The sequence below is a fragment of the Rummeliibacillus suwonensis genome, assembly GCF_007896435.1.
GTDB classification, from domain to species: domain Bacteria; phylum Bacillota; class Bacilli; order Bacillales_A; family Planococcaceae; genus Rummeliibacillus; species Rummeliibacillus suwonensis.
Map to the genome: position 1 here is coordinate 2,506,449 of NZ_VCBL01000001.1, position 57,671 is coordinate 2,564,119.

Genomic DNA, 57,671 nt, shown 5'->3' on the forward strand with positions numbered 1-57,671 from the left:
AAGCCATACCAGCAGCCCTACTTACGGTTGTCGGTAAAGAAGAAGCTGGCGGTGTTTTACCTAACACAGCTGTGACATTTACAATAGCCCCTCCTCCTGCTCTCTCCATGTGAGGGATTGCTGCTTTTGCCGTATAAATAGCGCCAAATAATTTTAAATCTAAATCGTTCTTCCAATAATCTGTGTCTACCTCTAAAAAAGAATGAGCCGCTGATGTGCCAGCATTATTGATGAGAATATGTAATTGTCCAAAGTGTTTAACTGTGGTGTCAATAACATGCTGGCAGTCCTCTTCTTTCGTAACATCTGCAACAATCGTTACGACTTCTTTACCTGTTTCGTTTAATATATCTTTTACAGCTTCTTCCAGAGCTGAAGCTGTTCTTGCACAAATAACAACCTCTGCTCCTTCTGTCGCTAATCGTTTGGCTGTTGCAAAACCAATTCCTTTGCTAGCTCCCGTGATGACTGCTACTTTCCCATTTAAGCCTAGCTCCATTTTCAAACCTCCAATCATTTGTTATGTCCTTGTATCAGTCAATGTTTACCTTATTTTAAACATGCTTTGTGTAACTGATTGAAAAAACAACGACATCTAGTTGAAACTCAAGCTCATGGAAGGAAGTTTTCTTCCCCCTCCCATCAGATATTAACTGAGCGAATTAGACTTTTACAAGCATTTGTTCCTTTATCCCGCCTACTTTTACTAGAAGTCGATGTTGAGGACTTACTGCCTGTTAAAACGGGTTAAAGAGAAACTTCACCCCATGGAAGTTTTTCTATTCTTCCATGGGGTGTTAGTTGAACCAATCGGACTTTTACAGGCAGTTTGTTCCCCTCTTTATCTCTCTAACTTTACTAGAGGCTTGATGCTGAGAGCTCATTGCCTGTTTTGTCAGAATAAAAAAACCTCTTAGTCCACATTGATAGCAGTATCCTAAGAGGTTTATAAATGTATAAATTATTTTTTAGCAATGATGTGAATTGGATTACCTAATGCAACTTCAGCAGTTTCCATTGTAATTTCACCTAAAGTTGGGTGAGCATGGATTGTCATTGCTATGTCTTCAAGTGTGACACCAGATTCGATGGCTAAACCTAATTCAGCAATCATATCTGATGCACCAGTACCTACGATTTGAGCGCCTAATAATAAACCATCTTCTTTACGCGCAACAAGTTTGACAAAGCCTTCTGTTTGGTTCAATGCAAGTGCACGACCATTTGCTGCAAATGGGAATTTCCCTGTAGTAACTTCATAACCTTCCCCTTTTGCTTGATCTTCTGATAGACCTACAGTAGCCATTTCAGGATCTGTGAAGCATACAGCTGGAATTGCTAAATAATCAACAACTGATTTTTGTCCAGCAATTGCTTCGGCAGCAATTTTCCCTTCGTAAGATGCTTTATGGGCAAGTTGTGGACCAGGAACAATATCACCAATTGCATAAATATTTGGTACACTTGTGCGACCTTGTTTATCCACTTTTAACAGTCCACGTTCGCCAAATTCAATGCCAATTTGTTCTAAGCCTAGTTCATCTGTATTTGGTCGGCGACCTACAGTCACTAATACGTAATCTGCCGCAATTTCTTTTGCTTCGCCTTTTACTTCATATTTTACTGTAACACCTGATTCAGTTTCTTCAACACCTTGTGCTAAAGCTTCTGTTTCAATTGTCACACCTTTTTTCTTAAGGCCCTTTTTAACAATTGTTGTCATTTGTTTTTCAAAGCCAGCTAAGATATCTTTGCCACCTTCAAGAATGGTTACTTGAGAACCTAAGTTAGCATAGGCAGAACCAAGTTCAGTACCAATGTAACCTCCACCAATGACAACAAGTTTTTCAGGTACTTCTTGCAATGAAAGTGCACCTGTTGAATTTAACACACGGTTTGAGAATTTAAATGTTGGAATTTCAACTGGGCGAGAACCTGTTGCTATAATAGCGTTTTTAAATGTGTAAGTTTGAGCTGAATCTTCAGTGATTACTCGTAATGAGTTGGCATCATGGAAATAAGCTTCACCTTTTACCACTTCAATATTGTTTCCTTTAAGTAAACCAGAAACACCGCCAGTTAATTTTTTTACAACAGAATCTTTGAATGCTTGAGCTTTTTTGAAGTCTAATTTAACTTCTGGAGCAATAATTCCCATATCATCTGATTCTTTTGCTTGTACATATCGATGACCCACAGAAATTAACGCTTTAGATGGGATACAGCCTACGTTTAAACATACGCCGCCTACAAATTCACGTTCTATTACTGTTACTTTTTGACCTGTTTGTGCTGCACGGATTGCTGCTACATACCCACCAGGGCCAGCACCGATGACAATTGTATCTCTTTCGATTGGAAAATCTCCTACTACCATTTTATTACGCCTCCATTAATAATAGTTCGGGCTCACTTAACAAGCGTTTTATATTGTTCAACGCATGCTGAGCAGTAGCGCCGTCGATCATTCGATGATCAAAGCTCAATGATAATGCTAACACAGGTGCCGCTACAATTTCACCATTTTTTATCACAGGTTTTTCAGAAATCCTACCTATTCCCAAAATTGCTACTTCAGGATGGTTAATTACTGGAGTAAACCATTGACCACCTGCTGAACCAATATTTGTGATGGAACAAGATGCTCCTTTCATTTCGTTAGGAGCTAATTTTCCTTCACGAGCTTTTGTTGCCAATTGGCTGATTTCATCAGAAAGTGCAAAAACAGATTTACGATCTGCATGTTTGATAACGGGAACAAGTAAACCTTTTTCTGTGTCAGCTGCAATACCTATGTTGTAATAATGTTTTTGGATAATCTCTTGAGTGGCATCATCCAATGAACGGTTAAATTCTGGAAACTCGCGTAAAGTACTGACCAATGCTTTGACTACATAGGGAAGATAAGTTAGCTTAATACCTTTTTCAGCAGCAATAGCTTTGAACTTTTTACGGTGAGCAACTAATTCAGTTACATCTACTTCATCCATTAACGTTACGTGCGGAGCTGTTTGTTTAGAGTGAACCATTGCCTTAGCGATTGCACGACGAATACCTGACATTTTTTCACGTGTTTCTGGGAATTCACCTTCAAATTCAATTGGAGTTGTTTTTGCAACTTCTTGAGCTGATGTTTCTTCAACTGCAATTGTTTTTTCTGAAGTATCTTGTTTTGCTCCGCCATTTTTAAACGCTTCAATATCTTCTTTTAAAACTCGCCCATTTTTACCGGTGCCAACAACTTCTTGAATATTGACCCCGTTTTCACGAGCAAATTTGCGTACAGACGGCATAGCAATTACACGCTTCTTTGAACGGTCTTGTTCTTCTGCGCTTCCAGTAGTTCCTTGTTCATTAGAAACTACTTTCTCTACTTCTTTCCCATCTTCTGCTGTTGCTTGTACCTGTGCTTCTGTTTTAGCTTTCTCTTCTTCATCGTCTATATGACCATGAAGCTCGAGTTCTTCGTATCCTGGTGCATCAATTTCTAAAAGAACGGTGCCAACAGTTGTTACAGCTCCCTCTTCCACAAGTACTTTTTCAATAGTTCCTTCAACTGGGGATGGAATTTCAACAACTGCTTTGTCGTTTTGAACTTCTGCTAATACCGTATCTTCTTCAATTTTATCACCTGGTTTAACAAACCACTTGACGATTTCTCCCTCATGGATACCTTCACCAATATCAGGTAAACGGAATTTATAAGCCATATAATTCACCCTTTCCTTATATTACATAATAAATTAGAATTCTAAAACTTTTTTAGCCGTTGCAATAATATCTTTTGAATTTGGTAGCCATACTGCCTCTGCTTGTGGGAATGGATAAACAGTATCTGGTGCTGTTACACGAAGAACGGGTGCTTCAAGACTCAAAATAGCTCGTTCTGTTATTTCACTTACGACATTTGCTGCAATACCTGCTTGTTTTTGGGCTTCTTGAACAACGATTGCACGACCTGTTTTTTCAACAGAAGCAATAATTGTTTCGATGTCTAATGGTTGAATTGTCCGTAAGTCAACAACTTCAACTGAATAATTTTCTTTTTCCAATGCTTCTGCAGCTTTTAATGACTCATGAACCATCGCGCCATAAGCGAAAATGGAAATATCTTTACCTTCACGTTTAACATCTGCTTTGCCAAGCGGAATCGTGTAGGATTCTTCTGGTACTTCTTCACGGAATGAGCGATAAAGTTTTAAGTGTTCTAAAAATACAACCGGATCATTATCACGAATAGATGAAATCAAAAGTCCTTTCGCATCGTAAGGAGTTGATGGAACAACTACTTTAAGACCGGGTTGAGATGCCACTAAACCTTCTAAACTATCTGAGTGCATTTCAGGTGTATGCACACCACCGCCAAATGGGGAGCGAATCGTAACAGGTGCTCCTAGACTGCCACCTGAACGATATCTCATACGAGCTAATTGTCCACAAATCGAGTCCATGACTTCGTAAACAAAGCCGAAGAATTGAATTTCTGGTACTGGGCGGAATCCTTGAAGTGCAAGACCGATGGCAAGACCACCGATTCCAGATTCAGCAAGAGGTGTATCGAATACACGATCCTTACCAAACTCTTTTTGAAGACCTTCGGTAGCACGGAAAACCCCTCCGTTCACACCAACGTCTTCACCGAATACCAACACATTTTCGTCATCTTTTAACTCACAGTGAAGTGCATCTGTAATTGCTTGAATCATTGTCATTTGTGCCATCGGTTACTTCGACTCCTTCTCAGCGTAGATTTCAAATTGTTCTTGTAAGTTATAAGGAAGATCCCCGTCATTCATGTTACGAATAAGATCAGTTACTTTTTGTTTTGGCGTTTCGTCCGCTTTTTTAATAGCTACTTTAATTTCTTCTTTTGCTTTTGCGATTACTTCCGTTTCTTTTTCTTCATTCCATAAACCTTTTGCGACAAGGAATTTACGGAAACGAACAATTGGGTCTTTCTTTTCCCATTTAGAATCTGTTTCTGAAGTACGATAACGTGTTGGATCGTCACCAGCCATTGTATGAGGACCATAACGATAACAAACGGTTTCAATTAATGATGGACCATCCCCCGTGATCGCACGTCGACGAGCATCACGTGTAGCTACATAAACTGCTAATGGATCCATACCATCTACTTGAATACTTGGTATACCAGCAGCGATGCCCTTTTGAGCGATCGTTGAAGCAGCTGTTTGCAATTCACGAGGTGTAGAAATTGCATACTGATTATTTTGTACAATAAAAATCGCTGGTGATCTGAAAGCCCCTGCAAAATTGATACCTTCATAGAAATCACCTTGTGATGAACCACCATCACCTGTATATGCTACGGCAACTGCCTTTTTACCACGTTTTTGAATACCTAGTGCGACTCCTGCAGTTTGAACATATTGAGCACCAATAATAATTTGTGGTGATAATACATTCACATCTTCTGGAATTTGACCACCTACAAAATGTCCACGTGACCAAAGGAATACTTTCCACAATGGGAGTCCGTGCCATACGATTTGTGGTACATCGCGATAACCAGGTAAAATATAGTCTTCTTTTTCAAGTGCATAATGAGAAGCAATTTGAGAGGCTTCTTGACCAGCAGTTGGTGCATAGAAACCTAGACGACCTTGACGATTTAATGAGATTGAACGTTGATCTAAAATACGTGTAAAGACCATGCGGCTCATCAATTCGACTAATTGGTCATCAGATAGCTGAAGGTCAACCTCCTGATTAACAATTTCCCCTTCTTCGTTTAAAATTTGAAACATTTCAAATTTTTCTTCGATTTCCTGTAAATTAGCCACAGGATCGAATTGTTGAATTTTTTTAGAAACCATTTTACCACATCTCCTTTATTTCTGTATTATATCATTATAAAAATTTTAATAATACAGCAACCTTTTATAATAGTATATCGAATAGTAATTCAGCGGTCAATCATAGTTATCTACTATCTTTATTTTTAATTTTCATCCTTCACCAATACTGTATTACCAACGGATTTATTCTGTTATATATAACAGTGCTATTTTTAGATTCTTTACTAACACAGTTTTTAACATTTCAGTTATTGCCTTTTCTTTCGTAACTAAAACAAACTTTTATAAACCGAAGTTTCTTTTCGTTGAATGCAATGGTTTGTACGTTATAATAAAGTGAAACTCCATCAGTGGGGGTTTTCTTCATCCCCCACTGATGGTTAGTTGAACCAATCGGACTTTTACGGGCAGTTGTTCCCCCATCTCTCTTTCTCGTTTCTCTCTATATCTTGAGATAGGAGTCTTACTGCCCGTTAAAGCGGGATAAATTAGGAACTATTTTCGAAGGGGAGAACGCAATGATTTTAATGCACGACATTATCCGAGAAGGTCATCCAACTTTACGAGAAGTTGCAAAAGAAATGACCTTTCCTCTAACAGCAGAAGAAAAAAAACTTGGCGAAGATTTACTCCAATTTTTGATTAACAGTCAAGATCCTGAAATAGCCAATAAACACGGCTTACGTTCTGGGATTGGAATCGCAGCGCCTCAAGTAAACGTTTCAAAAAGAATGTTTGCACTATATTTGCCCGATAGTAAAGGAAATCAAATTAGTTTGGTTGTCATCAATCCTAAAATTGTCAGCCATTCTGTAGAAGGTAGTTATGTAGCGACTGGTGAGGGCTGTCTTTCAGTCGATCGTGATGTGCCAGGCTATGTTCCCCGTCATGCACGTATTACAGTGAAATTCTTCACTCCTAATGGAGAAGAAAAGAAAATGCGTCTAAAGGGTTTACCTGCTATTGCATTTCAACATGAATTGGATCATTTAAATGGCATTATGTTTTACGATCATATCAATAAGGATAATCCTTTCGCTGAAATACCAAATGCTAGTCCATTAGAAGAATAAGATTCAACTAACAACTAGTGTTCTACTGGCTGTTAGTTGAACCAATCGGGCTTATATAGGCAGTTTGTTCCTCATCCAGCCTTACGCTTATACCGGAAGCTTGCTGCTAAGGATTTACTATCTATTAAAACGGGTAAAATACAAAATGCTGCTAAAAAACAAAAAATACAATTCAACATCCGTTTGAATTGTATTTTTTGTTTTTTAATATTAAATTTTCTTACTAGGCAGATATTTTTCTAGCATAAGCCTAGTTTTTTCATAGCTTTCGATAATCCATCACGATCTACATGATCCGTTACAAAAGTTGCTGCTTCTTTTGCCTTTTTATGCCCGTTGCCCATTGCCACACTAGTTCCTACAGTTTGCAGCATTTCGACATCATTCAGTCCATCTCCAAATGCAATAGCATCTTCAAAATCAAAATCTGTTTGTTCTAAAAATTGCCGAATCCCATAAGCCTTGGAAACATCGTGATTGATAACATCAACAGAAAATTCATGCCATCTGATAAATTTCAATTCTGGATAAAGTGATGCATATCTTTTTTCTTCTTTTTCATCAACATACAATAAAATTTGATACGTATTTGAATACTTATAATATTCTCCATCCACTTCTGGCATTGGATAAAATAAAGAATCCATACTTATTTGTACCTTTTGATCGTCTTTTATGGCCGAAGTCATTTTAATATTGTCTAAATATACTATTGGATTATTTTCGATTGCTGCTTGAGTCACTAATCTTTCAATCGTATTCATTGGAATAGGACGTTTGGATATTACATTGCCTTTGTGTACAACATATTGTCCATTAAAGCTAACATAGGAATTCAAGCCAAGCTCATCTAAGACCGGCTTCAAAAAGAAAGGAGATCGACCAGTTGCAATCGCTACTTCATGTCCATTTTCTTTAGCTTTCTGAATAGCATCATAGGTTGCTTTTGGCAACCTTTTTTCTGAATTATATAGCGTTCCATCAATATCAAAAAATAAAATTTTATTTTTCATATAATCACAACGACCTTCTTTCAATATTTTAACTGTTAAGTAAAACATCTTTACATTTATTACCTAACCTGATACAATAGATGTAAGGAGTGATATGCCATGCTTAAACGTCTAAAAAAACGACTGTTAAAAAGGCTTCGTGGCTTACTCGGAAAAAAAACAATCGCTTAATGTTACTTTGCCCTTCAAATTATGAAGGGCTTTTCTTTATTTTAATTTACCTACATGATAATATAAAGGAAATGCAATTATTTTGAACGTGTTAAAGGAGAGCAAAAAATGATTTACAAAGTTTATTACCAAGAAAATGTGCTTGAAGTACCAGTTCGCGAAAATACTAAAAGCTTATACCTTGAAGCAGAGGACGTACGTGATGCCCGTGAAAAGCTTCAAAACTCTGGCCACAATATTGAGTATATTCAGTTGCTTGAAGGAAATTACTTAGAATACGAACAAGCAAGTGAACATTACAAATTGGAGAATCTCTAATTAATGAAATTTGTCAAAAATGACCAAACTGCAATTTTCGCACTCGGCGGACTGGGCGAAATCGGTAAAAATACGTATGCAGTTCAATTCCAAGATGAAATCATCTTAATAGATGCGGGTATTAAGTTTCCTGAAGATGATCTTCTTGGTATCGATTATGTAATCCCTGATTACACTTATCTTGTAAGAAATGTAGACAAGATCAAAGGGCTTTTTGTAACGCATGGTCACGAAGACCATATTGGCGGTATACCATATTTACTTCGTCAAATTAACATTCCTGTTTATGGCGGTAAATTAGCTCTCGGTTTGTTGCGTAACAAATTAGATGAGCATGGTTTGCTTCGTCAAACAAAACTGATTGAGATTAAAGAAGACGATATTATTAAATTCCGTAAAACATCGGTAAGTTTCTTTAGAACCACACACAGTATTCCAGATGCATACGGCATTGTTGTCAAAACACCACCTGGAAACATCGTGCATACAGGTGATTTCAAATTTGACTTTACTCCTGTTGGAGAGCCAGCAAATATAACGAAGATGGCTGAAATCGGGAAAGATGGAGTACTTTGCTTACTATCTGACAGTACAAATGCTGAACGTCCAGAATTTACAATGTCAGAACGTAAAGTCGGCGAAAGTATCGATGAAATTTTACGTAATGTAGAATCTCGCATTATTTTCGCAACATTTGCGTCCAATATTCACAGATTAAAACAGGTCACTGATGCCGCAGCTAAACACGGTCGTAAAGTTGCTGTCTTTGGTAGAAGTATGGATAATGCGATTACGCTTGGACGAGAATTAGGGTATATTACAGCACCGAAAGAAACATTTGTCGACGCGCAAGCATTAAATCGACTGCCAGCGAACGAAGTGATGATCCTTTGTACCGGTAGTCAAGGTGAACCGATGGCAGCATTATCCCGTATTGCAAACGGTACACACCGACAAATTCAAATTCAACCAGGTGATACAGTCGTATTCTCATCTTCACCAATTCCTGGTAACACAATTAGTGTAAATAAGACGATCAATTTATTGTACCGTGCTGGAGCTGAAGTAATTCATGGCTCATTCAATAATATTCATACTTCTGGTCACGGTTCTCAACAAGAACAAAAGTTAATGTTACGTCTGATTAAACCAAAATTCTTCATGCCTATTCATGGAGAATATCGTATGCTGCGTATGCATGCAAGCTTGGCAGAAGATTGTGATGTTGATCCTAACAATATTTTCATCATGGAAAATGGTGAGGTTCTTGCTTTAAGTTCTGATGAAGCACATGTCGCTGGTCGCATCCCTTCCGGTTCTGTCTATATTGATGGTAACGGTATAGGTGATATCGGTAACATTGTGTTGAGAGACCGACGAATCCTTTCAGAGGAAGGTCTTGTTATTGTTGTCGTAAGTGTGGACATGGAACAACAAAAAATGGTTGCTGGTCCAGATATCATCTCACGTGGATTCGTTTATATGAGAGAATCAGGCATGATGATCAACGAAGCACAACAAATCCTAAATAAACATCTGCAACAAACATTGCAAGAAAAATCACCTCAGTGGTCTGAGTTGAAAAATGAAATTACAGATGTATTAGGACCTTACTTATTTGAAAAAACCAAACGTCGTCCAATGATTTTACCAATCATCATGGAAGTCTAATAAAGTTAAACTTCATAGTGGGTGTTTACCCATTCATGCAAGATAAAAACAGAGCACAGAATGCTGTTATACTAGCATCTATGCTCTGTTTTTTTAGTATGTTTTTGAGTGAAAAAGTTGATTGAATGCAATGCTTGTCTTTGTCTACGCTCTTCAAGCCTTATCAAACATTATTCTGTTCAGTATCAATTTAGCATTTTTTTCTCAAAGCGATTAATATCCGCATCTGCACCGATAACAATCAGCACATCACCTTCATGAATCACTTCATCAGCTTGAGGCGAAACGATAATGTCCATCTCACGTTTTATAGCCACGATAGTAATACCATAACGTGCTCGAATATCTAAGCCAATAATCGTATGTCCTTCAAGTTGATCGTTTGCCTTTATCTCCATAATCGAGTGCTCATCTGAAAGCTCCAAATAATCAAGTACATTATTCGACATCATATTGTTGGCTATTCGAATGCCCATATCGCGTTCTGGATGTACCACATGATCGGCCCCTATTTTTCGGAGTACTTTTTCATGATAATCATTCTGAGCTTTTACTGTAATTTTTTGTACGCCAATTTCTTTTAACATGAGTGTGGTTAAAATGCTTGATTGGATATCATCACCGATAGCCACAATAACATGTTCAAAATTTCGAATCCCTAAAGATTTTAGAACAGACTCGTCTGTTGTATCCGCAACAACCGCTTGAGTAGCAATCGTAGCGAATTCATCAACTCGTTCTGGATGCTTATCGATTGCCATTACTTCCGCACCTTGATGTATAAGTTCATTGACAATACTGCCTCCAAATCGACCTAAACCGATGACAACAAATTCCTTTTTCATGCGAAATACCTCCAATTCCGTAGCACACCACAAAGCCATATCCCCATCTATTTTAGCAGACAAACTCATTTTTTGCTTTCAATATACAGAAAAAAGGGATGGCTAAAATTCATGCAATCATTAAAATCTACTCCATATGTTCTTACTTTTTAAGCAGAAGGTCCTTCGTTTCTACTCTATCCATCAAAAATAGCATGATAGGATACTCCTAACCATGCTATCTCCTCTTTTAGGAAAATGAAATTAAAAACGCACTTCATCTAGTACTCGTTTAACACGCAATTCCAGCATTTTCATACCACTACTGCCTGCTTGAAAGTGGCGAAGTTTACCGTTTTTATCGAACACATAATAGGAAGGGACATATTGGTTTTCAAAAATATCAGTAAGTTTCCTCTTGCTATCAACAAAAATTGGTTGCGTGATACCATGTTCTGCTGCAACCTTTTTGATCTCTCCAAGATCCAAGTCTTTTTCAGAACGTGGCATATGAACTGCAACTACGTTTAGTTTATCTTTATATCGATCACGGAATTTATTCACTTCTGGCATAGCTTCTTTACATGAATGACAGCTAATGGACCAGAAGTGAATTAAAGTTGGTTTTTTCCCGACTAAATCAGCTTTTGAAACTTCACCATTTACCCAAGCGGCTTCGCCTTCTAGTTCTGGTATTTCTGAACGTAATCTCATCGTATGTTCACCCCATAAATTTTAGTTCCTACGATGTTACTATATGCATTTTTTAAAAAAAGGACCTAATCTAGGTTAGGAATCCCTTGGTTTTTATACGCCAGGCATATCACAAGGATGGATAAATGTTCTTTAGCTATTGTAGCTGCCTCTTTATTTTCATTGCTTCAATCATTTGCCGGATAAAGATAAAAACAATGAACCGCTTCTTTAAAAAGAAGTAATCCATTGTTAAATTTAGAGAGATTGTGCATATTAAGTTGCCCCTTTGATTGATCTCCTATTTCATAAATCCCCCTTTAAAACTCATGCAATAGTAGAAGGGATAAAGGCAACTATCTTATTCGATTGGTTCAACGAAAACACCCAGTGGGAAGATGAAGAAATTCCTACTGGGTGAAGTTTCACTTTATTCTTCTTTACTACCTAGGCAGCGTTCACATTCATATAATGTGGATTCGACCTGTTCTACAATTTCGCACCCACATTCTACACAAACTTTTGGATATTTTTCATTTTGCTCGTTTTGCATACTATCTCCTCCTATTATAAGTGAATGTTTGGCTATCATAATCTCATATTAAGAAATATGTTGATAACTTGGTATTGTCAAAAATTCCTCGAAATCATCTTGCAGTGTTAAATCCGTAAATATGTCTGCAGCCTCTTGATAACGTCCATTGATAAAGTTTTCTTTTCCTATTTGTTTTTCAATTTTATGTAGCTCTTGTTTCAAGATTTCTTTGAATAAAGCTACATCAATTTTTTGACCATTTTCTAATTTTCCCTCAGGATGTCTAATCCACTGCCATACTTGTGTACGAGATATTTCAGCAGTTGCTGCATCTTCCATCATATTATTGATCGGAGCGGCGCCATTTCCTCGTAACCAAGAAGCAATATATTGAACCCCTACACTGCAATTAAGGCGCAAACCATCTTCAGTAATCGTCCCTTTTGGAACTTCCAATAAATCTTTAGCTGTCACTTGAACATCATCCCGCTTACGCTGAATTTGATTAGGTGTTTTCATATACTGATCAAATTCTTTCATGGCTACAGGTACTAATCCCGGATGTGCTACCCATGTTCCATCATGTCCGTCAGTTACTTCACGTTTTTTATCTTCGCGAACTTTTTCAAAAGCAATCTCATTTGCTTCAGGATCACCTTTTATCGGAATTTGTGCAGCCATCCCGCCTATCGCAGGTGCATTACGTTTATGACAAGTTTGAATACATAATTGTGTATACGCTCTCATAAATGGTGAAGTCATCGTTACTTGACCTCTATCTGGTAAAATAACATTTGAATGGTTACGTAGTCGTTTGATGTAGCTGAAGATATAATCCCAGCGTCCACAATTTAAACCAGCTGAATGATCCTTTAACTCATATAAGATCTCATCCATTTCAAATGCTGCTGTGATCGTTTCGATTAATACGGTCGCTTTAATCGTTCCCTGTGGAATCCCTAAATAATCTTGCGAGTAGACGAAGATATCATTCCAAAGTTTTGCTTCCAAATGGCTCTCTAGCTTTGGTAAATAGAAGTATGGTGCTGTACCGCGCTCAATCAGTTCCTGTACATTGTGGAAAAAATACAACCCAAAATCGAAAAAGCTACCAGAGATCGGAACACCATTTATTTCTATGTTTCTTTCGGTTAAATGCAAACCACGTGGGCGAACTAATAAAGTGGCTGTTTTGTCATTTAAACGATACTCTTTTCCTGTTGATGCTTGTATGAAAGAAATCGTTTTACGAATGGCATCATATAAATTGATTTGACCTTCAATCATATTTTCCCAAGTTGGCGATGTTGCATCTTCAAAATCCGCCATGAAAATTTTTGCACCGGAATTTAAGGCATTGATAATCATTTTCCGGTCAACAGGACCTGTAATCTCTACACGGCGATCTTGCAAATCTTGGGGTAACGGAGCAATTGTCCAGTTACCTTCACGAATGGACTTGGTTTCATCCAAAAAGTTCAAAGTAGCACCATCATCTAGCTTTTTTTGACGTTCTTCTCTTTGTTTTAATAATTTTTTTCTTCTGTCGTTAAATTGTAGCTGTAATGATGCGACAAATTGCAATGCATCAAGTGTTAAAACTCTCTCTGTGGATGCGTTTTGTTTTCCTTTTATTTCAATAACAGGTGTGGCTGCTTGCTGAATCCCCAAATTAATCATCCTTTCAAATTAGCTACATAGAAAAAAATGAAAGGTCGTTTGCTATTATTTTTCTAATGATGAACAATTTAAACTAGAATCATTGTAAGCGATTTAAATATAGATCATTTTAAACTAGAAAATTTTACAAACAACCTCATTTGATCAATCGTTTGATTAGACAAATTGTGCAGTTTCAGTAGAACCTCCCATAGCTGTTGTTGAAGATGTACCACCTGAAATAACTTGTGATACTTCATCAAAATAGCCAGTACCTACTTCACGTTGATGTTTTGTTGCTGTATAGCCATTAGCTTCACTTGCAAATTCTTCTTGTTGTAATCTTGAATAAGCTGCCATACCATGATCTTTGTATTCGTGAGCTAGTTTGAACATGCTATGGTTCAGTGCATGGAAACCTGCTAATGTAACAAATTGGAATTTATATCCTAATTTACTTAGTTCGATTTGGTACTTAGCAATTGTTTCCTCATCCAAGTTTGCCTTCCAGTTGAAAGATGGTGAACAATTATACGCTAGAGGTTTTCCTGGGAATTTTGCATGAATCGCTTCAGCAAATTTTTTCGCTTCTTCTAAATCTGGTTTAGAAGTTTCACACCAAATTAGATCTGCATATGGAGCGTAAGCTAAACCACGAGCAATCGCTTGGTCAATCCCTGCTTTTGTACGGAAGAAACCTTCTGGTGTTCTTTCACCTGTGATGAACTCAGCATCTCTAGGATCAATATCACTCGTTACCATGTCTGCTGCGTCTGCATCGGTACGTGCGATCAAGATCGTAGGAACACCTAAAACATCTGTTGCAAGACGTCCTGCAATTAAGTTACGAATAGCATTTTGTGTTGGTAACAATACTTTCCCGCCTAAATGACCACATTTTTTCTCGGATGCTAATTGGTCCTCAAGGTGAACACCTGCAGCACCAGCTTCGATCATCGATTTGACCAATTCAAAAACATTTAAAGGACCTCCAAATCCTGCCTCTGCATCTGCAACGATTGGAGCAAACCAGTCGAAATCGTCTTTACGGCCTTCCGCATGATCGATTTGATCTGCACGTTGAAGAGCTTGATTGATACGTTTTACGACTTGTGGTACAGAGTTCGCAGGATATAATGATTGGTCCGGATACATTTGACCTGCAAGATTCGCGTCAGCTGCTACTTGCCAACCACTTAAATAAATCGCTTTCAATCCTGCTTTTACTTGTTGTACTGCTTGATTACCTGTTAGGGCTCCCAATGCATTGATGAAATCTTCTTCGTGTAACGACTTCCAAAGGCGTTGTGCACCTTTTTCCGCTAAAGTATGTTGAATTTGTACAGAACCTTGAAGTTTTACTACTTCTTCTGCTGTATAAGGACGTTCAATCCCTTTCCAACGATCTTCAGTCGCCCAGCTTTTTTTCAATTGTTCGATTTTTTGTTGTCTTGTTGACATATTCATCTTCATCTCCCATTTTTCTTTGTTGAACGCTAGCTTACTATATAAAATACACCCCTATATTTTGTTGCATAACAGCTAACGTTGTTGTAAACTAATATACAACAGACTTTGTATTTTGTTATTATTTTTGGATGAAATCCCCTTTTTTTTAGATGAATAAACGAATTTTAAAGATGAGTAGGGAGGAAGAAAAATGGCACAGGAAACAGATATTTCTGCGAAGGAGTTAGCAAATCAGTATTATAATTTATTGGCAGACTGGATACCTCAAGATGCTTCACTTGCCATAGCCGTTGGGGAAACTTACGTTTACTATATGGCGGGGGCATATGATATTCTTTTAGAAAATGGAAAAAAGATAAAAACAGGAAGTATTGCAGATCAAGTGATTCAAAAAAGAAAAAAAGTTGAAGCTGTTATAGATCAGGAACTTTTAGGTATCCCATATTACGGTATTGGGTATCCCATCGATTTCTTAGGGCAACCTGCCGCTTTAATCATTATTTTGTCTCCTGATCATCCTGTCATTAAAAAAAACCCTTTTCGCTTCATAACAGGGAAACAGCAGGATGAATGGGTTCCGATTTCAATCGATAAAATTTCACATTTTGAAAGTTTAAATAAGAAGAATTGGTTTTATGCTGATGGAGAACAATACAAAGTCAATTTAACATTAAAAGAACTTTTTAAAAGATTACCTGACTATTTTTTAAGGATTCATCGTTCCTATATTATTAACATCCATGCGATCAATCGCATTACACGCGATTATTCTTCAAATCTACTTATTATGATGAAAGACGGATCAGAGTTGCCCGTCAGCAGTTCTTATCTAAATGAAGTAAAACAAATTCTTGAACTATAGCTATGAGGTGAAACTTCGCTCAGTGAGGATTTTCTCTATCCCTCACTGGGTGTTTGTTGAAGCAATCAGGCTTTTACAGACAGTTAATTCCACACTGATCCTCTGTTTTTTTCGTTCAAACCAATTTTTCATGTATGGTCAAGAGCAATCACACAAAGAAAATGAGCAGACATTTTCGAGGACTCGAGCAAGCCTTCACTCCAGTCCATATAGATGGAGTTAACAATAGAAAGTTTTTCAAGTTTATGATCACATATTCATCCTTACTTTTTCCTACTCAACGCCTGATTCTATAAATGACTATTTTTCATTACATAATGAATCCATTTTATAATGAAAATCTAGATAAAAGGTACGAACATTCATCATAAAGTGAAACTTCTTTTCGAAGTGGTTTTCTTCCCCACTCCGAATCCATTTCATAATGTAAAATTCAGATAAAAAACATGAACATTAATATTCAGAAATTTTTATTCCGCTCCAGATGTTCATTGAAACTCCCACTACTTTTTTTGCGAATGATAGATTTCCACACTGTTCCTCTTACTTTTTTACTAAAATCTTTTTATGAGAACCTTACTACCCGTTAATCCCGAAATAAAATGGAAAAAATAAATTTATTTTTACGAAAAAAAGGTTGAAAAAAGCGCCTAATTTTGTATAATAAATAGCGTTTTAGTAAACTCAAAGTTTTGTTAAAGTAAACTTTTATCACTTTAAGTTGGGTAAAAGTAAACTACCATTATGTTTACATATCGGAAATATCGGAGGAGGAGTTCCTATAGATGCAAATCGGGAAAAAAATAAAACGACTTCGTCTAAAAAAAGGACTTACCCAAGAAGAACTGGGTGAAAGAACGGACTTGAGCAAAGGATACATCTCTCAATTAGAAAGAGATCTAAACTCTCCTTCTATCGAAACTCTTTTCGCCTTATTAGAGGTTCTCGGTTCAACACCAAAGGAGTTTTTTGATGATGAAGTTGAGGAACAAAAAGTTGTATATACCGCAGAAGACCATACCATTTACACGGACGAAGAGAAAAAATATTGTATTGAGTGGCTTATTCCCACCTCCAATGAAAAAGAAATGGAACCAGTCATGATTACTTTCGAGGAACATGGAGAATTCAAGCAATTTGAACCATCCTTATCTGAAACTTTTATATATGTTTTAGAAGGGCGTGTAAGACTCGTTTTAGGTAAACAAGAATTTGTGGCATCAAAAGGAAATACGATTTACTTTGATGCTTCTGATCATCATCAATTATTCAATGATGTTGCTGGCAAATCGGAAATTTTACTTGTCGCAACAGAATCATATTTATAGCTTAGGAGGTCAGTAAATGTCAGAAAACACAATTATTCGCTTTGATCATGTTTCCAAATCTTATAATGACGGAACTGTTGTATTGAAGGATATAAGCTTTGAAATGGAACGGGGGAAATTCTATACTTTACTTGGTCCATCAGGCTGCGGCAAAACAACGATCTTACGTCTTATCGCAGGTTTCATGGAACCAACCAATGGCGATATTTATTTTAACGGTAAAAAGATTAATAACGTTCCTGCGAATGAACGCCAAGTTAACACCGTATTCCAAGACTATGCACTTTTTCCGCACTTAAATGTCTTTGAGAATGTTGCATTTGGTTTACGTATTAAAAAAATAAATGAAGCAGAAATTATCAAAAGAGTAGAAGAAGCCTTAAAATTTGTCAACTTAACTGGTTACAACGAAAGAGAGATCTCTGAAATGTCTGGAGGGCAACGTCAACGTGTTGCGATTGCAAGAGCTATTGTGAACGATCCTGAAATCATCCTATTAGATGAACCACTCTCTGCGCTAGATTTAAAGCTTCGTACAGAAATGCAATATGAACTTCGGGAATTACAACAACGTTTAGGCAAAACATTTGTATTTGTTACACATGATCAAGAGGAAGCGTTAGCAATGTCAGATGAAATCTTTGTCTTGAATGAAGGACATATTCAACAAAGCGGCTCTCCAGTTGATATTTACGATGAACCGATCAATCGTTTTGTAGCTGATTTCATCGGTGAATCGAATATTGTACCGGGAATCATGGTAAAAGACTTTGAGGTCACTTTTACTGATAAAACCTTTGAATGTGTGGACAAGGGGCTTAATCCAAATGAAAAAGTGGATATTGTGATTCGTCCAGAAGATTTAGAAATCACTAGTGTTGAGCATGGGAAACTTGTTGTTACAGTAGATACCCAGCTTTTCCGTGGCGTCCATTATGAACTTTCAACCTATGATCAGGATGGTAACGAATGGCTTGTACATTCATTGAAAAAAGCAGATGTTGGTGCAGAAATCGGCTTAGACTTTGATCCCGAAGCTATTCACGTTATGCGATTAAACGAATCGGAAGAAGATTTTGATAGACGATTAGAATCTTATGGAGAAGAAAATCATGCGTAGAAAAGGGAATTTATTTTCACTTATCCCCTACTATATTTGGATTCTCTTATTTGTTATTGCACCAATTCTTTTAGTCGTCTATTATTCATTGCTAGATTTAAACGGTCACTTTACTTTAAATAATTATACGAACTTTTTTACAAGTGTTTATCTGAAAATGACGTTAAGTTCATTTTGGTATGCGTTTCTAATCACATTATTTTCATTATTCGTATCTTATCCAGCGGCTTATCTCATTACAAAATTAAAGCATAAGCAGCTTTGGTTGATCTTAATCATTATTCCTTCGTGGATCAATCTATTATTAAAAACATATGCATTTATCGGTATTTTCGGCAATAAAGGACCGATTAATGCTTTTGTCCAAGCAATAGGTTTACCCAATCAGCAAATTTTGTTTACAGATTTCGCCTTTGTTTTTGTAGCTGTATATATCTTTATTCCCTTTATGATCTTACCGATTTTCAATGCGCTTGATAAACTAAACCCTGCATTGATCGATGCAGCACGTGATTTGGGGGCTTCTAAATTTACAACATTACGTAGAATCATTATCCCTTTGACAATGAATGGGATCAAATCTGGCGTTCAAGCCGTATTCATACCTTCCCTTTCTCTTTTTATGATTACTCGCTTGATCGCTGGTAACCGTGTCATTACACTCGGTACTGCAATTGAAGAGCAATTCTTAGTAACACAAAATTGGGGAATGGGTTCGACAATCGCTGTATTCTTGATCATCTTTATGTTTATCATCATGCTCTTTACGGGTGAAAAACGGAAGGGGGCATCACGTCATGGAAAAACTCAGTAAAAAAGCAAAGCTCTATTTATCTTTTGTCTTTGTTGTTCTTTATGCACCGATTCTATTCTTAGTGTTTTATTCTTTCAATAGTGGCGACTCTATGACAAATTTTAAATCCTTTACATTCAGTCACTATTCCGATGTTTTTAACGATTCAAGATTGATGGTGATTTTGATCAATACAATTGTGGTCGCACTATTATCTGCTTTAATCTCAACCATCATTGGCACGCTTGGTTCGATTGGGATCGTTGCCATACGTAATCGTAAACTTCGAAATATGGTGTTATCATTAAATAATATTCTCATTGTCAGCCCAGATGTTATTATTGGCGCTTCATTTTTAATATTATTTACAATGGTTGGCATTAAATTAGGCTTTGCTTCTGTTTTACTTTCTCATGCAGCATTTAGTATTCCCATCGTTGTCCTAATGGTTTTGCCCAAGTTGCAAGAAATGAGTTCATCATTGATTGATGCAGCATTGGATTTAGGTGCTAGCCGCCGAGATGTATTGACACGAGTTATTTTACCATTTATCAAGCCTGGGATTTTCGCAGGTTTCTTTATGGCTCTCACTTACTCATTGGATGATTTTGCTGTAACCTTCTTTGTCACTGGTAATGGATTTAGTACTTTATCTGTTGAAATATACTCAATGGCTAGAGCTGGAGTTTCTTTAACAGTGAATGCAATCTCCGGTTTGGTGCTATTTGTCACATTAATCCTTGTATTAGGCTATTACTTTATCATCAATCATCAAACAAGAACGGGGGCTCATAAATGAAATCACTAGTGCGAGCAACCATTGGTATTCTACTTGTATGTGGTATTCTTATGTACACTGCACATGCTATGGATACAACTACAGGTAAATCCGGGAAAAACATATTAACCGTCTATAACTGGGGAGAATACATTGATCCAGCTTTACTGAAAAAGTTTGAAAAAGAAACAGGCATTCATGTCATATATGAAACATTTGATTCGAATGAAGCAATGATGACAAAAATCGAGCAAGGTGGGACAAACTACGATATTGCCGTACCGTCAGAATATGCCATCGAGCAAATGAAAGAACGTCATCTATTGAAAAAAATTGATCATTCTAAAATCCCAAATTTCAAAAATATGGATGCTGATTTTTTAAATCTTGATTTTGATAAAAAGAACGAATACTCTATCCCTTATTTTTGGGGCACGGTTGGAATTGTTTATAATACAAAACTGTTAAAGGGATATGACTTTAACAGTTGGAATGATCTGTGGGACCCCTCTTTAAAGGGGAAAATCATCTTAGTTGATAGTGCACGCGAAGTAATGGGTGTAGGTTTAAATAGTATGGGAAAATCCCTTAACTCAACAGATAGTGATGAGCTAAATGCCGCTACTCAAAAACTGATCAAAATGGCGCCCAATGTGAAGGCCGTTATAGGAGATGAAGTCACACAGCTGATGATCAACGGCGATGCTGAAGCAGCATTAACCTGGTCAGGTCAAGCCGCTGATATGATGTATGAAAACGAAGATTTAACATACAGCGTTCCTGAAGAAGGCTCAAATTTATGGTTTGATAATATGGTTATTCCCAAAACAGCCAAGAACATAGATGGTGCTCATCAGTTTATCAACTTCATGTTGGATCCTAAAGTAGCTGCTCAAAATGCCGATTATGTAGGTTACTCCACACCTAACAAAGCAGCGTTAAAATTACTCGATCCGGAAGTTGTTCATGATGAACGGTATTACCCTTCCAAAGAAATTCGCAGTAAACTTCATGTATATAAAAATTTAGGGAAAGAAAAAATTGGTGAATACAACGAATTATTCTTGAAATTTAAAATGTCTATTCGTTAAGAACAAGCGGCATTTGCCAAAACAAATAGAATACACTGGCTTTAGTAGTACAAAACCTACCAACGTAGTTTGTACTACTATTTTTTTAGCAAATATGAAGGAGGGCACCCACTTTAAGAATCGAGCCAGACTTCTTTTGCTTTTTACTGGATTTTTAAGTATAAAGTTTACTGCACGTAATACGTGATAAACGATATGAGCAGTCCCATCTTTAACACTTCTAGCCTAGATGTAATGCGTCATAGGTTGATTTAATTGAATAGCGAACATACAAACGATATAATTTGAGCTATACGAAATAAACAAGGAGAAACATAGACTATATGAAGAAAAACAATAAATTAGCACTCTTCCTATTAATCTTCAACATGTTTATCACTATGAGTGCTATTGGCTTAATTATTCCAATTATGCCAAACTTTTTGAAAGAATTTGGAGCAACAGCGAAAGTACTAGGTTATTTAATATCTATTATTGCTTTTGCCCAATTTATCTTCTCTCCGATTGCCGGTGGCTTGTCAGATCGAATCGGAAGAAAAAAATTGATTATTTTTGGCTTGATCCTCAACGGTACTAGCCAAATTTTATTTGGATTAGCTACAGATTTGTGGGAATTGTTTATTTTACGTTTTTTAACTGGTGTAGGATCTGCTTTTATCGTTCCTCCGATTATGGCATATGCTGCTGATATTTCAACAATTGACAAACGTGGTAAAACGATGGGCATAATCGGTGCAGCCATTTCCTTTGGCTTTATGATAGGACCAGGAATTGGAGGAGCACTCTCCAATGTCAACTTACACTTTCCGTTCTTTGTAGCGGGTATTGCTGCTATTATTGCAGGGATTTTGTCATTGCTCTTTTTGCCAAAAACAGTACCAACTTCCAAGGAAGCGCCAACTGATAAGAATATTATTAAACAAATGATTCGTTCAGTTCGGACACCCTATTTTGTATTATTAATTGCTGTCTTCGTATTCTCATTTGGAATTGCAAATTTCCAAGCGACATTATCCATGTTTTTAACGAATAAGTTCGACTATACACCAAATGATATTGCTATCGTGATGACAGTTGGCGGCTTTATCGGAGTCATTGTGCAAGGTTTACTACTCAACCGCTTGTTTGAACGTTTTGGTGAGATGAATATTATTCTATACAGCCTGATTGCTGCTGCCTTCTCGATGCTAGGAATGATCTTCGTCAATCGTTTCTTTTTAATCCTACTTGTGGCAACTCTATTCCAAACGGCTACAACCTTAATCCGTCCAGCTGTAAATACACTTATTTCAAAAGTGGCAGGTCAGGAGCAGGGATACGCTGCAGGGATGAACAATGCTTATATGAGCCTTGGAAATATGATCGGACCAGCAATTGCTGGAACATTATTGGACTGGCATATAAATATTCCATTTATCCTTGGTACAGTCATCTTAATCGTTTGTTATTTCATCACCTTTATCTGGAACAAAAAATCATTCTCAGCTCACTAATGATAGAAAATAATAAGCGGCATTCTCAAAGAAAGAGAAATGCCGCTTATTAAGTTAATTAGGAAAAAAAGCCGAGATCAATAGGAAGCGAAAAACTCCATGTCTCCACTTTATGGATTGTCGACCACGCCTAGCCCCTATTTTCTCTTATTCTTTAATAACACATCGACATCTAATTGATGGCTGTCGTCCTTTTTCCTTCCATTGTTATGTTTGCTTTTGCTCAGCAATCCTCGAATTTTCTGCCATCCAAATCTTCTCAATGTAATATCTATAAACAATAGGATCATCGCTATGAAAATTAACCAAATCATCATTCCTTGTTGATCGAAGCTATTATTGGGAAGCTTTCGAAAAGCCTCACTCGAATTTTTCAAAACTTTTCCGCCAGTAGCGTTAGCAATGTTCTGAAGTAACGCTGTATTTGGCTGTTGTAGCTGGTATTCCTTACTGTAAGGAATCGTTACACCTGCTTTGTACATACCATTTTCAGCATTGGTAATACTGAAATAAACAAGCCCTGGTTGACGGTCGATATAAACTTTGCTTTTCCCAGGGGCTACCGTTTCTTCTGTTGTTTCTACTTTTTTTCCTTCATCATCTACTACTGAAATATCCATAAATGCTGATTTATGCGCTGCATCTGTCACTAAATAGGAACCATCCGATTGCTGGGTAATCGAATAGGGCACCTCGTCATATGAAGGAAGAAGTTCAGAAACCGCTGTATGCCAAAATGTTGACCATTCACTCCAGCGAGCCCAATCACCCGCCCATTTTCCAGATGTATCAGATGTATAGGCAATTGATTTTCCAAGTCCATAGTTCCATTCTGCAAGTACCGGATCATCTTTTTTGCTTTTTGCAATCACCTTTGCTGTTTGTTTTGCTGTAGTCGCAATGTAAGCATTCATTTGTGGTACCCCTTCAGCAAATAACGAATCCCACGGAGCACCAGATGTAATTACTGGATAAAATGGATGGTCCTCAATATAGGTTCTTGTCATCATTGATGTTTCACGTGATAAAATAGAAGGGATCGTTTCTTCATCTGAAACATCATAAAAACGCCCCGTTCCAAAATGTGCAAGGTCTTTCAATAAAAGACGATCTGCATCATGACCAATTGCAACCGTCGATAATGTAATATTGGATTGTTTTCCTTCTTCAATAAGCTGTTCATATGAACGATTCGTTGCAGATTGACCATCTGTCAATAAAATAATATGCTTTCTTTGAAGCTTTAATGGCTTTAATTGGTTGTAAGCCATTTGAAGTGATTGAAAGATCTCTGTTCCACCATCAGGACTAATAGATAAAATATCTTTTATCGCTTGCTTTTTATTTTTCAAGGGAGCTGTATCGATAATATTCCATGGACTACTATCAAAAGCGATAAAGCCAAATGTATCATCTTTTTGAAGTAACTCTACTGAACGCACTGCCGCTTCCTTTGCCAATTCTATTTTGTTGCCTGCCATACTACCTGAACGATCCATTACGATCACTAGCCCTAAAGAGGGGAGCTGCTCTTTACTCTTTACCTCCATCTCAACAGGCAAAACCTGTTCAATAGGTGTTTGAAAATATCCTCCTAAACCATAGCTGTTATCTCCGCCCGTCATCATAAAGCCAACACCAAAGTTCTTAACCGCCTGTTCAATCATCCTCATTTTTGCTTCCCCAACTTCATGACCGGGGACATTATCAAAAATAATCGCATCATACTGCAAGTACGATGTTTGGGAAGATGGCAATTCAGAAGCTGCGACTGTTTTCACTGTAAGCTCTTTTTTTCCGATTAGTTTAGATAAAGAGGTTGATCGATCATTTGCATGAACAAGTAAAACACGAGGTGTCCCTTCTACAGTTGTAACACTCGTCCATTTATTATTTTCTAAAAATGCATCATCGGCTACCTTGAGTGTAGCTTCATATTTTAATAATCCTTCTTTTTTGCTGATATGTTTGAAAGTGATTGTATTTTTTCCTGCATCTAAAGAAACATTTTTCTCCGCAATTGTTTGATCATTTAAAGCGATGAATAGTTTTCCCTTTGTTTCCTCAGAAGCCTCAATCTGCACTTGTAATTGTTGTTCTTCACCCTTATAAGCAATATTCGGTGTTTGAAAATCTGCAATGGCTGCATCCTTCAATTGATCATTGGTCAGTTGAACAGTGTCGATTTGGATCCCATTATTCTTAAAATAATTTAGTTGATTCTCTATATTGCCTGAGGTTTCTATACCATCAGAAAGCAGCACAACACGCGTTGCCTTATTTTTTTGTAGCATATTCGTCGTCAATTGCAATGCACTTGCTATATTAGTTTCATTAGGGTTCGATACATCCTGCCATTTAGGGATTTGTATGATTTCGTTTGTTACTCCTACATCTGTTTGTATCCCCTTCGCAAAACTATAAACGCCGATGCTTTGAGAATCTTTTTTTGCCTTTAAACCTTCTTCAATCCAAGATGCCACTTCTGACTCTGTTCCTTCCAATGAGGCGGAGCGGTCCACTAGGAAAACAATTTGTTGTTCTTGAATAGGTAGCGAAATATAAGGTCTTGTAATGGCCAATAGTAAACAAAAAATCGCTAATAATCGTAAGGAAAAGATTACCCAATGCTCACGTTTTTGTAAGGTTTTCTTTTTTAAAAACCAAATCATATACACAGCAATAGGAATGGCTAATAATAGCCAAAGAGGTTGATCAATTCGTAAATCCATATCGACGCTGCACCTCCCATTCTGCTATAAGTAAACCAAGTATCATGATGATGAGAATTGTACTAAAAACCGAATCATCTTTCGCTATTGTATCTTTTTTTGAAACTTCTCCATATTGGAAGGTAGTTCCTTCAGACAATGTTTTTTCTTGCTGCTCAAGCGCTACGATGAAATAGAATGCATCATCACCATCAGATTTAGCATAATATAGCCCTGGCTTTGCTGGAGCTACAAAACTTCCGTTATCCGTTAGCGTAGTGATATATTCGTTGTCTGCTGAGTAAATATCATAGTTTTTTGGGCTATTTGGTAATGAAATAACTCTTTTTTCTCCAGGTTTAAATGTACCAAGCTGACTTTCCGTTGCTGTTAGCTTCTCCTTGACGTTCCATAAAAAAAGTGGAAATGAGGGATGTAGGGCCCAGTCCGTCATTTGCAAATCTGTTAAAACGACGATATGCCCATTTTTTGTTTGCTGGATCAATGGTTTGTCATCTATTGTTGCTAACGTTTTAGCATTTTGTACTTCAGGATAAAGTTTTTCTACATAGATATCATCAATGGGTGCATATGAAAAAAGGTTTTGATCAATTGCTTTTATATTTCCTTGAACTGGAAAAGCTTTTTGATCATCCCTCCCAATAAGTAATACTGGATTTTGCGTTTGCTTTAAAAACTGTGTTTGATTTGTTACCAGTAAATTACGTCCTTGAATCGTTTTCAATTGTTTAGAAGTAATCGTGCTTGTCGCTGGATCGATGGATTGAAATGCTTTGAAAACTAGCTGATGCAGTGATTGATCCACATAGATCCGTGACTGGTCAGTTGCAAGTAGTGCACTCATTGACTGGTCTGCTGTATATTCATCATTGACAGTCAACTTTGCTGTTAATGCCGTGGTCATCTCTAAATCATTTAGTACCGTTTTTGTTACTTGACCTGCTTTCAGACTGACATTCTTTTCTGCCATCAACTTATTGTTTGCATCATATACTTTGAGTGTAGCTTGCTGATTCTTTTTCGTTTGATTGTCAATTTGAGCGATCGCTTGGACGCCTTTTTCTGACTGAATGGCTCCAAATCGTTGAAGTGAAATATTTTGATACTTGTGGTCTGTCCCTCGTACAATCCACTTCACATTTTTAGTACGCGTCGGTAATTGTTTACGATCCATGGCATCTGTAAAAATATAGACAGCTGTTGATTTTTTTTCAATAATACTTTGTAGAAAATCCATTGTATTCGACCAATTTTCATGACCATATGTAACCTGTAATTCATCAATAGCTTTCTGGATAGTTGCTATTTTTTGCTCATCACGTAATAAAATTTTAGGCTCTGCATCGACTGTAATGATGGTTACAGATTTGCCACCGAGTTGTTTGGACAACGTATGCATTTCTTGCTTGTACTTTTCAAAGACGGATTGTTTCCCATCATCCACAAGCATCGATGCAGATGTATCTACTACCCAAATAATTTGTTCACCAGCTATAGCTTTCGATTTTATATAAGGTTGAAGTAATGTCAATATCATGAAAAGGAATAACAGCATTTGTAGATAAAATAATGTATTACGTTGTAAATGTTGTAAATATGGAGATACTTTCGTTTCTTTCATCACTTCTCTCCAAAAAAGGGTTGAAGAAACTTCCTGCACACTATATTTTTTACGAAAAAAATAATAGATGATGACAATCAGTGGAAAAACGATCGTCCATAGAAATGCCAAGTTCGAAATACCCATTTACATCACCTCACCGTATCCAATAGGCTTTCGTCAACTGCTGAAATAAAATATGTTGTATCCCATCATTCACTTTTATCGATAAAAAAGCAATGCCATATTGATGGCACAATGCCTCTAATTGCTTTTGATGTGCCATGCGCATTTGTTGATAGGAAGTAAGAACAGCTTGTGACATCGAAACGTTTAATGGCTCTTTCGTTTCCATATCTACTAATTGCACATCTCCTGTATAAGATGGAGCCATTTCTTCAGCGGTTTGTAGCTGTAAAAAGCGTACATCTCCCGCTAATTTGGGTAGTTGTTTAAAAAATATTTGCCATTCTTCTAGATGCTCCAAGCCATCAGAGATAATGATCAGAACGGTCAAATCCTTTGGTATGACTGTCAATGCGTTACGAGCAAAATTCCCCTTTGTATCCGGTTTTTCAAGCTTTGCTACTGCCTGTTCAAAGGCTTTTTGAAACCTTGCTCCTTTTTTTCTAAATGGCGGTAAAGTTGTATTGTTAACATAGCTAAAAGATAAATGATCGTCTTTGTTCAGCACCATACTTCCCAAAGCCACAGTTAATTGTTTGGCTACTTTCCATTTTTCTCTTTGTGCCATTGATTTTGTCGTATCCAATAAAATATGAACACGCATTTCCTGCTCATCTAAAAATCGTTTGATAAAATATTTTTCAGTTCTTGCTAATACATTCCAGTCCAACTGACGCACATCATCTCCGGGATGATATTCTCTGAAATCGGAAAATTCTAAGGATGAGCCCAAATATTTTGAACGATGTGACCCTTTATGTTGACCACGAATTCTAGATTTGCTCTGTAAGCTGTAACGACGAATTCTGCTGCTCCATTCTGGTGATAATGCAGTTTTCGCCTTATTCATATCAGTTTTCCTTGCTGTATGGATTCGATTAGTTGGTCGATGACTTCATCAGTTTGGAGTCCTGTAGCCTCGCCTTCATAATTTAGCAATATGCGATGGCGTAGGGCAGGTTTTGCCACCGTTTTAATATCCGCAATTGAAACATGGAAACGTCCATGCACTAAGGCTCTTGATTTAGCTAGCTTTATCATACTTTGTAATCCCCGCGGACCACTTCCATATTCCACATATTGGCGAATCATCTCGGGTGCAGTTGATTGATCTGGATGCGTCGCAACGACTAAGTCAACTGCATATTCCAGCATATCCTCCGCAATAATAACTTCCTTCACCATTTGTTGTATATCGACCAATTGTTCAGCTGATAATTTCTTTTCCAGTTCAACATGATTTGCACCAGTCGTCCTTTTCATAATTTCCATTAATTCATTTTTCGTTGGACTTGGAACGTGAATTTTACATAAGAAACGGTCCATTTGAGCTTCTGGAAGTGGATATGTTCCTTCCATTTCAATAGGATTTTGAGTGGCTAAAACAAAAAACGGTTTTGCCATTTGCTTCGTATCGCCTAGAACCGTCACCGTTTTTTCCCCCATCGCTTCAAGCAATGCACTTTGCGTTTTAGGCGTTGCACGGTTGATCTCATCGGCTAATACCATTTGGCTAAAAATGGGGCCTTCTTGAAATTTAAAATGCAATGTTCCATCAGGCATTCTTTCTATTACGCTTGTACCTGTAATATCTGTCGGCATTAAATCTGGTGTGAATTGTATCCGCGTAAAGGATAAATCTAAAACCTTTGAAATGGTGCGAATAAGCATGGTTTTCCCTAGTCCAGGAAGGCCTTCTAATAGCGCATGACCATCCGCCAATATTGCATATAGTACGAAATCAATCGTCTCCTCTTGCCCAACAATATAACGACCGATTTCTTGTCTTACCTGCTCCAGTTGTTCACTTATTTGTTCGTATTGCTCAGCAGTGTGTGCCATCGTCATTCCTCCTACTATTTCTCCACCGATGAAAAATATTTTTGTACGATTTGATGTAGCTCTCCCGGAAGTTGCAATCGCTCTGTTGTTTGCATATAAGAATCCTTATAATTGCCGATCACTTCTTTGTATGAACGAACGGATCCCTTGGCAACTTTTCCATTGTCGCTTTGTTGAATAGATTGGGGATCACCATCACTTAACTTGCCCCTATCAGTCGTTGTTTTTCCTTTTTCACCAATACGATTAGGAATCGCTACTAAATCTCGATTGCCATTCCCCAAACCTGCACCAGACCCAAGACTTTTTTTAGTACCATTTCCTAAGTCACTAGAATTTCCTGAGCCATTGCTGCCCCCATTGCCATCACTATTTCCATTACTATTACTATTTCCATTACCGTTTTGATTGCCACTACCATTGCCATTATTTTGATTGTTGCCTTGTTTTTGACCATTAGCTGAACTTTGATTATTTGATTGTGAAGATGAGGATGAATGATTTTGGGTAGCGTTTTGATTATTGTTTGCTGTACTATTTGTATTCGTTTGTGAAGTTTGATTGCTATTTTCCGTTGCTGTTGGATCAGATTGCATCGACTGATTAAGAGCAAGCTGTAAATTCGGACTGATCGATGTTCCAGATTGATTCAATGCTTTTTGGGTTTGTACAGCTTCTTTTGAAAGCGATGCTACTGTTTTGGTTAAATCTTGTAACTGCTGCTGCTCCTCTTTTGATAAACCTTTTTCAGTTGATGCTTCCTTATCCTCCAGTTTTTGTTTTTGAATCGCTAATTCTTTTTGCTTTTTGACAAGTGCTTGTAATGCTTCTTCCGTTGTTTTTGATTTTTTCAATTCCTTTCGAAGCTCTTCCATCGATTTTTTCGTTTCTTTTGTTTCCGCTCTCTTCTCCATATCCTTGACTGTCTTTTTCATGTCTGCTGTTATACGTTTTTCTTCTTTTACAGTATTAGCATATTGCTGCGAAGAAGAGGGAAATAATGACAGTAACGATATTCCTAAAATCAGGGCTATGCTCGCTGTAATCGACTTTGTACGCCATAAATTCTTTTTACGTTTGTTATATTCAACGACTGCATCTGCCGCTATTTTCTCCGTTTGGATGATGAGCTGCTGCGCTAGAGGTGAATTCAAATCCTCCATCGAATAAACGGTACGCAGTAAATTATCAGGGAAATAATCATCCAAAACATTTAAAGTCTGTTTTTTGGTTGGACGTTTCCACCATAAATAGAAAGCTGCCATACAAAATGTTATAGCAGCTATTCCGATCGTCATTTCTTGATAAAAAGGAAGAACAAAAAAACGAGAAACAAACATGATGATGAAAGCCAATAACAATATGTAAGCAATCATACGTTGACTATTCTTCAAAAAATATTCAACCATCATACTGTATCGAGCTTTTTGGACTGCTCTTGCTATTTGACTACGTTTACTCATTTGTTGCCCTCCTTTATTTTTTCTTTCTCATATTGACACGTAGCTTTTTCACGGAAATCAATAAACAAATGATCGTGATCGCCATATAAAAAATGAGATATCCAGCCCAAACCGGAAAATGTATTTTTGTTATTTCAAACAGTGAGTCTGACATTTCTGGTGTGATCAATGTTAACATCAAAGCGATTGGATTAATCATTGCCCAAAAATGTGAAAAAGGCGCAGGATCATGATTTGGCAATGAAGAATTTCCCATCGTGCTAATACCAATGACAAAGAAAAATGCCGTAATCCCTGTTAAAAATAACATGGCTCCATACGTCGAAATCATCGAAAGGATTGTTTTTCGAATTAACGTTGAAAACATCACACCAATACTTGCAATGGCTAGCATTGTTACGATCAAAAAGGCAAATATAATGAGTAGCTGTCCAGGTGAAATGCCACCAAATAGGAAAACGAGACTATAAAGTGGTAACCCTGCAATAAGTAATAACAGTAAAAAAATGATGGAAGAACTCATTTTCCCAAAAATGATTTGAAACGAACTTTGAGAAGAAGTAAGCAAAATATTCAAAGTCTGTTTTTCACGTTCCGTACTAATGGCGCCTGCAGTCAACCCTGGTGTGATAAATAAAATCAATGCCAATTGTACATAGGTCAACATGCCAAACAAAAGCACACTTTGTTCCGGATTAATAAAACCGTTCCCTGTAAAATTCGTGGAAATAAAGATAAACCCAAAAACAAACACACTCAATACAAGTAAATAAAATAGGATCCCTGCAAAGCTTTTAAATGAACGGAAACGAAGCTTCAATTCCTTTATTAAAACGGGATTTTTAAATGTTGATTTCATATTTTCTCTACCTCCTCCGTTATTGCCATGAAGACATCTTCTAAATCCTTCTCATCTTCTGCAAAGGAAAGTATCGGTAGATCCATTTCGACCATTTTCCTCAATAGTTTCATTTGTTCCTCATCTGAACCATTGAATCTGAATTTTATTTTTTGATCGATTACTTCAATAGAGGAGACAAATGGATTTTCCTCAAAAAATTGTTTTGCTAAATTCATATCATAACCCGCTTGATATTTGACCGAGATAAACTTCTCGCCCATTATCTGTGCTTGGATTTCAGCTACTGAGCCATGTGCTATTAGCTTTCCACTATCAATAACACCTATTTCGTCACACATTTCTGCAAGCTCTGGAAGAATATGCGATGAAATCAAAATAGTTTTGCCCATCTCTTTTAACTGTTTCAAAATGTCACGCATTTCTACTCGGGCTCTTGGATCAAGACCTGATGCAGGTTCATCTAATATTAACACCTTCGGATCATGGATCAATGTTCGAGCAAGGCAAAGCCGTTGCTTCATCCCTCTAGACAATACATCGACATATTCATAGCGTTTATGTGACAAGTTCACCAGTTCTAATAATTGAGGAATCAATTTCTCCCTTTGTTCTGCAGGTATCCCATAGCTAGATCCAAAGAAATCTAAATACTCCTCAGCCTTCAATTGATCATAAACTCCAAAAAAGTCAGGCATATATCCAATCAGCTTACGAACTTCTTCAGGATTTTGTGTTACGCTGATACCATTTATATACGCTTCTCCATCTGTTGGCTGCAATAATGTTGAAAGGATTGAAAACGTCGTTGATTTACCAGCACCATTCGCACCAACAAAGCCAAAAACGATCCCCTCTTTTATGGTAAGATCCAGACCGTGTAATGCATAAAAGGAGCCATACTTTTTTGTTAACCCTTTGATTTCGATCATGGTTTAACCTCCCCTTTTAATTGTAAGGAAGGAATTGTCGTACTTGGATCATCAGACATTTTCCTTTCTAGTTTAAATTTCACTTGACCATCATTCGAAATATAATCTTTAATATTTTTCGTTAATGTAAATCGTCCATCATTGATCTCCTCATAACTTGATGTTTTTACATTAAAAATTTGAAGCAAAAGATTTTTTGTATCCGTGTTAGCTAATTGTAATTCTGTCCAAGCGATTTTTTTGTTTTGCAACATGTCTGGTATCGTCCATACAAAATCATATGTCCCCTCTTCGATATGCCAGATTGAACTGTTTTCCAAATCCCTCTCTGCATAGCCTGAATTCGAAGTAGAATAAATATCGGCACTCATCGAATTCGCAGGTAATACGAACTCGCCCGATAAATTGGTTTTGGGACTAAAGCTTTGAACAACCAAGTTGATAGAGGACATATCAGCTTTACTATTTTTCAAAGAAATGGGTGTAATAGATTCATCTACCCAACCAACAAGTGCAGGCTGCTCCTTATTTGCGATTAAATCATAAGCAGAATACTTTAGCATTTGCTGACGACTTTTTATAATATCGTCCTTATTCTTCACTTGACTTGAATAATTTGTTGTAACTGGCATAGCAGGTAGTAATAGGGCACCATTTATTGTTTGAGTTACTTTTAGTGTTTGTTCAGGCTTTATCGTACCTAGTTTTAGCCATTGACTACCATACCAAATGGATACATCCTTTACTGTATAAGGTAAATTATTTGTGATATTCCCTTTTAATACGCTGTCCTCTACCTCTAAATCTATATTAAAGCTACCTATATTCTGCATTTGCAACTGCCCAGCTATAGTGGAGACAGACCAATATCGATTATTACGTATAGTAACCCTTTTTTCGTTTTGGAATTGTTCTAATATTCCTTGTTTATGAATAACTCCTCCTGTATCGAAATTACGTAACAAAGTCGCCGTACTATTCGGTGAGAGGGCAAATGTAAAATCTCCACTTCGATTGGTTAATAATGAATTTATAAAATAGCCATTCAGACTATCATCTTCATCTATTTCATATACAGCAGATTGTTGAATTTGCGGCTTTGATAGGCGATCCTTTGCGCCATAAGCAAATACTAAAATAGATATAAAAAGTGAAAGTGCTGGAATAATCCACCAAGCATACTCCCTCTTGTCTTTCTTTTTTAAAATAAAATACAAAAGTGGTCCTACAATGACAATATAAATAATAATGATGATGATTAATAATATTGTTGATACTTGGAACGTAGGAAACAATTCATTCGCATATGTATCACCTTCGATAAAATTCGTATACTGAGGATCTGTCTTCATATTACTAATGGCATTAATAGGAATAACCTTTTGTAATAATGGCTCATAGTCCTTTTCCATTGAAAGTGGTTCATCGCCTAAAGAAAAGGTTGTTTGAATAATTTGTCCATTCCCCAGAGTACGTTTTGCAGCTAAAATTTGCTGGTCAACTTCTAACACTGTTTTTGCTTCTTTATCCGCTTTTTGAGCCGCATAAGTCATAACATCATTAGAAAGTTTGACACCTTTTATTGATTTTTGGATATCCTTGGATGAAATCATCCTTGTTTGATCATTTAACGATAACGGTAAATCATTTTTAAATATTCCAATTTCCCCATCTAAATTATCAGAAGCTCCAATAACGATTGTTCCACCTAACTTCACCCATTCGAGTAAAGATTGTTGTTCTTCTTCCTTTAAAGATGCAATCGAATACTCGTCCACAACTACAATATCAGCGACCGACCAAGCACTCGCAGTTGTAGGGATCAAGTCTTGTTTTATTTGACCAAGATGAATGATTTCCGTAGAATTGTTTGTTGCCAATTTAGAAAGGACAGATAAACGATCGATGCTATTCGTAAACGTCAACACGAATGTACTTTCTCTTTCATACATTTGTGGTTTAATCACATCATCGCCGGTAAAACTAATTTCCTTGCCTGTTTTCCAATTTTCATCGTAAATATGAATCATTTTGTTTGAAGATATACCATTCGAATACTGAGTTGAAAAATAATCTAGCATGATTTTAATCGTTTTTGTTTCATTAGCTCCTATTTCTAATGGTGTAACGATTCCCATGCCGCCAGAATATCCTTGTTGACTGTCAATAACAATATCACCTGAAAACGCATCTCCTTTATTTGTAACAGTCAACAAAACCGGTAGTCCTTTTGTATCTTTTCCCTTATTATCAAAACCTGCGCTTACCCTAACATCTAAATTTGATTTTGCAGACACATTTAATGAGAAGGCTGGGAATATAGCTAAAAATAAAATTATACATGTAAAAAATACTGCTATCCTCTTTTTCAATTAAATACCTCCTTTTCTTCTCTATAATACAATTACGAATTTCGAACGAGGAAGGTTCCATATTTATAAAAAACACTAAAATATTACATGATTCTACAAAATGAGGGGGACTATTTTTAAAAGTAAACTATCACGAACGATTGCTCACTTATACATAAAAAAGGTTTTTGTACAGAAAACCTATGCCTCGGTCGATACATGCACCATCATCGTCTATGAAAAAAGAGTACAATTCAGTTTGATGATACTGAATTATACTCTTTTGCTTTTCAATGATGGATTTCATTCAAGGCAGATGCTTTTAAATCCTGATATAGGCTATGGGTGCTACTTGTGCCTTGATGTGGAGACTTACTGCCCGTTAACATGGGGGATAGTGATACTTCACTCAGAGGGGGTTCCTTATCTCCACTGAGTGTTAGTTAAACCAATCGGACTTTTACAGGCAGTTGTTCCCACATATTTTCCCTGTTTTCTTCTTAAGTCTCAATGTGGGAACTCTACTGCCTGTTAAAGCGGGGCAAACCATAGTGACGTAAAAATTGTTCAACAAATCGAACATTTACCTCAATTAGATCTTCATCTGGTTGAATAGAGGCATGGTGTAAACCAAACTCTGTATTGGCGCCTCCCCAGAACATCGCACCCGGAATATCTTTTAAGAAGAATCCGAAGTCTTCACCGGTCATTGCAGGAGGGCATTCATAAGCAACTACTCCTGCAGTTTCTTCAGCACATGCTAATAATGCTTTCGCACATTGCTCTTGATTATACACTTGATAATAGGATGAACCATAGTCGATTTCCACTTTACATTCAAAAGCAATCTCCGTTGCTTTACACAATGCTTCGATACGTTTTTTAATGAGCGACATAGATTCTGCGGACATTGTACGGATCGTACCCTCTAAACGCGCATTTTCTGCAATAACATTTTGGACATAGCCTGAGGTCATCTTTCCTATTGTAATCACACCACTATCTAACGGATTCAAATTACGACTAATAATCGTTTGCAGCTGAATCATTAAATTGGCAGCTGCTACTGACATATCCTTTGTAAGATGCGGATATGCAGCATGTCCACCTACTCCATGAAGATCGATAAACAATTCAGATGTATTGGCAAATAACATACCCGGTCTTGTAGCTACCGTTCCAACCGGATACTCTGGTGCAATGTGCATCGCAAAAATATAGTTAGGTACTAAATCTGGACGTTCTTTTTGCATCCATTCAAGCATAGGTTTTGCACCACCAGGACCTTCTTCAGCAGGTTGAAAATAAACGATAATCGTATTTTCAGGCTGTTGTTGAGAAAAAGCTGCCACTAGCCCAAGCGCAATAGTCATATGGAAATCATGTCCGCATGCATGCATAAATCCTGGGTGTTCTGATGCATATGGCAAACCCGTATTTTCCGTAATCGGTAATGCATCAATATCTGTACGCCAGCCAACCTTCAATTGGGGATTTTTCCCTGCGATTGTAACAATGATACCTGTTTTCCACGTATCAATTTTAAAATAAGGCTTCCATAATTGTTCAATGATAGTAAGCAAATATTGATGTGTCTTTTTTTCCTGAAAACCTATTTCAGGAATTTTATGTAAATCCCTTCTAATTTCCAATAAGGACTTCATCGTTTCAACACCTCTTATAATTGACGAAGATCTTGCATAATTTCTGTTTTGGATTTTGTTTTTTCATCGATTTCTTTAATGACTTTTGCTGGTGCACCGACTACGACAGTATATGGAGGTACATCTTTTGTAACAATGGCACCCGCTGCCACAACAGCACCTTCACCAATTCGGCAGCCCTCTAAAACGACCGCATTTGCCCCAATCATCACATTATCTTCAATAACGACTGGATCTGCGCTTGGTGGCTCAATAACACCTGCAAGAACAGCACCTGCACCAATGTGACAATCTTTCCCCACTGTTGCACGGCCACCCAATACAGCATTCATATCGATCATTGAGCGATCCCCAATCTCAGCACCAATATTAATAACGCTTCCCATCATAATAACCGCATTATTTCCAATTGTTACTTGGTCACGAATAATGGCACCTGGTTCGATACGTGCGTTCACTTCTTTTAAATCTAAAGTTGGAACTGCTGAATTACGGCGATCATTCTCAACCACATAATCCTTGACAACATCTTTATGTGCTTCTAATGTTTGTTGAATTTCTGCCCATTCACCAAATACAACAACAGAATTGCCTTCTCCAAAAACTTGGCTGTTTTCTCCAAATGCTAATGATGAGACATTTTCACCTTTCACATATACTTTTACTGGTGTTGCTTTCTTAGCATTTGCTAGATATGAAATGATTTCTTGTGCGTTTAATTTTTGCATTCAACAATTCCCCCTATAATCTTGAAAATATGCCCTTATTGTACACGAAAAACAGGAATATTTCATTTGTTTTTTGAATAATCATACAAACACTCTGCATGTTTTTTCACTAGTTTCACAAAAGCAGCCACTTGTCTAAGCTCAAATGATGACTCATAGCCGATCAACCATGTATCACGAGTCAGTTCAAATTTTTCTTCGTTATTCGTCAGTTGAATTTTATTCACTTCTTCTTGACCACTTAACGTAATCGATGGCAAAATGGCATAGCCAATTCCATTCAATGCCATTTGTTTACAAGTTTCAATTTGATCAACCGTAATTTGATGGCGAGGATTAGATGGAAAATGCCGTTGCCACCATTGTTGAATCTCTTGATAATAATTTGAATCACTTTTGAATTGGATAAAAGGTCTATCCGTTTTATAAACATCGTCTAAACAAGTGATTTCTGTATCTACTAAGTATAATGTATCCCTAAAAAGATGTTGCTTTGATCCTTTCCAATCCGTGTGACCACGTACAATCCCAACATGCGCTTCACCCTCATAAAGTGATTTAACGATTTCTGAGCTCCACCCTGTAATCAGTGATATTTTAGCATCTGGATATTGTGTCACAAAATCTTTTAACACTTTTGGCAACCAAGTGTGTCCAACAATAGATGCACAAGCAATTTTCAATGTACCATGCACCTTGGAATTTAAGGATTGAATAGTCTCATATATTTCTTCTTTTTTGACGATCATTTCTTTAGCAAATTGAATGACAAGTTCACCCGCAGGGGTAGGTGCCAATCCCTTTTGTGAGCGTATAAAAAGCTGAGCACTCCAATCCTTTTCAATTGATTGTAAACGCTGGGATAGTGCAGGCTGAGACAAAAATAATCGTTCCGCCGCCTTGCGCATATTTCCTTCTTCAGAAAGCACTTTGATGATTTGAGCCTCTGTTGTTGTCATCCAAAGGACCTCCCCTTATAAAATTCAGTCATATACTTATCTTTATACAGAATAGAGGAATTATCAATTCTAACGTTCTCATTAAGGAAAATACAATAGCCAAATATCCTTAAATCATATTTTATATCCTTGAATAAACATTTTAGAAAAAAATAGGAACGCACTTTCAAAGAAGCGTCGTTTCTATTTTTTCAAACATTTACCAAATCAAAAAATCTGCTCAATTCTATACATAAGAGTGAGCAGATTTTCACCAAATAGTGGAATCATTTTTGGAACTATAGAGGCTTTTTCAACAGACCCTCTCAATCTCCAATATTAATAACTAACTTGATAGATATATTTTTTTAATTGTTTTAAAATAACACGTCTCGTCATAATCCCTACAAATTTTTCTTCATTATCTAAAACACATAAGAAAGCATGGTTAATGACTAAGTCTAACGCTTTTTGAAATTTGTCATGAATATTAAGTGTTGCTACTTTCTTGTCCATAATATCATCTACTTTTATATCGTTTAATTTCTCGAATTCAATATGATCTAATCCTAATATAGATTCTGTAATCATACGCATACTAAGTAAACCGTGAAGACAATATTGTGTATCCAACACTGGTATAGAAGAATAGCCCGTTTTCGTAAGTACAAGTAAAGCATGTTCTGCATTATTTCCTAATTGCACATGTGCAACTTTTTCAGAAGATATAATCAAATCAGCTATGGGTAACTCAAGGAAATCTTTGCTAGTCATAGAAATCATAATATTCTACTCCTTCACTTGCTCAAAATTGAACAAAAAACTTCAATTTCATCTTACCATATATTATTCAAAGATTTCCATTGGAGCACTTAAAGCGTTTACAATCTTTTCATATTCCATCAAAAGTTACATGTCTATTGAATTGGCTTATCATCGTAACTTGAGGTTGACCTGTGCTCTGCCAGCGTACTTTCCAAGGAGCATTTGATAAGTCATTAATCTCCCCCCTAGAAGTCAACTGGCTCTGCCTCAGTCCATCTACACTACATGATAAAATCAACTCTTGCTTTTTACGAAGAGCCATTAAATTTTATTTGTATAATACGATATAGTAAATGATGACAATCCCCATAAAAATGCCTGAAATAATGTAACACCATATAATTGGATTTAACATCGTTGGATTATTCTCAACTGTTTTTGAGTAAGATTCATCATAAGAGCCATTTTGCGCTTCTTGTTTTTTCGCAATACGTAAAGTCCAAATAAATGAAACAGCACTAATCAGTATAACAACAAAGATTAAAGGCCAAGTCCATATACCCATTAGAAAAACCTCTTTCTTTTTTCTTTAGTATGGCTTTATTTGTTTTACTTTATTCATGGTTCTTATATGACACTAGATGGGTTTATGATCTGATTTCTGACTACGGATTGCTCACTTTCCTGTGAGACAGTAAATGGACTTCTCCGAATCGACTAACGAAGGAAAGACGTATGTATTTTTGAAATCTCAAGCAATCTTCCATTCCAATCCATAAAATAGAAAGGCTTACTCGCTAAACAAAAATCGGCTCAATCATACTTTAAAAAGTAAAATTAAACCGATTCTTACTAATTAGTTGCAGTATTATTTTGTAGAAAAAGATTTTTTAGAAGTTTCCCCATATCTCAGTAAAAAATCTATAAACATTCTTTTAAATGAATCAATTTCATAAATCATTTTCTTCTTAAAAATACGAACATTTAATAATAACTAATTTTGATAATTGTGGAGCGGAAGACGGCGACTCCTTGAAAATGCATGCATTTTCTTCGTGCGGTGTTAGTTCAGGAAGTTTATTCAAAGTCCTACGGGAAAAGCTTGAGCTGAAAGCCCCGCAGGAACGATTGAAGGGACAAAGCCTAAGTTCGCCACGTCCTGTGGCAACGGCTTCGGGGTCAACATCGTGTCGACCCGAGGAGATTGAAGCCAAGCCCGTGGAAAGCGCCGTCTGGAGCGAAACAAAAATTTCTGAATATTAATGTTCATGTTGATTTAAAATGTTCGTGTTTTTTTATCTGAATTTTGCATTATGAAATTGATTCAAATAAAAAGATTTAAAAAATTTTTAGGTTAATGATACTACTTTCATAAGTTGTTCTACCGATACTGGTTTGCTAAATAAGAACCCTTGAGCTTTTTTGCACTGATACTCCTTCAAAAATCTAACATGTTCTTCTTTCTCTACACCTTCTGCGATAACATCTAGCCCAAGACTGTGAGCTAGGTGAACAATCGTCTTAGCAATCGCTCGATCTTTTTCATCATTATCCATATCTCGAATAAATGATTGATCAATTTTAATGATATCAATCGGGTATCTTTTGATATAGCTCAAAGAAGAATAGCCTGTACCAAAATCATCGATTGAAATAATAAGCCCCATGCTTTTAAGCTGTTTCAATATGGTCATTGTATCTTCTTCATCAGTCATTGAGCTTTCTGTAATTTCGATTTCCAGCATTTTAGGATCTATGTCATACTCTTTCAAATACTGAAAAATTTTAGATGCTAACGTATCTTCTTTAAATTGTTTAGGCGAAATATTCACAGCAATTCTTATATTCGAAATGCCTAGTTTTTTCCATTCTCTTAACTGTTTGCATGCTTGCTCTATTACCCAGTTCCCAATTTCAATAATCAGACCTGAATCCTCCGCTATCGGAATAAATTGTCCAGGTGACACAAATCCAAATTTAGGATTTTGCCATCGAAGTAATGCTTCGCAACTTGTAATTTTTCCTGTTTCCAAATCAATTTGTGGCTGATAATATAATATTAGTTCTTTTTTTTCTATCGCTCTACGCAAATGCGCTTCCATCAGTGCTGTATTTTGAAATTGATCTTCCATATTATTTTGATAGAAATGGTATCCTGACCTTCCTCGTTCTTTCACATAGAGTTGGGCCTGACTTGATTTTCTAAGAAGTTCATCAATATTTCCGCCATCATTTGGAAAGGTTGAAATACCAATGGATGTTGAAATAGATATTTCTAACTCTTCTACAATAAATGGTTCTTTAATAATATCCATTATTTGTGTAGCAAAAAACTGTATACGTTCATTTGTAGCATTTTGTAAAACAAATATAAAATTATCACCATTTTGTCTATACAAATGTCCACAATCGTTTGTTATTTTAGAGATGCGATTGACTACTTCACATAAAATGTGATCTCCTATAGAAGATCCATACGTTTCATTAATTTTTTTAAAACGATCTAAATCTATCGCCATTACGGCTATTTTTTTGTTTTTTTGCTTGGCAATTTTAATATCATTCAGAAAATGTTCAGAAAGCGCTTTATTATTCCAAGCTCCCGTTAATTGATCATGATAGGATACATATGAGGTTTCTTCGCTATAAGATGTGACATCACGCAATAACAATAATATTTTGCTAATCGTTTGATGTTCTATAATCGGTATACTTCTAACAACAATCATTAAAGTTCTTCCTGCAATTGTCTTAATACCACAATTAGTTAATTCAATAGGCTTATGTAAAGCAACAGTGTCTTCAATTAATTTTTGAATCGCATTCTTCGAAAAAAATGGGATAAAATCATATAAGGAATTACCAGTCACATTGGCATTTTTGTAACCAAATTTTGCCTTTGCTGCATTATTTGTATTTAAAATAGTACTATCTGGTGTAATCATTACAATTGGATCTAAATTATGTTCAAACAAGGCATTGAATAACGGACCTTGTTCTTCCTTATGTATGGTGCAATAATAATAAAAATTTTGTTCCTCTTGCTCAACTAGTACGGTTACTTTATGATCATTATCTATATCCTTAGTCATGATATTACTATTCATACTTAATAGTAATGTTTTTAGTGTTGACCAAACTTCATTTGGCAAGTAGTTCTCTGCCAATTGCCTATCTTCTAGGAGATTTCCAAATTGCTTTTGACAACGATCACTGGCAAAAGTAATATAAAATTTATCTTTCAATCTATGAATCAACAAAGTTAAAGCATTAGAATCTATTCGACTATTATAATCAGCTAATTTTCGTAAAGCTATCAGGTCTAAAGTTGTTTTTTTCATGTAATGCCTCCCAATGAAAACATAAACTATATTCCTATCATAATAGATTTCAAGTAAAATTTATATAAAAAATAGTGAAATCATTAAATTATTTCATGCAAATGTTACTAATATGATTAAAATGCCTCAATTAGATTGTTCAAAAAATAGGAATTTAGCTTCACACTAAATATTTTTGAATAAAAAATCTTTAAAAGGTTCACGTCATGTCAGAAACAGTATAAAAGGTAAAGTGAAACTTCTTATATGGAGGACTTTCTTCATTCTCTACTGCAGGCACTTTGAACTAATTGAATTTTTTACAGCCCCACTACTCTTATCTCCTACTTTTAAGAATGCTCTGTGACATGCTACGTAGATTCTAAAAAAAGCACAGAACATTAACATTTTGTACAATGCTGATGCTCTGCGCTTTTCTTTTTATAGTTTTTTTGAACAACTCTCGCCCATTTTGTAGAATAGGTTCAAATTGCCTTCAGTTGATACTTTTATCGCCAATTTTCTAAAGGATTTGGATATCTGGATAAATGCTGTTTCTTTTACTCCTCATCGATCAGTCCATGGAAAGCTTCTTTTAAGAAGATTTCTTGGCTATTAATCAACCGTTCAGAATCCTTCTTTTCTTTATAGCGATAAACACCATCTGGACCCTGAACGCGTGCCTTTACATTATCGTTTAATTGAGTTTTTAAGATTTTTATGATTCTTTTTTTGATTCCTGTATCAAAAATCGGGAATAGAATTTCAACCCGCTTAACCATATTTCGCGTCATCATATCTGCAGAAGATAGATATAATCGATTTTCTCCATTATGACTGAACCAGTAAATGCGTGAATGTTCCAAAAATCTTCCAACAATGCTTGTAACCGTAATATTCTCACTAATACCTGGTACACCTGGTTTTAAACAACAAATTCCACGAATGACTAAGTCGACTTTAACTCCCACAATAGAAGCTTCGTACAATTTCATGATCAACTCTTTATCTGTTAAAGAATTCATTTTTGCACGGATATGTCCTTTGCCATATTTCTTGTGGCATGCAATTTCTTCATCGATCAATCTGATAAATTCGTTTCGAATATCAAATGGTGAAACAACAAGATGATGGAAGTTTGGCTTTTCAGTATATCCACTTAAATAGTTAAAGAAATTCGTTGCATCGATCCCGATTTTTTTATTTGTCGTAATAATCCCCATATCTGTATAAATTTTCGCAGTGGCATCATTATAATTTCCCGTTCCTAAATGGACGAAACGCTCAATCCTTCCTCTGCGTTTACGAACGACTAACGTAATTTTAGAATGCGTTTTTAGATTATGCATGCCATAAATCACCAAACAGCCTGCTTGTTCTAGCTCTTTTGCCCAATGCACATTGTTCTCTTCATCAAATCGTGCTTTTAACTCTACTAAAACCGTAACTTGCTTGCCGTTTTCTGCTGCCTGTTTCAACGCTTGAATGACAGGGGAATTACCGCTTACCCGGTATAATGTTTGTTTGATCGCAAGAACGCTTGGATCAACAGAAGCCTCTGTAACAAAATCAACAATTGGCGCAAATGATTCATATGGATGATGGAAAAATAGATCTTGCGTTAATGCTTTTTCAAATAAATCTTCATCTGATTGTAAATCTAAAGGCGCTTGCGGTATAAAACTTTCATATTCTAGATATTCTCTTCCCTCACCAATCACTTTGCAGAAAGAGAATAAGAAAGTTAAATCTAATGGGCAATCTATGTTGTATACATCTGCTTCCCAGTCTTCTAAAACTTTCAGTAAGTATTGTAAAACATCTTCATCCATCTCGCCTGCTCGAACCTCAATACGGCTGACAGCGCCCCATTTTCTCTTTTTCAATTCTTTTTCGATTTCAACAAGAAGATCTCTTGCACCCTCTTCATGAATTGTTAAATCTGCATTTCTCGTCAAGCGGAAAGATTGGACTGATTTTACTTTATAGCCAAAAAACAATTGATCGATGTTTGCAGTAATCACATCTTCCAATAAAACGCCCCGAATTTCATCTTGAGCAGAAGGAATTTGGATAAAACGCTCTAACACGGAAGGCACTTGAACAACTGCTATTTTTTCTCGGAATTCAGGTTCTGCATCCTCATGCTCAAGCAGTACAATAAGATTCATCGTTTTACTAAGCAATGTTGGGAAAGGACGATATGCATCAACTGCTACAGGTGTCAGTACTGGGAAAATGATTTCTTCAAAATATTTATTTAAGAACTCTTTTTGTTCTTTGCTAAGACTACTTGATTGCTCTAAATAAACTTTTTCTTTCGGTAGTTGTTTTAAAACCAAGTCTTTATACACTTCGTTTTGTCGTGCGACAAGTGCTGCTGTCCGCTCAAAAATACGTGATAACTGTTCCTTCGGTGTAAGTCCTGACTTATTTTCTGGTTTATGAAAACCTGCTCTCACTTGATCTTGAAGACCTGCAACTCTCACCATAAAAAACTCATCTAAATTGGAGCTGAAAATGGCTAAAAACTTTAATCTTTCTAATAATGGATTATTCGTATCTTCTGCCTCTTGCAACACCCGTTCATTGAATGCTAGCCAGCTTAGCTCACGATTATTGTAATATTGTGGTTTGGCAATTTCCTCAAAATCTATTTTTGTAGCTTCCATCATTTATCCTTCCCTTTCAATGAAATGTAAATTGACGTTTTCCAGAAATAATCTATCGATATGTTTTTTCTGCCGATTTACTCTGTATATTTCTGCTAAAGCACTGCCTCTTGTATGGATAAATATATCTATTCCTTGATCTTTTCGTTCAATTTCAATATCTTGTACAATCTTTCGTTTGGACGCATCTAAAGCATACGCAAATTTAAGTAGTGCCCCCATTCCTTGAATCTGCTTCAACTCTGCTTCGGTAAACCATGTCATAAACGGTGTCACATATCTTTTGAATTCATCCCTGTTTTTGTAGGATGCTAATAGGGCCAAACGTACTCGATCTTTATGATTTAAACCATCTATCGAACGATTAGATAATAAATAAAATGTATGCTGACTTGCTGAATCTGTATCAATGTATTCTCCTAAATAAAATAACTTTGCAGCTTGTATTAACGTCGCAAGATCTTCATCAGAATAGTGTAACGCATCATGTTGGCAAAATTCTCGATATACCTTTTCACAGAGCGATGTAAAATACTCATTATGTTCTTTTGATTTTCCAAACTCTTGCGCTAAAAAGTCTACATTTGATTCAAAAACATGGTATTTATCAAAAGCATTGGGGTCTTTTTTTAATATTTTTTCAATCACTAGACCTTCCCTTAGCCCTTTTCGACTGAATTGAAAGATCGGACTTTGGGTAACGTCCATCAATGCTTGAAAAACTTCTAATACAGGCGCAATAATATCTGCCCTATCACTGGATAAACCATCGAGTTGTTTTAACTCCTCAAAACTTAACTCCGCAATTTCTAAGCGAATCGCATCAAAATCCTCTTTTGTCATTTTATATTGGTGAATACCTGAAATCGGATAGTCTTTTTTACGCTGATCCATTTTAGCCATATTACGTGCACTACCGCCGATGCCAATCACAGGCAACCCTAGTCCTACCAGCCAACTTAAGGATAAAAATTGTTCTTTCGCAAACTGATAGATTCTTTGGCGCTCTTTGCTCGTTAACGTATCACCCTTCATAAATTGTTGTTTTAACGAAACTGAGCCAAAAGGAAAACTGTGTGAATACACCAGTTCTTTGTCTTTAAAATATGTAACCTCAGTACTTCCTCCGCCCATATCGATCGTAACTGCTGAAGGTGTTGATAATGTATGCACAACCGCAAAATATCCATAAAATGCTTCTTGTTTTTCGGACAACAACCTGATATCAATGCCGATCTCTTTTTTCATTTTCTCTAAAATTTCCACACCATTTGTTGCTTGACGAATAGCAGCGGTTGCAGTTGCTAACACATCTTCTATACCATAGTCATGTAACATTTCTTTAAAGGTTTCTAAAATAGTTTGTAACTCTGCGATACCTTGATCTGATAATCGACCATCTGGTAATATAAAATTTCTCAAACGAGCAACTACTTTAATATTTTCAATTTCTTTCATTCCTCGTTTTACATCATACTTGTACAACACTAATCTAATCGTGTTCGAACCTATATCAATAACAGCTATCTGATCAATTTTCACTTCATCACATCCTTTTGCTTCAGCACTGACTATATACAATGAATAATAATATTGTTATCATAGTATATTATAAATTGAATGATCAGAAATTCCCCTCGCATTCAATATTATTGACTTTCTATGAAAGGTAGGTTTTTTCATGAACAATCAGTATAAAAACGAAGAAATAGCTACAGCTATTTATACGATTAACAAACATGCAAAAACAGCCCCCGATAATCAACCACTGTACACCTTAAAACGCCTAGCTCTCGAGAAATTGATTCATTTAGGTCGTGCTAAAAAGTTAGGTCTACATTTTGTCAAAAACCCACGTTATAGTCAACAACAATCCACTGTGGTCATTAAATGTGCCGATTATTATTTTCACACATTACCGAAAAAGGAAGACTTTAAACGATTACCCCACTTAGGACATCTTGATGAAACATATCGCAATCCTCGTAGAAAAATGAGTCTTAATATTGCCAAGAGTATACTGAAGAATTTCTTAGATTTAGAATATTCTCAACAATCGCCTAAAACAAGCAGATTATCACCAAAGAAAATTTATGATGAAAAAAAGAAACATGATTATTATAAAAAAACGAGTTATTTTTATGGCCATTGATGCTAGTTTATAACATAAAAACCGGAATCTAGAAGAAACAGATATCCGGTTTTTTCAACTTTTACAGAATATATTCATCTACTTTTAAAATTAGTTCCGCAATCTCTGGCTTACTGATTTGATCTTCAGCCCCTACTTCTTCACCTTTATGTCGTAAATCATCCGTAATTAAGCTTGAAAAGATGATGACCGGTAATTTTTTCAAGACTGGGTTTGATTTCACCTGTTTGGTTAGATGATGGCCATCCATTTGAGGCATTTCAATATCTGTTACCATTAATTGAACGTATTGACTAATATCATCTGTTTTTTCGGCAATGCTTAATAGATAGTCTAATGCATCTTTCCCATTTTCAAAAAACTCAACATTTTCATATCCTGCCTCGAGCATCGTATCATGCAATAGTTTTCGTAATAACGGCGAATCCTCCGCAATGACAATTCTCTTTTCTGAACGTTCTCGTTTACCTAATTTCTTCACAGATGCTACATTAATACCTGAATCAGGATTAATATCAACCATGATTTTTTCAAAATCTAATAATAACAACATGCTATCTTCTCGCTTGATAACACCAATTACTTGTGAATTACCGCCTTGATACATGTCTGATGGTTTTTCAATTTGATCCCATGAGAATCGATGAATTTGTGTAACATTATCCACGTGAAAAACAACCCGCTGTTTATTAAATTCTGCAACAATGTACTTTTGTTGTTCACTGTAGGATGAATTCACTAATCCCAAAACTTTTTTCATATCTACTACTGGTAATACTTCACCACGTAATTGGATAATCCCTTCAACATGTGGATGTGCATGTGGAAGAAAAGTCACTGGTATTGGTTGAATGATTTCTTTCACTTTAATAACATTGATACCAAATTTATTTGAGCCGACTTCAAATTCGACAATTTCAAGTTCATTTGTGCCGCTTTCTAGTAATATCCCTTTATTTTCATTCATTCAGTCAACCTCCCAAAATATTACTACTTTATCACTTCAATTGTATCATAATTGTAAGATTAGTCACATAACAATTCGTGACATTCGTACGAACTATTGCTTAAAGTGAAATTTCGCATAGTAAGTTTTTTCTTCATTTCATCCCTCACTGTGTATAAGTTAAACTGATCGGATTTTTACCAGGCAGCGAATCCCTCTATTACCTTCTGCTTACTGCATATGTCTTGAAGTGAACGACTTTACTGTCTGTTAATAAATGATGAAAAAACAGGCGTGTTGATTATCCAATTTAATCCATAAAAATAGGGGGATTTGTTGATTTCCTCTCCGGCTTGCTCGCTTTCCTGCGGGCGAATGCTGAGCCTCCTCGCTACGCTGCGGGGTCTCATCTATTCGCTTTTCCCGCGGGAGTCGAGCAAGCCTCCGCTCCAATCTATATAAATGGTCTTAAAAATACAGAGTTTTTCAAAGATTACACCGAATATGTATTCCTAATTTTTGTAAAATAAACACGTGTGATGAAAAAACATACTAATGATTACTGAAAAATACGATATTCTGCTTACAATCCCAAATAGTTCTTTCGTAATAGTTTCATAGATATATCGTAAACATGGATGATTTCACTCTACTTATAGCAAATGAGGTGAAGTCTATCTATCATCTATCAACCATATTCAAAAAACTCCTCTTCAATTATTCGTAATAATTAATCAACGCTTGTGTTCCGTTATTATCATATCCTTTAGCAGATAGCTCATCATACATTTGTTTTGCTAGTGCGAGACCCGGTAATTCAAGTTGCATAAGCTCTGCTTCTTGCAAAGCGATCCGCATATCTTTGATAAAATGTTTAATATAAAAGCCAGGCTCTAAATCTCCCTTTACCATACGAGGTGCTAGATTACTTAATGACCAAGATCCGGCTGCCCCTGCTGATATAGATGCTAAAACCTTGTCAATATCTAATCCGGCCTTCTTACCATAAGCAATTGCTTCACAAACACCGATCATATTCGTTGCAATAGCAATTTGGTTACACATTTTTGTGTGCTGTCCTGCTCCTGCTTGTCCTTGGTAGACGATGTTCTTTCCAAACGTTTGGAGAAGAGGTAAGACTTTTTCAAATACATTTTTTTCTCCTCCAACCATTATGGATAATGTACCGTTTTGGGCACCTATATCGCCTCCAGATACAGGGGCATCTAAAGCGTCCAATTGCAAAGCTTTAGCATGGTCTGCAATTTTCTTCGCCAATGTTGGTTGTGAAGTTGTCATATCGATAACAATTGATCGAGGCTTAGCCATCGCAAATATGCCCTTATTGCCAAAATATACATCCTCTACATCTTTTGGATAGCCAACCATTGTAAAGATGATATCTGAGTTCTTAGCCACTTCTCCAGCAGTACTGTACCATTCGGCGCCCAATTCGATCAATGGCTCTGCTTTCGCCTTTGTACGAGAATAAATATGTACACTATATCCTGCCTTCAATAAATGCTTAACAATGCTTGCTCCCATTACTCCTGTACCAATAAATCCTATTGACCAATTGCTTATCATCGAAAAACCTCCTATCAATTACACCTCCAGCTATCCAGCATCCGGATTTTTCCGAGCAGACTCAGAAAAATCCTTTTCAAAAATTCGTGACATCCTCTGGAGGCTTTATCTTGATTCAGCAGGCGTTTGTACACTCGCTGAATTACGAAAAACAAGCATTCATCTCACCACCCATAGAGGGGGAATCTTCCATACCTGTCGCTACTCTTTCGATACATAAAACATTCGCTGAATCAAGATAAAATGTTATCCACATTGTACCAGAATTTTTAGGTTCTATGTTAAATGTAGAGCCTAAAAATATTTATAGTGCCGATTCTCTTCCCAACGACCGCAGCCCAGTTTTATAGGCTTTTAACGGATCTATGTACTTGTTGAAATAAACATATGTATAACTTTAAAAAATTTATCCGTTTACAACAAATTTGGGAGCCTTCTGTACCTGCCGCTCCCGCTTTTGATACAAAATCCTGCCACTATGTTCTCGTCGCATAAAACATTTGCTGAATCAAGATAAACATACCTAGCTTTTTTATCAAGGACAGATTTTAATGTTGCCCTTTTTTATTTTTATCCTCAAAAAAAGCAGATACAAATGTATCTGCTAAAGAAAGGGGGAAATGAGAATGTTGCTATACTCTTTATTACTATTTCACCCTTTTAAATATTTATACTTAATTTTTTTAATTAGACTATCCATTTTAAATTATTTTAGAACGGCTCATTTTCATTGTTTGATCAACTCGATATTTCTAGAATACTCCTTCTTTGTATCATGGTTATTTTGCATTTGGTAAGCATTTAATAATTGATCGAGCTTTTTACTTAAGCGGATGGTTTCAACATTTGAAAAACCGTTCTCAATACCAGAGCGAATCATTTTCTCTCTTGTCTTCTCCAACTTTTTTAAGATGGATTCAGTCATACACCATCCTCCTTTCAGCAAAATTCATGTACATTATTATACTATTATTCCCACATTTTTGGAGATGAAAGTTCCGACATTATTCGACATATCAACTTCTAGCCTTTTCTAAGTAAACGTACACGATATTGCCTCCTTGATGAGCAATCCCTCGAAAATGCTTGAAATCTTCTCTTTCAACTAAAGCTTCTCTTAAAGCATAAAAATCATGCTTATCAACTTCTAATTCTTTGATCGTACCATTCTTTAGATCTTCAAGTTTTTTTTCGTACTCATTCATATTGAATAACTTCCTTTTCCTATATTGTCAAAAATAAAAATAAAATTCTCCACATATAATACTTTACGAACGAACAATTTTAAGGCAAACTGTAAAGTATTAGTGGACGAAGGGGCTGAACTATATGAAAATAGCTGAAGTTGGAAATATTATTGAATTTGGTGATGGTCTTCAAGGTATTGTTGAAAAAGTGAATGAGAACTCCGTTATCGTTAATCTCACCTACATGGAAAACTTCAACCAATTAGATATGGAAGAAAAAACTGTAGTAAATCATAAGCGCTATCGGATTTTAGCAAATACCGCCGAAAAATAGCAAATAAATTTCCTATTATACATATCACTGCGCATTTACGAGTGCTGTTTAATTCGAAATATTGCTAAAATTTAAGTCTGCTACCCATTCAACATCAACAAGGGTAGCTTTTCTTATGAAGTACATAATATTTTCTCATAGCTGACCTTGTATATAATATCACTGCTATTCCTATTATTACCACTTAAATGGTTTTTAAACCAAAACTTTTTATTTAGGATTTTCACGTTTATACTCACATATTTGCCTCAATTTTTCCTAGTGGACATGCTGACTATTCTCACCAGTCAAGTATTCCTATAGAAAAAAGCGAGTGATGTCTTTTCAATTCATCACTCGTTTTTCACGCATACACTAATACGATAAATCCTTAATCGATAATCCTAATTTTTTTAGTAATTTTATCGCTTGATCTTTTTCTTCAGAAGATAAGGCATTTGTTAACTCGTGCAGTTGCTGTTCATGTTTTGGAAAAAGCTCGTCCATAAATTTTGCACCCTCATCTGTTATCTCCGCATATGTAATACGACGATCCGATGGACAAGAAACCCGAACTAAATAACCACGTTTCTCTAATTTATCAATCACATACGTAATAGAACCACTTGCCAACAATATTTTGCTACCAATTTTTTGAAGCGGTTGACGGCCTTTATGGTAAAGTAATTCCAGCACTGCAAATTCAGTCGGATTTAAGCCATTATCTTGGAAAAATTGATTTGTGCATTCATTAATAGCTTTATTTGCCCTTGAAAGTACTATAAATAATTTTAACGATTGTTTCACTTCTTCTGATGCCATAATATTCATCCTCTATATTGATTATCTTAATTTAAAATCATTATAGCGATACTTCAGAAGCTTTGTCAAAAATGCTTTTTCCTATACTGGATAATAAAGATTACGTTGAACCTGTAATTCAGGAATATTAATTTTATGATCCTCTGCAACTTGGCTCTTTTTATTTTTTATAACAAGAGGAAATACAAGTTCAAACGTAGTTCCTTCCCCTTCTTTACTTGTCGCAAATATTTCGCCGTTATGTTCCTCTACTGTTTTTATCACAAAAGGCAGACCTAATCCAGTTCCCTTTGGCTTTGTTGTATAAAATGGTAAAAAGATATTTTGTAATTGTTGCTCAGACATCCCTGTCCCTTCATCTTTAATAGATATTGTTACTTGGTTTTGATAATCTATATATCGATGAATCGTAATATTACCTCCAGTAGACATCACTTCAATCGCGTTCTTTAACAAATTAATGAATACTTGTTTCATTTTATTTTTGTTTCCTAAAATAGAATCATTACCAAATATATTTTCTTCATACAAAATATGAACATCCTGCATCAATGCTTGAGGTCTCATTAACTCTAACGTTTGTTCAATCAGTTCACCAATAGAAAAAATGTGCATTTCATACTCTCCAGGTTTTGATAGATTTAAGAATTCATTGACAATATTTTCGATTCTCTGAATTTCACTATCGATAACAGATAAATAGCGTTTATTCTCATCGGTTGCTGTCATTTTCATCAAATCTGTAAATCCTTTCAGAGAAGTCATAGGATTCTTAATCTCATGCGCTATACTTGCTGCCATTTCACCTATCATTTGAAGGGTTTGCTGATGCTCGATTTGTTTAATCATCATTATTTTTTCTGTTTCATCTCGTATAATGGTTAAATGGATATCAGCTAAACTGTCATAATTACTCATTAATTGTACATAGCGAATACCATTTTTGGTAGGAACCTGAACCGTTACTTCCGCATTCCCACCATTCAACAACTTATGAAAGAATCGATGAATTTTATTTCTATCTTTCGGGAATAGTGTTAATAATATGCTTGAATATTGACCTATCAATCCTTTACTTGTAATATTAAGAAGTTTTTCGGCCACTTCATTAATTTCGATAACTTTACCTTCTACATCTGTTAATACGAGTCCATTTTCAGTTTGATCAAATACACGTTGATATTTTGTTTCAATGTCATAGTGTTTTTCAATTTTAATAGGTGCTTCTGAATAATGAAAACATAGTAAAATCCAATCGTATACATCTGAATAGTGACTAGTTACTTTCATATCCTCAATTCTATAGTTTATCGTATCGATCGTCATTTTCTCAGCTATATACGAATGACTTTTAGACTTTTCAATTATTCTTTTCCAAGTTTTATAAGATTCTTTATTAAACCAACTACTAATATTGATATCTTCCTCTATTTGTAATAGATTTTGAGCTAATTCATTTGCATGCAAAACATGGTACCTATGATCCACGATTACTATTGGTTCTTCACAATCTTCAAACGAAAAATCAAAAGCTTGAAAAAATTTCCTAGTCATGAGATACTCACCAAGCCCTTCTTGTTTTATCAACATTATATGAATCTTGTCCAAAAACTATGACAATTCTTTTTTACTTCATTATAATAACATTATCTCTGCTATTATTTGTTCTAATATTCAGATTATTCCACAATTTACTTTTATTTAGAATAGGTATTTTTGCTTAATGTGTAATGTAACTATAAGTTAAATACTATTCTAATAGTTCCATGTAAATTATTCAATAAATTTCCATGAAAAATTTTTAAAAGGAGCTTTTTCGATGAATATCATTCTTACAACATTAAACGCCAAATATATCCATACAAATCTTGCTATCCGCTATTTAAAGGCCTATGCAAAGCCTGAATACAATATTATTTTAGCTGAATATACGATTAAGGATCCTTCCTTTCATATTGTATCTGACCTTTATCAAAAGAAACCGGATATCGTCGGATTCAGCTGCTATATTTGGAATATTGAAGAGACAATTCGAGTGATTCGTATGCTTAAAAAAGTAAGTCCACATACAAAAATTGTACTAGGAGGTCCAGAAGTTTCTTATGATGTACACGATTGGCTTCATCGTATAAAAGAGGTCGATTGCATTGTTATGGGCGAGGGAGAATTGTCATTTAAACAATTACTTTATTATTTTCATGGCCTTCTTCCACTAGAAAAAGTGCCGGGCATTGCCTATCTAAAAAATAATAAAGTCATCGTTCACCCTGCTGCTCCTAAAATCGATCTTCGCGACATGCCAAGTCCTTTCCGTTTTGAAGAAGATATACCACATATTCCAAAACGTATTGCTTATATCGAAACAAGTCGAGGTTGCCCATTTAACTGTCAATTTTGTCTATCTTCAATTGAAGTAGGAGTACGTTATTTTAACCGAGAGAAAATTAAAGAAGATATCCGCTATTTGATGAATCATGGAGTCCGAACAGTAAAATTTGTCGACCGAACATTTAATATCAGTAGAAGCTATGCAATGGAAATGTTCCAATTCCTAATAGATGAACATAAGCCAGGAGTCGTCTTTCAATTTGAGATTACCGCGGATATTATGAGACCTGAAGTCATTCAATTTTTAAATGACAATGCACCAAAAGGATTATTCCGCTTTGAAATCGGTGTCCAATCGACAAATGACGCCACAAATGATCTAGTGAAACGGAGACAAAATTTTGCAAAATTATCTCGAACTGTCCATATGGTGAAAGAAGGAGGTAAAATCGACCAACATCTTGATCTGATAGCGGGATTGCCAGAAGAAGATTATACAAGATTCCGCAAAACTTTTAATGATGTATTTGCGATGAGACCCGAAGAACTTCAATTAGGCTTTCTAAAGTTATTACGAGGTACAGGACTCCGTTTACAAGCAAAACAATTTGGATATCAATATGTCGATATAGCACCATATGAGATTTTTGCTAATCATGTATTATCTTTTGATGATATCCTGCATATCAAACAAACAGAAGATATATTGGAGAAATACTGGAACGATCATCGCATGGATGGCACGATCGAGTTTTTAGTAACCGAAGTATTTGAAACGCCTTTCGACTTTTTCCAAGAGTTTGGAACATACTGGGATGAGCAAGGTTGGTCTCGCATTGGTCATCAACTTGAAGATCTGTTCACTCGCTTATTAAGCTTCCTGGAACAACGTGGCAATGCGCCAATCGATATTGTCATGAGTTTAATGCAGCTTGATTATTTAAAGGCACAGCAATTCCAGCCTCGCAAAATTTGGTGGCAAAATCGAGCCCCTAAAAATGCAGTAAAAGTAATTTTCAAAACATTACAGGAAAACCCTGAAATTGCCGGGAAGCCCTTCGCCGATATGAATCTTTCTGAAAAAGATCTATATAAGCATACATTACTAACCCCATTCAATATTGATTTTAGTGCTTATCAAAATGGAGAAATAAAAAGACAAAAGGGTTATTTACTTACTTTCTTCCGTAAAAACGGTTCACCTTACTTTGCTACAATTGCTACTGAAGCGATATTGGCTTAATCATTTATGGAGTATGATAAAGGCAGTGGACAAGCCCTTTTGGTACACCATTCATTGAATGTCTTCACCTCATAAAGTCTGTCGCGTTAGTTGATCCATATATGAATAAAAAGAGGAAAAAGGGATTTGTAGAAAATTTCCCTTTTTCCCCTTTTTAAATTTTCATTCAACTATCCAATAATCACTCGTTCTTTTGGATAATGGAAATTTGTCTTTTCAGGTTTACCCCCAATGGAATACAAGAACGAAATGATCCCTACACGACCTACAAACATTAAAATCATTATGGTTATTTTTCCAATGACTGATAAATGTTCTGTTAAACCAAGTGACATCCCACAAGTACCAAATGCTGATGTAATTTCAAATAAGATCTGCATGGATGTCGCGTGGGGCTCTGATAAAGACAAAATCATTGTCGCTAGAACCACCAAGAAAGAGGATAGAATAATCACTACATATGATCGATATACATCAATTACATGAATTTCACGATGGAAAATTTGAATATCTTGTTTGTTTCTAGCAAAGTTAATCAAGAACAGAACTGCAATTGCAAAAGTAGTTGTCCGAATACCTCCACCTACAGAGCTAGGCGATGCACCGATAAACATAAGAATACTCAAAAAAATATTTGTTGCATCATTAAAACTTGTCACATCGACTGTCGTAAGCCCCGCCGAACGTGCAGAAACCGAATGGAACATCGCTGTAAACAATGCCTCATGCCAGCTCATTCCTTTAAAAGCATGGAAAGATTCCAATAGTAAAATGACTAAAAAACCAACTACAAATAACAATGCATAAGTGGATGTTGTTATTTTAGTAAACAAAGAAAATTTAAAATATTGATTTTTGTTTGATAGAAAATTTTTCACTTCGATTAACACAGGAAAACCAATTGAACCTAGCGCAATCATAATCATATTGATCAGTTGAACAAAATAATCATGGTGAAATGATTTTAAAGAATTCCCTGTAATATCAAAACCACCATTTGTAGTAGCTGAAATCGCTGCAAATACACCATTGTAGAATGCTTCTTGGAATGTATCAAAATACTGTGTAAAATACAACGTTAAAATGGTTGCGCCAATAATCTCGATGGTCAATAAAATTTTGATAATCTCTTTGATTAAATGGACGACACCTGAAAGATTATATTGGTTATGATCTACCATGATTAGTTGTCTTTCACGCAGTCCAATTTTTTTCCCTAATAAGAGCCATGTAAAGGTTCCCAATGACATAATTCCAATGGCCCCGAATTGCATAATGACTGACAGCATGACAATGCCAAATACAGAATATGTTTCAGAAACATTAACCACTGTTAATCCCGTTACACTTACCGCGCTAACAGCTGTAAACAAACTATCTAATAATGAAACATGTACACCTTCTTTATGTACACCTGGTAATATTAGAAGAATAAATGATAGAGCTATAGCGACGAAATAGTAAGAAACGATCGCTTGAAATGGCGTTGAACGCTTATTTAAATCTTTAGCTGTACCCATAATATCGATCCTTTCACCTTGAACCCAGCATACCAACTATTGTATTGAAAAATGAGCAAAAAAGAAAGAGCATTAGACTATTTGTCATATTTCATCATCTTCACCATATTCTATAATTTTTCCCCAGATTCAATAAAAAAATCCTCTCCGAAAAAATTAATGGATTGGATTCTCTCAATATTTATTCTTTTAGCCCTCTTTTATCCCTCGTTAACAGGCAGTATGTCCCCTGCGCCAAAACTCTGGTAACAAGCAGATAATAAAGTGAAACTCCAATGTGCGAAGTTTCACTTTATTTTTTTACTGGTCTTACGTCCTCTATCTTAGACTTTTTCTTGCTGCGTATACTTGTGAAATAACCACCAAGCGCTAATAATACTAAAACGCTCCAGAATATACTTTTCCAAAGTACTGAGTGTGGGAAATGTTCATCTAAAAAGCCGACTTTAGGATGCGCTAAGGTCATCACAGTCAGTTTCACACCTACCCAGCCGACGATTAAGAATGCAGCTGTTTCAAGGGATGGATATGATTGTAATAGGCGTACAAACCATTGCGCAGCAAATCGCATAATGATTAAACCAATAATACCTCCTAAGAACATTACTAAAAACTGTCCGCCATTGATGCCACCGATATGGAAGTTACCTAGTTGTGGCAAAGTCACCGCAAGTGCAACTGCCGCCAACATCGAATCAATAGCAAAGGCCAAATCTGCTAATTCTACTTTTACAACTGTAGCCCAGAAACCAGATGCTTTTTTCTCCTTCTCTGGTTCTTGCTCACCGTCTTTATGTTTTCGCACCT

48 protein-coding genes (2 of these 48 cut by a window edge) are annotated in these 57,671 nt (G+C 36.1%); 13 read left to right on the forward strand and 35 right to left on the reverse strand.

The features are described 5' to 3' along the window. The 5 genes from FEU33_RS11495 to pdhA form a co-directional block, all read right to left on the reverse strand. Nucleotides 1-499, reverse strand: the 5' portion of a protein-coding gene (locus FEU33_RS11495) for an SDR family NAD(P)-dependent oxidoreductase (protein WP_146549502.1). 284 nt of this gene lie to the left of the window's left edge; 499 of the gene's 783 nt are visible here — the first part of the coding sequence; it begins with the start codon at nt 497-499; its stop codon lies beyond the left edge, outside the window. A gap of 462 nt (nt 500-961) precedes the next feature. After that, nucleotides 962-2,377: a dihydrolipoyl dehydrogenase gene (lpdA, locus tag FEU33_RS11500; RefSeq protein ID WP_146549503.1), complete on the reverse strand. Its 1,416-nt coding sequence runs from the start codon at nt 2,375-2,377 to the stop codon at nt 962-964. A gap of 4 nt (nt 2,378-2,381) precedes the next feature. After that, nucleotides 2,382-3,710 (reverse strand): dihydrolipoamide acetyltransferase family protein, encoded by a 1,329-nt coding sequence (locus FEU33_RS11505; RefSeq protein WP_146549504.1) that lies wholly within the window; start codon nt 3,708-3,710, stop codon nt 2,382-2,384. Nucleotides 3,711-3,743: 33 nt separating this feature from the next. Beyond that, nucleotides 3,744-4,721, reverse strand: coding sequence for an alpha-ketoacid dehydrogenase subunit beta (locus FEU33_RS11510; RefSeq protein WP_146549505.1), 978 nt, complete (start codon nt 4,719-4,721; stop codon nt 3,744-3,746). Between the two features lie 3 nt (nt 4,722-4,724). Then, nucleotides 4,725-5,840 (reverse strand): pyruvate dehydrogenase (acetyl-transferring) E1 component subunit alpha, encoded by a 1,116-nt coding sequence (gene pdhA / locus FEU33_RS11515; RefSeq protein ID WP_146549506.1) that lies wholly within the window; start codon nt 5,838-5,840, stop codon nt 4,725-4,727. A gap of 500 nt (nt 5,841-6,340) precedes the next feature. Between pdhA and def the strand changes: the two genes are divergently transcribed. Further along, complete coding sequence (gene def, locus FEU33_RS11520; RefSeq protein WP_146549507.1) at nt 6,341-6,895, forward strand: peptide deformylase; 555 nt, start codon at nt 6,341-6,343, stop codon at nt 6,893-6,895. A gap of 239 nt (nt 6,896-7,134) precedes the next feature. On the opposite strand, the gene FEU33_RS11525 is transcribed toward def, so the two are convergent. After that, complete coding sequence (locus tag FEU33_RS11525; RefSeq protein ID WP_146549508.1) at nt 7,135-7,908, reverse strand: Cof-type HAD-IIB family hydrolase; 774 nt, start codon at nt 7,906-7,908, stop codon at nt 7,135-7,137. 279 nt (nt 7,909-8,187) lie between these two features. On the opposite strand from FEU33_RS11525, the gene FEU33_RS11530 reads away from it, so the two are divergent. Then, the gene (locus FEU33_RS11530; RefSeq protein ID WP_146549509.1) at nt 8,188-8,397 is read left to right on the forward strand and encodes a DNA-dependent RNA polymerase subunit epsilon; all 210 of its coding nucleotides are present in this window, start codon (nt 8,188-8,190) and stop codon (nt 8,395-8,397) included. 3 nt (nt 8,398-8,400) lie between these two features. Continuing rightward, nucleotides 8,401-10,068 carry a ribonuclease J1 gene (gene rnjA, locus FEU33_RS11535; protein ID WP_146549510.1) on the forward strand — a complete coding sequence of 556 codons (1,668 nt, stop codon included), beginning with the start codon at nt 8,401-8,403 and terminating at the stop codon, nt 10,066-10,068. Nucleotides 10,069-10,253: 185 nt separating this feature from the next. Here rnjA and FEU33_RS11540 read toward each other — a convergent pair whose 3' ends face one another. The 5 genes from FEU33_RS11540 to aceA all read right to left on the reverse strand — a co-directional run bounded on the left by FEU33_RS11540 (nt 10,254) and on the right by aceA (nt 15,240). After that, nucleotides 10,254-10,913: a potassium channel family protein gene (locus FEU33_RS11540; RefSeq protein ID WP_146549511.1), complete on the reverse strand. Its 660-nt coding sequence runs from the start codon at nt 10,911-10,913 to the stop codon at nt 10,254-10,256. Between the two features lie 243 nt (nt 10,914-11,156). Beyond that, complete coding sequence (locus FEU33_RS11545; RefSeq protein ID WP_146549512.1) at nt 11,157-11,606, reverse strand: TlpA disulfide reductase family protein; 450 nt, start codon at nt 11,604-11,606, stop codon at nt 11,157-11,159. Nucleotides 11,607-12,015: 409 nt separating this feature from the next. Continuing rightward, nucleotides 12,016-12,138, reverse strand: coding sequence for a YhfH family protein (locus FEU33_RS19015; protein WP_208219434.1), 123 nt, complete (start codon nt 12,136-12,138; stop codon nt 12,016-12,018). A 48-nt stretch (nt 12,139-12,186) separates the two neighbouring features. Further along, on the reverse strand, nt 12,187-13,785 hold the full coding sequence (aceB, locus tag FEU33_RS11550; RefSeq protein ID WP_425328609.1) for a malate synthase A: 1,599 nt from the start codon (nt 13,783-13,785) through the stop codon (nt 12,187-12,189). A 171-nt stretch (nt 13,786-13,956) separates the two neighbouring features. Next, complete coding sequence (gene aceA / locus FEU33_RS11555; protein ID WP_146549514.1) at nt 13,957-15,240, reverse strand: isocitrate lyase; 1,284 nt, start codon at nt 15,238-15,240, stop codon at nt 13,957-13,959. Between the two features lie 199 nt (nt 15,241-15,439). On the opposite strand from aceA, the gene FEU33_RS11560 reads away from it, so the two are divergent. The 7 genes from FEU33_RS11560 to FEU33_RS11590 all read left to right on the forward strand — a co-directional run bounded on the left by FEU33_RS11560 (nt 15,440) and on the right by FEU33_RS11590 (nt 22,714). Then, the gene (locus FEU33_RS11560; protein ID WP_146549515.1) at nt 15,440-16,111 is read left to right on the forward strand and encodes a LytTR family DNA-binding domain-containing protein; all 672 of its coding nucleotides are present in this window, start codon (nt 15,440-15,442) and stop codon (nt 16,109-16,111) included. Between the two features lie 785 nt (nt 16,112-16,896). Then, on the forward strand, nt 16,897-17,439 hold the full coding sequence (locus tag FEU33_RS11565) for a helix-turn-helix domain-containing protein (protein WP_146549516.1): 543 nt from the start codon (nt 16,897-16,899) through the stop codon (nt 17,437-17,439). Between the two features lie 16 nt (nt 17,440-17,455). Continuing rightward, complete coding sequence (locus tag FEU33_RS11570) at nt 17,456-18,559, forward strand: ABC transporter ATP-binding protein (RefSeq protein WP_146549517.1); 1,104 nt, start codon at nt 17,456-17,458, stop codon at nt 18,557-18,559. Further along, nucleotides 18,552-19,373 carry an ABC transporter permease gene (locus tag FEU33_RS11575; protein ID WP_146549518.1) on the forward strand — a complete coding sequence of 274 codons (822 nt, stop codon included), beginning with the start codon at nt 18,552-18,554 and terminating at the stop codon, nt 19,371-19,373. The genes FEU33_RS11570 and FEU33_RS11575 overlap by 8 nt, the downstream gene beginning before the upstream one ends. Then, a complete protein-coding gene (locus FEU33_RS11580) occupies nt 19,357-20,151 on the forward strand; it encodes an ABC transporter permease (protein ID WP_146549519.1) in 795 nt (264 codons plus the stop codon). The genes FEU33_RS11575 and FEU33_RS11580 overlap by 17 nt, the downstream gene beginning before the upstream one ends. Continuing rightward, complete coding sequence (locus tag FEU33_RS11585; RefSeq protein WP_146549520.1) at nt 20,148-21,221, forward strand: ABC transporter substrate-binding protein; 1,074 nt, start codon at nt 20,148-20,150, stop codon at nt 21,219-21,221. Before FEU33_RS11580 ends, FEU33_RS11585 begins: the two co-directional genes overlap by 4 nt. 323 nt (nt 21,222-21,544) lie before the next feature. Continuing rightward, nucleotides 21,545-22,714, forward strand: coding sequence for an MFS transporter (locus tag FEU33_RS11590; RefSeq protein WP_146549521.1), 1,170 nt, complete (start codon nt 21,545-21,547; stop codon nt 22,712-22,714). Nucleotides 22,715-22,851: 137 nt separating this feature from the next. On the opposite strand, the gene FEU33_RS11595 is transcribed toward FEU33_RS11590, so the two are convergent. The 16 genes from FEU33_RS11595 to FEU33_RS11670 form a co-directional block, all read right to left on the reverse strand. Then, nucleotides 22,852-25,446, reverse strand: a complete 2,595-nt coding sequence (locus tag FEU33_RS11595) for a VWA domain-containing protein (RefSeq protein ID WP_146549522.1) — start codon at nt 25,444-25,446, stop codon at nt 22,852-22,854. Then, nucleotides 25,430-27,193 (reverse strand): vWA domain-containing protein, encoded by a 1,764-nt coding sequence (locus FEU33_RS11600; protein WP_146549523.1) that lies wholly within the window; start codon nt 27,191-27,193, stop codon nt 25,430-25,432. Before FEU33_RS11600 ends, FEU33_RS11595 begins: the two co-directional genes overlap by 17 nt. Nucleotides 27,194-27,203: 10 nt before the next feature. Then, a complete protein-coding gene (locus FEU33_RS11605) occupies nt 27,204-28,082 on the reverse strand; it encodes a DUF58 domain-containing protein (RefSeq protein WP_146549524.1) in 879 nt (292 codons plus the stop codon). Beyond that, nucleotides 28,079-29,074 carry an AAA family ATPase gene (locus tag FEU33_RS11610; protein WP_146549525.1) on the reverse strand — a complete coding sequence of 332 codons (996 nt, stop codon included), beginning with the start codon at nt 29,072-29,074 and terminating at the stop codon, nt 28,079-28,081. The genes FEU33_RS11605 and FEU33_RS11610 overlap by 4 nt, the downstream gene beginning before the upstream one ends. A gap of 14 nt (nt 29,075-29,088) precedes the next feature. After that, complete coding sequence (locus FEU33_RS11615; RefSeq protein WP_146549526.1) at nt 29,089-30,537, reverse strand: lipocalin/fatty-acid binding family protein; 1,449 nt, start codon at nt 30,535-30,537, stop codon at nt 29,089-29,091. 13 nt (nt 30,538-30,550) lie between these two features. Further along, nucleotides 30,551-31,396 (reverse strand): ABC transporter permease, encoded by an 846-nt coding sequence (locus FEU33_RS11620; protein WP_146549527.1) that lies wholly within the window; start codon nt 31,394-31,396, stop codon nt 30,551-30,553. Then, complete coding sequence (locus FEU33_RS11625) at nt 31,393-32,328, reverse strand: ABC transporter ATP-binding protein (RefSeq protein WP_146549528.1); 936 nt, start codon at nt 32,326-32,328, stop codon at nt 31,393-31,395. The genes FEU33_RS11620 and FEU33_RS11625 overlap by 4 nt, the downstream gene beginning before the upstream one ends. Continuing rightward, a complete protein-coding gene (locus FEU33_RS11630) occupies nt 32,325-34,700 on the reverse strand; it encodes a hypothetical protein (protein ID WP_146549529.1) in 2,376 nt (791 codons plus the stop codon). The genes FEU33_RS11625 and FEU33_RS11630 overlap by 4 nt, the downstream gene beginning before the upstream one ends. Before the next feature lie 500 nt (nt 34,701-35,200). Further along, nucleotides 35,201-36,343, reverse strand: a complete 1,143-nt coding sequence (locus FEU33_RS11635; RefSeq protein ID WP_146549530.1) for an N-acetyldiaminopimelate deacetylase — start codon at nt 36,341-36,343, stop codon at nt 35,201-35,203. Between the two features lie 14 nt (nt 36,344-36,357). After that, nucleotides 36,358-37,071, reverse strand: a complete 714-nt coding sequence (gene dapD / locus FEU33_RS11640) for a 2,3,4,5-tetrahydropyridine-2,6-dicarboxylate N-acetyltransferase (protein ID WP_146549531.1) — start codon at nt 37,069-37,071, stop codon at nt 36,358-36,360. Between the two features lie 62 nt (nt 37,072-37,133). Beyond that, the gene (locus tag FEU33_RS11645) at nt 37,134-38,030 is read right to left on the reverse strand and encodes a transcriptional regulator CcpC (protein ID WP_146549532.1); all 897 of its coding nucleotides are present in this window, start codon (nt 38,028-38,030) and stop codon (nt 37,134-37,136) included. Nucleotides 38,031-38,348: 318 nt separating this feature from the next. Continuing rightward, a complete protein-coding gene (cbpB, locus tag FEU33_RS11650) occupies nt 38,349-38,792 on the reverse strand; it encodes a cyclic-di-AMP-binding protein CbpB (RefSeq protein ID WP_146549533.1) in 444 nt (147 codons plus the stop codon). 310 nt (nt 38,793-39,102) lie between these two features. Next, complete coding sequence (locus FEU33_RS11655; RefSeq protein WP_146549534.1) at nt 39,103-39,339, reverse strand: short-chain dehydrogenase; 237 nt, start codon at nt 39,337-39,339, stop codon at nt 39,103-39,105. 784 nt (nt 39,340-40,123) lie between these two features. Continuing rightward, complete coding sequence (locus tag FEU33_RS11660; RefSeq protein ID WP_146549535.1) at nt 40,124-42,115, reverse strand: sensor domain-containing protein; 1,992 nt, start codon at nt 42,113-42,115, stop codon at nt 40,124-40,126. Nucleotides 42,116-42,654: 539 nt separating this feature from the next. Continuing rightward, a complete protein-coding gene (locus tag FEU33_RS11665; protein ID WP_146549536.1) occupies nt 42,655-44,766 on the reverse strand; it encodes an RNA degradosome polyphosphate kinase in 2,112 nt (703 codons plus the stop codon). Between the two features lie 3 nt (nt 44,767-44,769). Beyond that, nucleotides 44,770-46,308 (reverse strand): Ppx/GppA family phosphatase, encoded by a 1,539-nt coding sequence (locus tag FEU33_RS11670; protein ID WP_244951014.1) that lies wholly within the window; start codon nt 46,306-46,308, stop codon nt 44,770-44,772. A 139-nt stretch (nt 46,309-46,447) separates the two neighbouring features. Here FEU33_RS11670 and FEU33_RS11675 point away from each other — a divergent pair, with 139 nt between their 5' ends. After that, nucleotides 46,448-46,918, forward strand: a complete 471-nt coding sequence (locus tag FEU33_RS11675; RefSeq protein ID WP_146549537.1) for a YkyB family protein — start codon at nt 46,448-46,450, stop codon at nt 46,916-46,918. 61 nt (nt 46,919-46,979) lie between these two features. Here the strand turns inward: FEU33_RS11675 and FEU33_RS11680 are convergent, their stop codons facing one another. The 4 genes from FEU33_RS11680 to FEU33_RS11695 form a co-directional block, all read right to left on the reverse strand. Beyond that, nucleotides 46,980-47,885, reverse strand: coding sequence for a chemotaxis protein (locus FEU33_RS11680; RefSeq protein ID WP_146549538.1), 906 nt, complete (start codon nt 47,883-47,885; stop codon nt 46,980-46,982). A 696-nt stretch (nt 47,886-48,581) separates the two neighbouring features. Then, the gene (locus FEU33_RS11685; RefSeq protein ID WP_186731390.1) at nt 48,582-49,451 is read right to left on the reverse strand and encodes an NAD(P)-dependent oxidoreductase; all 870 of its coding nucleotides are present in this window, start codon (nt 49,449-49,451) and stop codon (nt 48,582-48,584) included. A 727-nt stretch (nt 49,452-50,178) separates the two neighbouring features. After that, nucleotides 50,179-50,376, reverse strand: coding sequence for an aspartyl-phosphate phosphatase Spo0E family protein (locus FEU33_RS11690; protein ID WP_146549539.1), 198 nt, complete (start codon nt 50,374-50,376; stop codon nt 50,179-50,181). Nucleotides 50,377-50,467: 91 nt separating this feature from the next. Continuing rightward, complete coding sequence (locus FEU33_RS11695) at nt 50,468-50,656, reverse strand: hypothetical protein (RefSeq protein WP_146549540.1); 189 nt, start codon at nt 50,654-50,656, stop codon at nt 50,468-50,470. 124 nt (nt 50,657-50,780) lie between these two features. Between FEU33_RS11695 and FEU33_RS11700 the strand changes: the two genes are divergently transcribed. Next, entirely contained in the window at nt 50,781-50,972 is a 192-nt protein-coding gene (locus tag FEU33_RS11700; protein WP_146549541.1) for a YkvS family protein, read from the forward strand. A gap of 354 nt (nt 50,973-51,326) precedes the next feature. On the opposite strand, the gene FEU33_RS11705 is transcribed toward FEU33_RS11700, so the two are convergent. Together FEU33_RS11705 and FEU33_RS11710 are read right to left on the reverse strand one after the other, a co-directional pair. Next, nucleotides 51,327-51,773 carry a MarR family winged helix-turn-helix transcriptional regulator gene (locus tag FEU33_RS11705; protein ID WP_146549542.1) on the reverse strand — a complete coding sequence of 149 codons (447 nt, stop codon included), beginning with the start codon at nt 51,771-51,773 and terminating at the stop codon, nt 51,327-51,329. A gap of 81 nt (nt 51,774-51,854) precedes the next feature. Further along, entirely contained in the window at nt 51,855-53,327 is a 1,473-nt protein-coding gene (locus FEU33_RS11710) for an ATP-binding protein (protein WP_186731391.1), read from the reverse strand. A 265-nt stretch (nt 53,328-53,592) separates the two neighbouring features. Between FEU33_RS11710 and FEU33_RS11715 the strand changes: the two genes are divergently transcribed. Next, complete coding sequence (locus tag FEU33_RS11715; protein ID WP_146549544.1) at nt 53,593-55,344, forward strand: B12-binding domain-containing radical SAM protein; 1,752 nt, start codon at nt 53,593-53,595, stop codon at nt 55,342-55,344. A 170-nt stretch (nt 55,345-55,514) separates the two neighbouring features. Here the strand turns inward: FEU33_RS11715 and FEU33_RS11720 are convergent, their stop codons facing one another. Continuing rightward, on the reverse strand, nt 55,515-56,864 hold the full coding sequence (locus FEU33_RS11720) for a TrkH family potassium uptake protein (protein ID WP_146549545.1): 1,350 nt from the start codon (nt 56,862-56,864) through the stop codon (nt 55,515-55,517). A 292-nt stretch (nt 56,865-57,156) separates the two neighbouring features. Beyond that, nucleotides 57,157-57,671 carry the 3' portion of a TerC family protein gene (locus FEU33_RS11725; RefSeq protein WP_146549546.1) on the reverse strand. Its footprint extends 271 nt past the window's final position, so only the last 515 of its 786 coding nucleotides appear in the window; its start codon lies beyond the right edge, outside the window — the gene reads right to left on this strand; the stop codon is at nt 57,157-57,159.

Excerpts from the sequence above, each read along its gene's own strand:
- FEU33_RS11625 (WP_146549528.1), bottom strand. The coding sequence starts at position 32,328 with ATGATCGAAATCAAAGGGTTAACAAAAAAGTATGGCTCCTTTTATGCA.
- FEU33_RS11715 (WP_146549544.1), top strand. The coding sequence starts at position 53,593 with ATGAATATCATTCTTACAACATTAAACGCCAAATATATCCATACAAAT.
- pdhA (WP_146549506.1), bottom strand. The coding sequence starts at position 5,840 with ATGGTTTCTAAAAAAATTCAACAATTCGATCCTGTGGCTAATTTACAG.
- FEU33_RS11545 (WP_146549512.1), bottom strand. The coding sequence starts at position 11,606 with ATGAGATTACGTTCAGAAATACCAGAACTAGAAGGCGAAGCCGCTTGG.
- FEU33_RS11665 (WP_146549536.1), bottom strand. The coding sequence starts at position 44,766 with ATGGAAGCTACAAAAATAGATTTTGAGGAAATTGCCAAACCACAATAT.
- FEU33_RS11525 (WP_146549508.1), bottom strand. The coding sequence starts at position 7,908 with ATGAAAAATAAAATTTTATTTTTTGATATTGATGGAACGCTATATAAT.
- FEU33_RS11660 (WP_146549535.1), bottom strand. The coding sequence starts at position 42,115 with ATGAAAAAAACAACTTTAGACCTGATAGCTTTACGAAAATTAGCTGAT.
- FEU33_RS11690 (WP_146549539.1), bottom strand. The coding sequence starts at position 50,376 with ATGACTGAATCCATCTTAAAAAAGTTGGAGAAGACAAGAGAGAAAATG.
- FEU33_RS19015 (WP_208219434.1), bottom strand. The coding sequence starts at position 12,138 with ATGCAAAACGAGCAAAATGAAAAATATCCAAAAGTTTGTGTAGAATGT.
- FEU33_RS11655 (WP_146549534.1), bottom strand. The coding sequence starts at position 39,339 with ATGGGTATATGGACTTGGCCTTTAATCTTTGTTGTTATACTGATTAGT.
- FEU33_RS11580 (WP_146549519.1), top strand. The coding sequence starts at position 19,357 with ATGGAAAAACTCAGTAAAAAAGCAAAGCTCTATTTATCTTTTGTCTTT.
- FEU33_RS11675 (WP_146549537.1), top strand. The coding sequence starts at position 46,448 with ATGAACAATCAGTATAAAAACGAAGAAATAGCTACAGCTATTTATACG.
- FEU33_RS11590 (WP_146549521.1), top strand. The coding sequence starts at position 21,545 with ATGAAGAAAAACAATAAATTAGCACTCTTCCTATTAATCTTCAACATG.
- FEU33_RS11700 (WP_146549541.1), top strand. The coding sequence starts at position 50,781 with ATGAAAATAGCTGAAGTTGGAAATATTATTGAATTTGGTGATGGTCTT.
- FEU33_RS11505 (WP_146549504.1), bottom strand. The coding sequence starts at position 3,710 with ATGGCTTATAAATTCCGTTTACCTGATATTGGTGAAGGTATCCATGAG.
- FEU33_RS11605 (WP_146549524.1), bottom strand. The coding sequence starts at position 28,082 with ATGAATAAGGCGAAAACTGCATTATCACCAGAATGGAGCAGCAGAATT.
- lpdA (WP_146549503.1), bottom strand. The coding sequence starts at position 2,377 with ATGGTAGTAGGAGATTTTCCAATCGAAAGAGATACAATTGTCATCGGT.
- FEU33_RS11600 (WP_146549523.1), bottom strand. The coding sequence starts at position 27,193 with ATGGGTATTTCGAACTTGGCATTTCTATGGACGATCGTTTTTCCACTG.
- FEU33_RS11510 (WP_146549505.1), bottom strand. The coding sequence starts at position 4,721 with ATGGCACAAATGACAATGATTCAAGCAATTACAGATGCACTTCACTGT.
- FEU33_RS11685 (WP_186731390.1), bottom strand. The coding sequence starts at position 49,451 with ATGATAAGCAATTGGTCAATAGGATTTATTGGTACAGGAGTAATGGGA.
- FEU33_RS11570 (WP_146549517.1), top strand. The coding sequence starts at position 17,456 with ATGTCAGAAAACACAATTATTCGCTTTGATCATGTTTCCAAATCTTAT.
- FEU33_RS11585 (WP_146549520.1), top strand. The coding sequence starts at position 20,148 with ATGAAATCACTAGTGCGAGCAACCATTGGTATTCTACTTGTATGTGGT.
- FEU33_RS11705 (WP_146549542.1), bottom strand. The coding sequence starts at position 51,773 with ATGGCATCAGAAGAAGTGAAACAATCGTTAAAATTATTTATAGTACTT.
- FEU33_RS11560 (WP_146549515.1), top strand. The coding sequence starts at position 15,440 with ATGGCACAGGAAACAGATATTTCTGCGAAGGAGTTAGCAAATCAGTAT.
- cbpB (WP_146549533.1), bottom strand. The coding sequence starts at position 38,792 with ATGATTTCTATGACTAGCAAAGATTTCCTTGAGTTACCCATAGCTGAT.
- rnjA (WP_146549510.1), top strand. The coding sequence starts at position 8,401 with ATGAAATTTGTCAAAAATGACCAAACTGCAATTTTCGCACTCGGCGGA.
- aceA (WP_146549514.1), bottom strand. The coding sequence starts at position 15,240 with ATGTCAACAAGACAACAAAAAATCGAACAATTGAAAAAAAGCTGGGCG.
- def (WP_146549507.1), top strand. The coding sequence starts at position 6,341 with ATGATTTTAATGCACGACATTATCCGAGAAGGTCATCCAACTTTACGA.
- FEU33_RS11595 (WP_146549522.1), bottom strand. The coding sequence starts at position 25,446 with ATGGATTTACGAATTGATCAACCTCTTTGGCTATTATTAGCCATTCCT.
- FEU33_RS11680 (WP_146549538.1), bottom strand. The coding sequence starts at position 47,885 with ATGAATGAAAATAAAGGGATATTACTAGAAAGCGGCACAAATGAACTT.
- FEU33_RS11645 (WP_146549532.1), bottom strand. The coding sequence starts at position 38,030 with ATGACAACAACAGAGGCTCAAATCATCAAAGTGCTTTCTGAAGAAGGA.
- FEU33_RS11615 (WP_146549526.1), bottom strand. The coding sequence starts at position 30,537 with ATGAGTAAACGTAGTCAAATAGCAAGAGCAGTCCAAAAAGCTCGATAC.
- dapD (WP_146549531.1), bottom strand. The coding sequence starts at position 37,071 with ATGCAAAAATTAAACGCACAAGAAATCATTTCATATCTAGCAAATGCT.
- FEU33_RS11695 (WP_146549540.1), bottom strand. The coding sequence starts at position 50,656 with ATGAATGAGTACGAAAAAAAACTTGAAGATCTAAAGAATGGTACGATC.
- FEU33_RS11720 (WP_146549545.1), bottom strand. The coding sequence starts at position 56,864 with ATGGGTACAGCTAAAGATTTAAATAAGCGTTCAACGCCATTTCAAGCG.
- FEU33_RS11635 (WP_146549530.1), bottom strand. The coding sequence starts at position 36,343 with ATGAAGTCCTTATTGGAAATTAGAAGGGATTTACATAAAATTCCTGAA.
- FEU33_RS11530 (WP_146549509.1), top strand. The coding sequence starts at position 8,188 with ATGATTTACAAAGTTTATTACCAAGAAAATGTGCTTGAAGTACCAGTT.
- FEU33_RS11620 (WP_146549527.1), bottom strand. The coding sequence starts at position 31,396 with ATGAAATCAACATTTAAAAATCCCGTTTTAATAAAGGAATTGAAGCTT.
- FEU33_RS11575 (WP_146549518.1), top strand. The coding sequence starts at position 18,552 with ATGCGTAGAAAAGGGAATTTATTTTCACTTATCCCCTACTATATTTGG.
- FEU33_RS11610 (WP_146549525.1), bottom strand. The coding sequence starts at position 29,074 with ATGGCACACACTGCTGAGCAATACGAACAAATAAGTGAACAACTGGAG.
- FEU33_RS11710 (WP_186731391.1), bottom strand. The coding sequence starts at position 53,327 with ATGACTAGGAAATTTTTTCAAGCTTTTGATTTTTCGTTTGAAGATTGT.
- FEU33_RS11540 (WP_146549511.1), bottom strand. The coding sequence starts at position 10,913 with ATGAAAAAGGAATTTGTTGTCATCGGTTTAGGTCGATTTGGAGGCAGT.
- FEU33_RS11565 (WP_146549516.1), top strand. The coding sequence starts at position 16,897 with ATGCAAATCGGGAAAAAAATAAAACGACTTCGTCTAAAAAAAGGACTT.